15 protein-coding genes and 3 tRNA genes are annotated in these 41,915 nt (G+C 73.0%); 5 read left to right on the forward strand and 13 right to left on the reverse strand.

Annotated elements, in window-relative coordinates; all coding sequences use genetic code 11:
- From ACFY3V_RS38795 to ACFY3V_RS38805, 3 genes are all read right to left on the reverse strand, one after another.
- The coding region (locus ACFY3V_RS38795; protein ID WP_389780325.1) for an aminotransferase class IV at positions 1–708 on the reverse strand (708 nt) is incomplete at its 3' end.
- Positions 705–1,724, reverse strand: a complete 1,020-nt coding sequence (locus ACFY3V_RS38800) for a chorismate-binding protein (RefSeq protein ID WP_362907346.1) — start codon at positions 1,722–1,724, stop codon at positions 705–707. The genes ACFY3V_RS38800 and ACFY3V_RS38795, both read right to left, overlap by 4 nt.
- Before the next feature lie 4 nt (positions 1,725–1,728).
- Positions 1,729–2,640 (reverse strand): LysR family transcriptional regulator, encoded by a 912-nt coding sequence (locus tag ACFY3V_RS38805; RefSeq protein ID WP_362907348.1) that lies wholly within the window; start codon positions 2,638–2,640, stop codon positions 1,729–1,731.
- A 58-nt stretch (positions 2,641–2,698) separates the two neighbouring features.
- Between ACFY3V_RS38805 and ACFY3V_RS38810 the strand changes: the two genes are divergently transcribed.
- Entirely contained in the window at positions 2,699–4,045 is a 1,347-nt protein-coding gene (locus tag ACFY3V_RS38810; RefSeq protein WP_362907350.1) for an NAD(P)-binding domain-containing protein, read from the forward strand.
- An 81-nt stretch (positions 4,046–4,126) separates the two neighbouring features.
- Here ACFY3V_RS38810 and hutH read toward each other — a convergent pair whose 3' ends face one another.
- A complete protein-coding gene (gene hutH, locus ACFY3V_RS38815) occupies positions 4,127–5,674 on the reverse strand; it encodes a histidine ammonia-lyase (protein WP_389780328.1) in 1,548 nt (515 codons plus the stop codon).
- Positions 5,675–5,826: 152 nt separating this feature from the next.
- Here hutH and ACFY3V_RS38820 point away from each other — a divergent pair.
- From ACFY3V_RS38820 to ACFY3V_RS38830, 3 genes are all read left to right on the forward strand, one after another.
- Positions 5,827–5,898 (forward strand) — tRNA-Gly (locus tag ACFY3V_RS38820).
- Between the two features lie 27 nt (positions 5,899–5,925).
- Positions 5,926–5,996, forward strand: a tRNA-Cys gene (locus tag ACFY3V_RS38825).
- A gap of 14 nt (positions 5,997–6,010) precedes the next feature.
- Positions 6,011–6,085 (forward strand) — tRNA-Val (locus ACFY3V_RS38830).
- A 221-nt stretch (positions 6,086–6,306) separates the two neighbouring features.
- Here the strand turns inward: ACFY3V_RS38830 and ACFY3V_RS38835 are convergent.
- Positions 6,307–6,978 carry a response regulator gene (locus ACFY3V_RS38835; protein WP_389780330.1) on the reverse strand — a complete coding sequence of 224 codons (672 nt, stop codon included), beginning with the start codon at positions 6,976–6,978 and terminating at the stop codon, positions 6,307–6,309.
- Positions 6,979–7,015: 37 nt separating this feature from the next.
- Positions 7,016–8,248 carry a sensor histidine kinase gene (locus tag ACFY3V_RS38840; RefSeq protein WP_389780332.1) on the reverse strand — a complete coding sequence of 411 codons (1,233 nt, stop codon included), beginning with the start codon at positions 8,246–8,248 and terminating at the stop codon, positions 7,016–7,018.
- 348 nt (positions 8,249–8,596) lie between these two features.
- On the opposite strand from ACFY3V_RS38840, the gene ACFY3V_RS38845 reads away from it, so the two are divergent.
- On the forward strand, positions 8,597–9,634 hold the full coding sequence (locus ACFY3V_RS38845) for a carboxymuconolactone decarboxylase family protein (RefSeq protein ID WP_389780334.1): 1,038 nt from the start codon (positions 8,597–8,599) through the stop codon (positions 9,632–9,634).
- A gap of 147 nt (positions 9,635–9,781) precedes the next feature.
- Here the strand turns inward: ACFY3V_RS38845 and ACFY3V_RS38850 are convergent, their stop codons facing one another.
- The 7 genes from ACFY3V_RS38850 to ACFY3V_RS38880 all read right to left on the reverse strand — a co-directional run bounded on the left by ACFY3V_RS38850 (position 9,782) and on the right by ACFY3V_RS38880 (position 41,910).
- Entirely contained in the window at positions 9,782–15,397 is a 5,616-nt protein-coding gene (locus ACFY3V_RS38850) for a type I polyketide synthase (RefSeq protein ID WP_389780336.1), read from the reverse strand.
- 101 nt (positions 15,398–15,498) lie between these two features.
- Positions 15,499–22,167, reverse strand: coding sequence for an SDR family NAD(P)-dependent oxidoreductase (locus ACFY3V_RS38855; RefSeq protein WP_389780338.1), 6,669 nt, complete (start codon positions 22,165–22,167; stop codon positions 15,499–15,501).
- A gap of 63 nt (positions 22,168–22,230) precedes the next feature.
- Positions 22,231–28,839 carry an SDR family NAD(P)-dependent oxidoreductase gene (locus tag ACFY3V_RS38860; protein WP_389780341.1) on the reverse strand — a complete coding sequence of 2,203 codons (6,609 nt, stop codon included), beginning with the start codon at positions 28,837–28,839 and terminating at the stop codon, positions 22,231–22,233.
- Positions 28,840–28,970: 131 nt separating this feature from the next.
- Positions 28,971–30,269, reverse strand: coding sequence for an activator-dependent family glycosyltransferase (locus ACFY3V_RS38865; protein WP_389780343.1), 1,299 nt, complete (start codon positions 30,267–30,269; stop codon positions 28,971–28,973).
- 426 nt (positions 30,270–30,695) lie between these two features.
- The gene (locus ACFY3V_RS38870; RefSeq protein ID WP_389780344.1) at positions 30,696–33,254 is read right to left on the reverse strand and encodes an FtsX-like permease family protein; all 2,559 of its coding nucleotides are present in this window, start codon (positions 33,252–33,254) and stop codon (positions 30,696–30,698) included.
- On the reverse strand, positions 33,254–34,054 hold the full coding sequence (locus tag ACFY3V_RS38875) for an ABC transporter ATP-binding protein (RefSeq protein ID WP_389780346.1): 801 nt from the start codon (positions 34,052–34,054) through the stop codon (positions 33,254–33,256). The genes ACFY3V_RS38870 and ACFY3V_RS38875 overlap by 1 nt, the downstream gene beginning before the upstream one ends.
- Before the next feature lie 152 nt (positions 34,055–34,206).
- Entirely contained in the window at positions 34,207–41,910 is a 7,704-nt protein-coding gene (locus tag ACFY3V_RS38880) for an SDR family NAD(P)-dependent oxidoreductase (protein WP_389780349.1), read from the reverse strand.
- Positions 41,911–41,915 lie beyond the last annotated feature (5 nt).

Consider the following 41,915-nt stretch of genomic DNA (forward strand, 5'->3'; position numbering starts at 1 on the left):
AGACATCGACGACCTCCTCCGGCGCGTGTTCACGAAGGCGAGCGCGAGCGAAGAACGACTGCCTCCCACCGCGACGGAGGAAGAGGTCGCGCGGGTGACCCCCGCCAGGCAGCCCGAGGCGAGCGTGGGGGTGAGCAGCCTCCCGTCGCGTACGACGAAGACGTTGCTGCCGGTGCCCTCGCAGAGGTCGCCCGCGAGGTTCTCGAAGATCGCCTCGCCTCCGCCCCTGGCCTTGGCGTAGAACAGCGCCTTGGCGTTGTCTCCGTAGGAGGTGCTCTTCACCCCGGCGAGCGCGCCGCGCTCGTTGCGCGGCCAGGGCACGACGGTGACGTCGGCGGTGGCCGGGAACGGCTTCTGCTCGTCGACGATCACCACGGTCGTGCAGCCCTGGTCGCCCCGGTCGGAGCCGAGCGGTCCCGGGCCGCTGGTGTAGGTGACGCGGACGCGGCCGAGCTTCCAGGGCGGGGCCTCGGCCAGGCAGGCGCGGACCCCGTCGGCGATCGCCTCCACGTCGGGGTCGGGCAGATCCATCCGCCGCGCCGAGAGCGTGAGCCGGTCGAGGTGGCGGGTGAGCGCGAACGTGGTGCCGTTCACGCACTTGATGGTCTCGAACACCCCGTCACCGACCATCAAGCCGTGATCGAACACCGAGACGGTGGCCTGATCCGGAGCGACAAGTGCCCCGTTAAGCCATATAGGTACGTTCATCCGACTCCTTCTGAACCTGATGTTGATGCCAGCGCGATGAGCCGGGAGGCCTTCAACTCGGTCTCGTCCCATTCGCGTCGCGGGTCGCTCCCCCAGGTTATGCCCGCGCCCGTACCGAAACGGATCTCGTCGGACGACAACCAGAACGTGCGGATTCCCACGGCCAGGCAGGCCCGCCGCCGGTCGGCGTCGACCCAGCCCACGGTTCCACAGTAGGGCCCGCGCGGCTCGGGTTCGAGCTCATCGATGATCCTCAGAGCCGAGGATTTCGGGGCTCCGGTCACCGAGCCCGGCGGGAAGGTCGCGGAGAACAGGTCCGGCCACCCGTACTCCGGCGCGAGCCGCGCCCGGACCGTGGAGACCAGGTGCACGAGCCCGGGGTGCTCCTCCACCTCGCACAGGGCGGGCACGCTCACCGAACCGACCACGGCGACCTTGCCCAGGTCGTTGCGGACGAGATCGACGATCATCACGTTCTCCGCGTAATCCTTCTCCAGCAGGTCCCCCGCGGTGACCCCGGTTCCCTTGATCGGCCCGGACTCGACCACGTCGCCGTTCCTGGACAGGAAGAGCTCCGGGGAGGCCGACACGACGGCCAGTCCCGGCAGGCTCACCGTGGCGGCATAGGGGGCGGGGTTGCCCTCCGCCAGCCGTACGGCCAGGGCGAGCGGGTCGGGCTCCTCCCCCGCCGGGAGCGGCGCGGTCAGCACCCGGCAGAGGTTGGCCTGGTAGACCTCGCCCCGCTCGATGTAGGCGCGGATGCGCCGCACGCCGTCCTCGTAGGCGGCCCGGTCCAGGGAGGTGCGCCACGACGACGGGTGCGGGCCCCGCCAGGGGCCGCGCGGCGCGGGCAGCGGTGCCCTGCGGACGTCGCCGAACCGGGCGCACGTCACCTTGCCCTCGTAGTCGACCACGACGGCCCACCATCCCTCGCCGTCCAGCGCGGCGAGATCGGTGGTGAGGTCCCGGAGACCGGTCGCCAGATATCCGGTGACATGCGCAAAAGAATCATGCACTTCCCTATTGTCCCGCCGCTCCGGCCAGCAGCCGTACCAGGGTGCGGGCGGCGGGCAGGGGGTTGGGCGGCAGGGCCGCGTAGACGGTCCTGCGCGGGGCGAGGTCGCCCAGGGAGCGGAGCACCAGATCGGGCGGCACGGCGGAGGCCGCGATGGAGGGCACGAGCGTGACGCCGAGCCCTGCCGCGACGAACCCGAACTTGCCCGTCCACTCACCGATCCTGACCGTGGCACGAGGCGCGAACCCGGCGCGGGCGCAGGCCGCGACGAGCGCGGTGGCCCGGCCGGGCGAGGGCGCCTCGATCCAGGCCTCCTCCCGCAGCTCACGCAGGTCGACGATCTCCTCCGCCGCCAGCCGGTGGTCGCGGGGCAGCGCGACGAGCAGCTCGTCGCCGACCAGCTCGACCAGCTCCATCTCCTCCTCGCCCCCTTCACGGGGCGGCTCGGCCAGGTAGTCGCTGATCACCGCGACGTCCAGGTCACCCTCGCGCATGCGCCGCAGCAGACTCCCGCTCGGCCCTTCGATCGGGACGAGCTCGACCCGGGGGAAGTCCTCCCGGAACGCGCGCAGGGCGCCCGGCACGAGCGCGACGTTCGCGGTGGCGAACGCCCCCACCCGCAGCCGCCCCCGGTAGCCGCCGTAGATCCCGGCCAGCTCCTCCTCCGCCCTGGTCAGCCGGTTCAGAACCACCTGGGCGTGGTGGTGCAGAGCCTCACCGGCGGGCGTGAGCCGCACCCCGCGCGAAAGCCGCTCGAACAGCGGGCCGCCCGCCCGGTTTTCGAGCGCGGCGATGCGGCGGGACACGGCGGACTGGGTGTAGTTGAGCCTGACGGCCGCCGCGGTGAACGATCCGGTGCGGGCCACGGTGTCCAGCAGGCGCAACGCCTCGACGTCGAACACATTCCTCCCTTGCATGGCTTACATGCAATCTAGTCATTTGTGGAATGCCTCGCCGGTTCGTAGCGTGGAGCGCATGATCTCCTTTCTCGGACTGGGGCGCATGGGCGCCCCGATGGCCCGGCGACTGGTGAAGGCCGGGTACGAGGTGACGACGTGGAACCGCACCCCCCGCACGGTCGAGGGCGCCGCCTCGGCGGCGTCACCCGCCGAGGCCGTGGCCGGGGCGGAGCTGGTCGTCACGATGCTCAGCGACCCCACGGCGGTGCGGCGGGTCCTCACGGACGCGGCACCGGGACTGCGGGCCGGGACGGTGGTCGCGGAGATGTCGACGATCGGGCCTGAGGCGCTGGCCGGGCTGCGCGACCTGCTTCCCACGGGGGTGGGGCTGGTCGACGCGCCGGTCCTGGGCAGCGTGCGACCGGCCGAGCACGGAACTTTGACGGTGCTGGCCGGGGGCCTGCCCGAGGACCTTGCCCGCTGCCGGAAGGTGCTGGGAGTGTTCGGCCGGGTGCGTGAGGTCGGCGGTCCCGGCGCGGGCGCGGCGATGAAGCTCGCCGTCATGAGCGCGCTGGTGCCCGCCCAGGTGCTGCTCGCCGAGACCCTCGCGTACGCGAGGGCGACCGGGGTGGACACCGCGGACCTCCTGGAGGTGCTCGGCGGCACGCCGCTGAGTGCCCTCGTCGAACGGGTCCGCCCGGCCGTCGAGGGCGGCCCGCATGAGACGCGCTACGCCCTCGGCCTGGCGGCCAAGGACGTGGGGCTGGCCGCGCACGGGACCCAGACGCTCGCCGCCGCGGCCGGGAGGAGACTGGCGGACGCTGCCGCGGCCGGGCTCGCCGAGGCGGACCTGACAGCGATCTTCGCGCACGTCGCCACGACCGGTCCCACAGGGGCGGAGCGGACGGACGACGCGAGCCAGGCGCTACCGGTGGAACGGGAGGTGGCGGAGGGACCGGTCGGGGATACCGGGGACATCGGGGCCACCGAAAACGTCGGGGACGTCAGGGAGGGGGATCCGGGCCGTGTCGGCGTGCGGAAACTGAACCCGGCCACGGTGCCTCCCACCAACGGGCTCTACTCCCACGCCACCGAGGCCGCAGGCCTGCTGTTCGTCTCGGGGCAGGTGGCGCTGGACGAGGAGGGGAAGGTCGTCGGCGAGGGGGACATGACGCGTCAGTCCGAATACGTGATGGACCTGCTGTCACGCGTCCTCGCCGATCGGGGCTGCACGTTCGACGACGTGACTCACATCCGGAGCCATCTGACCGATATATCGCTGTTGCGGGAGTACGCGGCCGTGCGCGAGCGCCACATCACCGGCGAACCCCCGGCCAGCACCACCGTGGAGGTCTCACGGCTGTTCCGGCCGGGGCTGCTCATCGAGGTGGAGGTGATCGCCGCCATCCCCACGAGCCGCTGACGGCGGCCGCGCCCACCCGCCGCGTCGGCGGGCCGGGAGCCACCGGCCCGTGGCAGCTCCCGGCCCGGCTCCGTACCGGCTCTACGACAGAGGGCCGGTGACCGTCTCCGCCGCGGCGACGATCGCGTTGGCCGCGACGAGCCGGACCACCGTCTCGATCTCCGGAGCGAGGAAGCGGTCGGGACCCGGCCCGGGAACGGACTGGCGCACGACGTCCACGACGGCCGCGGTCGCCGCGGCCGGCCGCAGCGGGGCACGCAGATCCAGGGCCCGCGCGGCGGTGAAGACCTCCACCGCCAGCACCCGGGTGAGGCCGTCCACCGAACGGCGCAGCTTGCGCGCGGCCGACCAGCCCATGGAGACGTGGTCCTCCTGCATCGCGGAGCTCGGGATGGAGTCGACGCTCGCGGGCGCGGCCAGGCGCTTGAGCTCGGAGACCACCGCCGCCTGGGTGTACTGGGCGATCATGTGGCCGGAGTCGACGCCGGGGTCGTCCGCGAGGAAGGCGGGCAGGCCGTGGTTGCGGGCCACGTCCAGCATGCGGTCGGTGCGGCGCTCGGAGATGCTCGCCATGTCCGCGACCGCGATGGCCAGGAAGTCGAGCACGTAGCCGACGGGGGCCCCGTGGAAGTTGCCGTTGGACTCCACCCGGCCGTCGGCGAGGACCACCGGATTGTCGATCGCGGAGGCCAGCTCCCGCCCGGCGACCAGGGCGGCGTGCGCCAGGGTGTCGCGGGCGGCCCCCGCGACCTGCGGGGCACACCTGAGGGAGTACGCGTCCTGGACGCGGGTGCAGGTGCCGTCCCGATGGGAATCCATGATCTGCGAGCCGTCGAGCAGTGCCCTGAGGTTGGCGGCACTGGCCGCCTGCCCGGGATGCGGGCGCAGGGCCTGCAGGTCGGCGGCGAAGACGCGGTCGGTGCCCAGCAGCGCCTCCACGCTCATGGCCGCGCTCACGTCGGCGGTCCTGAACAGGCGGGTGAGGTCGTCCATCGCCAGGATGAGCATGCCGAGCATGCCGTCGGTGCCGTTGACGAGCGCGAGCCCTTCCTTCGCCGCGAGCTCCACGGGCTCGATCCCCGCCTGCTTGAGCGCCTCCGCGGCGTCGGCCCGCTCCCCCGCGGCGTCGCGGACGACACCTTCGCCCATGATCGTGAGGGCCACGTGGGAGAGCGGCGCGAGGTCGCCGGAGCAGCCGAGGCTTCCGTACTCGTGCACGACGGGGGTGATCCGCGCGTTGAGCAGGCCCTCCAGCACCCTGGCCGTCTTCGGGCGCACGCCGGTGCGGCCGGTGGCCAGGGTGTGCAGGCGCAGCAGCATCATCGCCCGGGTGACCTCGATCTCGACCTCGGGACCCGAGCCGGCGGCGTGCGAGCGTACGAGGGATCGCTGCAGCTGGGCGCGGAGCGAGGGGTCGATGTGCCGGGTGGCCAGCGCGCCGAACCCGGTGGAGACGCCGTAGGCGGGGGTGGGGCTCTCGGCCAGCTCGTCCACCCGGGTGCGGGCCGCCGCCATGGCGGCCAGGGCGTCGTCGCCGAGGCGTACCGGGGCACCGTGCCTGGCGACCCTGACGACCTCCTCGAAGCTCAGCGGCTCCGGCCCGATGGTCACGACATCGTTGTCGCGCATACTGCCAACTCTCTCGCGTAGGGTGAGTCGTGGTAACTGGTGAAACCATAGCTGGCTCCTTACATCTCACGATAGCGGCCGTATTCGGTTTGGGGAGTCGCCGGGTATTCGCTAGAGTTCTCACAGTGAGTCCGGGCCGGTCCCGGAAGCACGCGGAAGTGGCTCAGTGGTAGAGCATCACCTTGCCAAGGTGAGGGTCGCGGGTTCGAATCCCGTCTTCCGCTCGGAAAAGGGGCATCCGCCCCCCACTCGGTGGAGTGGCCGAGAGGCGAGGCAACGGCCTGCAAAGCCGTCTACACGGGTTCAAATCCCGTCTCCACCTCTGGTTTTCAGCGAGGACGATTAGCTCAGCGGGAGAGCGCTTCCCTGACACGGAAGAGGTCACAGGTTCAATCCCTGTATCGTCCACCATCCGCCACGGAACACGGCGAAACGGCCGTCGACACCCCCGCTCGGGGTCGTCGACGGCCTTCTTTTCGTTCCAGGTCGAGCTTCCTTTTCCGGGCCTGTTCCGGGCCGACCTCCATCGGCCCGGCCGGGTTTCCTGTTCCTGCCCCCGCCGCCATCGGCCCGGACGGGCCACCGGCCGCCCGCTTCGCCCGGCGAGCACCCGGCCCGGCTCGTCCGAGCGGTTACGGGCCGCCCACGGATCGGGGTGTGATCAGGCCCGACTCGTAGGCGAGGACGACGAGCTGGGCACGGTCGCGGGCACCGGTTTTGGTCATGGCGCGGCTGACATGGGTCTTGGCGGTGAACGGGCTGATCACCATGTGCGCGGCGATCTCGTCGTTGCTGAGGCCCCGGCCGACCAGTGCCACAACCTCCCGCTCGCGCCTGGTGAGGACCTTCATCGCGCCGTCCGTGCTCACGTCGGGGCGCCGGGAGACGTACTGGTCGATCAACTTGCGGGTGATGGCGGGCGAGAGCAGGGCGTCGCCCCGCGCGGCCACGCGGACACCGTGCAGCAGGTCCTCGGGTTCGGTGTCCTTGACCATGAATCCGGCCGCGCCCGCGCGCAGGGCGTCGAAGACGTACTCGTCGAGCCCGTAGTTGGTGAGGATGACGACGTGCACACCGGCCAGGTCCGGGTCGGCGGCGATCCGCCTGGTCGCCTCGATACCGTCGAGCACGGGCATCTGGATGTCGAGAAGCACGACGTCGGGAACGTACCGGGCGGCCAGTTCGACCCCCCGCAACCCGTCGGCCGCCTCGGCCACCACCTCGATGTCGTCCTCGGCGTCGAGCAGGGCGCGAAATCCGGCGCGGATCAGCGCCTGGTCGTCGACGAGCAGCATGCGGATCACCGGGCCCCCTCCGGCGAAAGCCCGGCGCGGGCGCGCGTCACGCGGAACCGTCCACGGGAAGTTCGGCGCGGACGCTGAAACCGCCCTCGCTGCGGGGGCCGGCGCGCAGCCTCCCGCCGAGCGCGGTGACCCTCTCGCGCATGCCGCTCAGCCCGACCCCGGGCGTCGGTACGGCACCGGGATCCGCCCTCCCGTCGTCGTCGATCTGCACGGTCAGCTCCTTCGGGCCGTAGGTGATGCGCACCGACGCCGCCGCGGGACCCGCGTGCCTGGCGGCGTTGGTGAGCGCCTCCTGAATGATCCGGTACGCGGTGCGGTCGACGTCCACCGAGAGCGGCCGCCGCTCCCCGTCCACGACCACGGTCGCGGGCAGGCCCGTCGCCCGCGACCGTTCGACCAGCTCGGTGAGGCGGTCGAGCCCGCTGACGGGCGGCTCGTCGTCGCGCAGTACCTCCAGGGTGGCGCGCAGCTCTCTCATCGCCTCCCCGCCGGCCTCCTGGATGGCGAGCAGCGGCGCGGACACCTCCTCACCTCGCTTGCGGGCGAGGTGGACCGCGACCCCGGCCTGTACCTTGATCACGGAGATGCTGTGGGTGAGCGAGTCGTGCAGTTCCCTGGCGATCCTCAGCCGTTCCTCGTCCGCGCGGCGGCGGGCCGTCTCCTCTCGGGTGCGCTCGGCCTCGGCGGCGCGTTCCTCCGCCCGCCTCAGGTCGTCCCGGCGGTGGCGGGAGACCACGCCCATGACGCCGGCGGCGACGAACCAGCCGACCAGCAGGCCGGTGGACTGCTGTGGGAGTCCCCCGGACCCGGTCCCCGACGACAGGCCGGCCACCAGATCACCGCTCAGGAAGACGACGCTCGCGGCCACCGCGGCGGCACGGTGACCGGTCAGTACCGCAGTGTGGACGGCCACCAGCACCGGGAAGGCCGTCGGAGGCCCGACACCGGTCCTTACCGAGTAGGCCGTCATGCACACCGCGGTGACCAGCGCGACCACGACGGGAAGGCGGCGGCGGACGGCGAGCGGCAGGGTGCCGGCGAGCAGCAGCGCGTACTCGACCGGCCCCGGCCCATGCGGACCGCCCTGCTCCGGCCCGACCAGCGTCGCGACCACCAGCAGCAGGGCGATCCCCCCGGCGAGTGCCGCGTCGGGCACCTGATCGCCCTCACCGCGCACCCCGCCGCCCCAGGTGCGTACGCGATCGCGCCATCCGTACGCGTGCCCCCGCGGTCCGCGCACGTGCCCGCGCCATTCGCGTATGCGACCCATGCCCGAACAGTAGACCGGGCGCCGCCTCCTCCGCCTCCTCCGCGGAGAGGGGACCGGAGCTACTCCCGCTGGAGTAGGCCCGGGATCGCTACGCCCCCGGTGGCGGGCGCGAGAGCATCCGCCGATGCGACGCCCGGGATCGGGCCGGTCGGCGACCATCGACTCACCGACCGGCCGACGACCACCGGCCTGACCATCGGCCATCGCCCCGGCGCGGGCCGGCCGGAGGCAGAACCCGGCCGCTGGAACCACCTCGCTCCGGAACACAGCCGCCGGATTTTCTGACGGCGGCATTCCGGCCGACCATCACGAAGGGAACGACGGTAGATGGCGAACACCTTCCGATACGTGACTCCCGTTACGCCCGAGGCCGCGACCGGCCGGATCGCCGCCGTCTACGGCCAGGCGACCACCGACTTCGGCCTCGCCAGGATGCCGGTCCTCATGACGCTCTCCCCCGTCCCCGGCCTGCTCGCCGCGACCTGGGCGCTGCTGCGCGAGTCGCTCGTGGCCGGACCCGCCTCCAGGACCGGCAGGGAGGTGGTCGCGCTCGGCGTGTCCATGGCCAACCGGTGCCCGTACTGCGTGGCCGCGCACACCACCCTGTTGCACGCCACCGGCGACCACCGGCTGGCCGAGGACATCTCACGCGGCGACACGCCCGCCGACCCCGGACACGCCGCGCTCCTCGGCTGGGCGACGGCCACCCGAACACCCGGCGCGGTGGGCCCGGAGCCGGCGCCGTTCCCGGCTGAGCACACCGCCGAGTACGCCGGCACCGCCCTGACCTTCCACTTCATCAACCGCATCGCCTCTGCCCTGCTGACCGACAGCATGCTGCCCGGCAGGCTGCAGGATTCCCGACTGGTCCGCAACCTGAGCGGCAGGGTGCTGGCCCGCACCGTACGCAGGCGACTGCCGGCCGGTGAGAGCCTCCCCTTTCTGGCGGAACCACCCGCGCTCCCGGAACCTGTCTGGGCGGCGGGCACACCGGTGGGTACCGCCTTCGCCGCGCTTCGGGAGGCGGCGGGCGCGGGCGGGGCGCTGCTCGGCGAGCGGGCCCGCGCGGCCGTGCTGGAGACGGTCGGCGCATGGGACGGCGAGCATCCCGCGATGGGTGGCGGGTGGCTGGACGGGCCGTCGGCGGACCTGACCGGCTCCGACCTTCCCGGGGCGAGGCTCGCCCTGCTCACCGCGCTGGCACCGTACCGCGTCACCGACGCCGATGTCGCGGCCTGGCGAGTCACCCACCCCGACGACGCGGACCTGGTACGGCTCATCGCGTACGGCGCGATCACCGCTGTCGAAGGCGTCGAGGCGTCGATCCGCCGGGATCTGCCCGAGCCGTCCGGAACAAGATCGCGGACCGCGCCGCCGTCGCCGTGACAACGGCGCACGACGACGTGATCGGCCTCGAAGGGTGGTTCGAGCCCTTCGGCCCGTTCACCTGTGCACCACTCTCTCGCCGGTACCCGAGAGGCCGCCGATGCACCCCGGGCGCCGCCGGGCCGGGTGAGCCCGGCGGCGCGGTTCTCAGCGGTCGGCGGGCGGCGACTCCAGCGACTCCAGCCAGCCCTCGATGGCACGGGCCATCGAGGGCGACCTGTCCTCCAGCATGGTGTAGTGGTCACCCTCGACCTCACGGAGGACGTGGTCGGTGTGCCAGGAGGCGCGCCAGTCGTCGGTGACGGGTATCTCGCCGTCGAAGCCGGTCAGCGGGGTGTCCGGGTGCAGGAACAGGATGGGCGCGCGTACCTCGCCCACCGTGCTCTCACGGAACAGCCGGTAGTAGCGACCCATCGCCGCCAGCCGTGCGCTGGTGAACGGGCCGAACGACGCCTCCCTGTCGAACATGCCCCGCACCAGTTGCATGCCGATGTCGTCGATGACCTTGTCGTCGGGCATGAAGGTGTCCAGCAGGACCAGTCCTCGCGGGTTGATCCCGATACTCTCCAGGTAGCCGACGGCGGCGTGCGCGAAGATACCGCCCGCGCAGTAGCCGAGGACCACGAACGGCTCGTCCCCCGCGGCCCGGCGTACGGACTCCGCCCACACCCGCACCGCGGCGTCGACCGTACCGGGAAGCCTCTCCTCCTTGGCGAAACCGGGCACCGTGAGCGCGAAGAGGTCCCGGACACCGCGGAAGTTCGCGGCGAGCCGGGCGAACTGGGTCGCCCCGCCCAGCGCCATGGGGGTGCTGAAGCAGAACAGCGCGGGTGTGCCGGGCCCGGAGGCGAGCTTGACCGGCGGCGGGATCTCGTCGAGCTCCTCGACAGAGGAGAAGGAGGGACGCAGGTCGGCCATCGCCCGCAGCAGCCCCATGGCCTCGTGCATCTTCCCCGCGCGGGCGGCCTCGTGGAACAACGCGCTGGGGGTCTCCGAGGGGTCCGCACCGCCCGGCGCGTTCTCGCCGGCACCGTCCAGGCGGGCCGCCAGCTCGCCCAGGAGGTGTTTTGCCAGGTCGGAGGGGTTGGGATAGTCGAAGACCACCGTCGCGGGCATCCGCAGCCCGGTCGCCTTGACAAGGCCGTTGCGCAGTTCCATGGAGGTCAGCGAGTCGAAGCCGGCCTCCAGGAAGTTCTGGTGCGCGTCGACCGCCTCGGGGCCGGGGTGGCCGAGCACCCTGGCGGCGTGCGCCCGTACCGCCTCGCGGAGCACGTCCAGTCGCTCCTCCTCGGGCAGCCCGGAGAGCCTCGCCGTCAACGGCGCTCCGTCCGTCTCCTCCTCGGCGTCGCCGTCGTCGAGGATCGCGGTGACCTCGGGAAGGGCACGCAGCAACGGGCGGGACCTGGAGAGGGTGTACGCGGGGGCGAACCGGCTCCAGTCGATGTCGGCCACCACCAGGTGGGACTCGTCGTGGTCCAGGGCCTGGCCGAGCGCGGCCGTGGCCGAGGAGGGCTCCATGGCACGCACGCCGAGGCGGCGCAGCCGGGAGCCGACCTCGTCGTCCACCATGCCGCCGCCGCCCCAGGCACCCCAGGCGACGCAGGTGGCCGCCGTTCCGCGGGCGCGGCGCCGGGCGGCCAGCGCGTCCAGGAACGCGTTCGCCGCGGCGTACGCCGCCTGTCCTCCCTGCCCCCACACGGCGGCCCCCGAGGAGAACAGCGCGAACAGGTCCAGCGGCCGGTCGCCCAGCAGTTCGTCCAGGTGACGCGCGCCCACCACCTTGGCCAGCCCGACCTCGGCGAACTCCTCGACCGTGGTGCCGGGCAGCGGCGCGCCGTCCCTGACGACGCCGGCCGCGTGGACCACCGCGCGCAGCGGGTACTCGGCGGGCAGCGAGTCCAGCAGGCGGCGGAGGTCCTCGCGGTCGGCGACGTCGCACGCGGCGATCGTGACTGTGACGCCCAGGGCCGCGAGCTCGGCCTCCAGCTCGGCGGCGCCCTCGGCGGCGCGTCCGCGCCGGCTCGTCAGGAGCAGGTGCTCGACGCCCCGGCCCGCCAGCCAGCGGGCCACGTGCGCGCCGACCCCGCCGGTTCCGCCGGTGACGAGCGCGGTGCCGCTCAGCCGCCGGACACCGCCGGAGCCTGAGGCGCTTTCGACCGCGCCGATCGGTGCCCGCACCATCCGGCGGGCGAGGATCCCGTTCTGCCTGACCGCCAGTTGTTCCTCTCCGCCCGGCCCTGCCAGCACGCCGCAGAGGCGGTCGACGGCCCGCTCGTCCGGGGAGGGGGGCAGATCGACGAGGCCGCCCCAGGTGTCCGGGTGGTCCAGGGCGAGGACGGTGCCGATCCCCCAGACCTGTGCCTGGAACGGGGCGGCGTCCCCGCTTCGTCCCGGCTCCGCCCGGGAGGTCTGCTCGGCGCCCGAGGTGCCGGTGTCCACCGCGCCGGAGGTCACGGCCCACAGCGGCGCCGTGACGCCCGCGTCGCTCAGGGCCTGGACGAGGGTGACGGTCGCCGCCGTGCCGCGTGAGAGTCCCGGGTGCACCGGGTGGAGGTGTTCGTCCAGCGCCAGCAGGGAGAGCACACCGGTCACGGACTCGTCGGCGAGCCGGTCGCGCAGCGCCGAGGTGAGCGCGGCGCGGTCCTGCCCGCCCACCTCGAGGGGAATCACCCGGGCGCCGTTCCTGGCGAGCCCCGCGACGACCGCGGTCGTCGCGGGGGCGTCGTCCGCGGGCAGGGCGACCAGCCACGAGCCGGTGAGCGTGCCACCCGCCGGCTCGCCGACCGGCCGCCAGGCCACCCGGTAGCGCCAGGAGTCGATCGTGGCCCGCTCCCGCGTGCGCCGACGCCAGGAGGACAGCGCGGGCAGCATCTCGTTCAGGACGTCGGGAGCGACCCGCAGGTCGTCGGCGAGGCTCAGCGCGTTCCCGTGCTCGACGGCCTCCCAGAAGGCGGTGTCCACCGGGTCGGCGGCCGGGGTCCGCACGGCCGCCGAGGACTCCAGCCAGTAGCGCCGCCGCTGGAAGGCGTAGGTCGGCAGGTCCACCGGGCGGGCCCCGGGATACAGGCCGGACCAGTCGACGGTGACGCCCCGGACGTGCAGCTCGGCGGCGGAGGCGAGCAGCCGGGGCAGCCCGCCCTCGTCGCGGCGCAGGGTGCCGGTGACGACGGCGTCGTGGCCGAGCGCGTCGAAGGTCTCCTGCAGGCCCATGGTGAGCACCGGGTGCGGGCTGGCCTCGACGAACACGCCGTACCCCTGCGCGGCGAGCGCGCGGACGGCGCCGTCGAAGCCGACCGTGCGGCGCAGGTTGGTGTACCAGTACTCGGCGTCGAGGCCGGTGGTGTCGATCCAGTCGCCGGTCACCGTGGAGATCATCGGCACCTCGCCCGAGCGGGGCTCGATCGGCCCGAGATCACGGAGCAGGCGCTCGCGCAGCTCCTCGACCTGCGCGGAGTGCGAGGCGTAGTCGACGGGAACCTTCCTGGCCCGCACGCCATCCCCGGTCAGCTCGTCGATCAGCTCGTCGAGGGCGTCCGGGACGCCGGAGACCACGACCGAGCGGGCCCCGTTCACCGCCGCGACGGAGATCCGGTCCCGCCAGGGCTCCAGCCGCGCGGTCAGCTCATCGACGGGCAGCCCGACGGAGACCATGCCTCCGCGCCCGGCGAGCACGTCGCCGATGGCCCGGCTGCGCAGGGCGGCGACGCGGGCGCCGTCGTCGAGGGAGAGTGCCCCGGCGACCGTGGCGGCGGCGATCTCCCCCTGGGAGTGGCCGATCACGGCGTCGGGGCGGATTCCGTAACCGCTCCAGAGCCGGGCGAGCGACACCATGACCGCCCACAGCACTGGCTGGACCACGTCCACCCTGTCCAGCGGGGGTGCCCCCGCCTCCCCGCGCAGCACAGCGGACAGCGACCAGTCCACGAACGGCGCCAGTGCCCGCTCGCAGTCGGCGAGGTGCGCGGCGAAGAGGGGGGAGGCGGCGAGCAGTTCCGTGGCCATCCCGGCCCACTGCGAGCCCTGGCCGGGGAAGACGAACACCGTCTTGCCCGGCGTCCCGGCCGCCACCCCGGTGACCGCGCCGGTGACGGTGTCGCCCGAGATCAGCCCGCGCACGCCGGCCAGCAACTCCTCACGGTCGCGTCCCACCACCACGACCCGGTGCGGGAAGGCGGTGCGCGCGGCCAGGGCGAGGCCGATTTCGGCGGCCGGCCGTCCCGGGTGCTCCTCGGCGTAGGCGAGAAGGCGGTCGAGCTGTGCTCGCAGGACGGGCGCGCTCTTCGCCGAGACCGCCCACGCCGCCGCACCGCCCGGCAGCGCGAGCATCGGCGCCGGCTCCCCAACCTCCCCCGGCTCCCCGGACGCGCCTTCGGCGGCCGGGGCCTGCTCGACGATCACATGGGCGTTGGTGCCGCTGACGCCGAAGGAGGAGACTCCCGCACGGCGGGGCCGGTCCACGTCGTCCGGCCACTCGACGGGTTCGGTCAGCAGCCGGACGTTCCCCGCCGTCCAGTCCACGTGGGAGGAAGGCTCGGACACGTGCAGGGTGGCGGGCAGGACACCGGCGCGCAACGCCATCAGCATCTTGATCACGCCCGCGACCCCGGCGGCGGCCTGGGTGTGGCCGATGTTCGACTTGATCGAGCCCAGCCAGAGCGGCCGGTCCTGCGGACGGTCCCCGCCGTACGCGGCGAGCAGGGCCTGCGCCTCGATCGGGTCGCCGAGGGTGGTCCCGGTGCCGTGCGCCTCGACGGCGTCCACGTCGAACGCGGCGAGACCGGCGTTGGCCAGCGCGCGGCGGATGACCCGTTGCTGGGACACCCCGTTCGGGGCGGACAGGCCGTTGCTCGCACCGTCCTGGTTGACCGCGGAGCCGCGGATGACCCCGAGGATCGGGTGACCGTTGCGGCGCGCGTCGGACAGCCGCTCCAGCAGCAGCATGCCCGCGCCCTCACCCCACCCCGTACCGTCGGCGTCGTCGGAGAACGCCTTGCAGCGGCCGTCTCGCGCGAGACCCCGCTGGCGGCTGAACTCAACGAAAGCCTCGGGCGTGGCCATCACGGTCACCCCGCCGGCCAGGGCGAGCGTGCTCTCCCCGCGCCGCAGCGACTCGCACGCCCAGTGCAGCGCCACCAGGGACGACGAGCACGCGGTGTCGACGGTGACCGCCGGACCCTTGAGCCCGAACACGTAGGCGACCCGACCGGAGATCACGGCGGTGGAGTTGCCGGTCAGCAGGTGGCCCTCCACCCCCTCCGGCAGCGCGTCCAGGCCGGTGCCGTACCCGCTGGAGAAGGCGCCGACGAAGACACCGGTCTGGCTGCCCTTCAGCGAGGTCAGGTCGACGCCGGCCCGCTCGAACGCCTCCCACGACACCTCAAGAAGCAACCGTTGCTGCGGGTCGGCGGCGAGCGCCTCACGCGGCGAGATGCCGAAGGAGCCCGCGTCGAAGTCTCCGGCGTCGTAGAGGAAACCGCCCTCGCGGGTGTAGCTGGTCCCCGGCCGGGTGAGCTCCGGATCGTACAGGGTCTCCACATCCCAGCCCCGGTCGCCGGGGAACTCCGAGACGCCGTCGCGGCCCTCCGCGACGAGCCGCCACAGCTCCTCGGGGCTGCGCACGCCCCCGGGGAACCGGCATCCCGCCGCGATGACCGCGATCGGCTCGCGGTCCTTGGCCTCCACCTCGCGCAGCCGCTGCTGGGCCTGCTGGAGGTCCGCGGTCACCCGCCGGAGATAGCCGAGGAGCTTCTGCTCGTCCGCCATGTCACGTCACCTTCCCCACACGTCGAGCCGGGCGCCCACCGCTGGGGCGTTCGGTACGGAGAGACCGTTCATCACGGCAGGAACATTCGGGAACACTGGGCTCAGAGCCCCTTGTCGATCAGTGCGAACAGTTCGTCGGCGCTCGCCGACTCCACGCCCTCGCCGACGGCCGCGCCTGCTCCGTCCGGCTCGGGCCTGTCTCCGCGCCACTGGGCCAGCAGACCTCCCAGACGTGTGGCGATCGTGAACCGCGTCTCCTCGTCGGGGGTGATCTCGGTGAGCACCCGGCCCAGCCGGTCGAGTTCCCGCAGGACCTGTGCCTCGGTCGGCGCCTCGTCCGGCACCAGTTCCGCGCGCAGGTAGTCGGCGAGGGCGGTCGGGTTCGCGTAGTCGAACACCAGCGTGGCGGGCAACCGCCTGCCGGTCGCGGTGTTCAGCCGGTTGCGCAACTCGACCGAGGTGAGCGAGTCGAAGCCCATCTCGTCGAAGGCCCGGTCGGCCTCCACCTGGTCGGTGGAGGTGTGGCCGAGCACGGCGGCGACCTCGGCCCGCACCAGGTCGAGCAGCATCCGGTGACGGTCGGCCGCGGGGAGCGCGGCCAGGCCGGCGAGCAGGTCCGCGCCGGTCTGCCCGCCCCCGGCGGCCGTCGCGGTACGGCGGGCCGGCGCGCGCACCACACCCCGCAGCAGTGGCGGCAGCCGGTCGCCCTTGGCCGCCAGTGCCTTGGCGTCGAGGCGGATCGGCACCAGCGCCGACTCCGGCCTGCCCGCCGCGGCGTCGAGCAGGGCCAGGCCCTCCTCCGGTGTCAGCGGCACGACACCGTCGCGGGCCATCCGGCCGATGTCGGCGTCGGTGAGAGTACCGAGCATGCCGCCGACCTCGGCCCACGGGCCCCAGGCGAGCGAGAGCGCGGGCAGTCCCCGCGCGCGCCGCAGCCCGGCCAGCGCGTCCAGGAACGCGTTGGCCGCGGCGTAGTTACCCTGCCCGGTGCTGCCGAACGTGCCGGCCACCGACGAGAACAGTACGAACGACGACAGGTCGAGGTCGCGGGTCAGCTCGTGCAGGTTCAGCGCGGCGTCCGCCTTGGGGCGCAGCACCCTGTCCACCCGGTCGGGGGTGAGTGAGGCGATCGTCCCGTCGTCCAGTACGCCCGCGGCGTGCACCACCGCGGTGAGCGGGTGCCCGGCGGGCACCCCGGCCAGCAGCTTCGCCAGGGCGGTCCGGTCGGCCGCGTCGCAGGCGACGATCTCGACGTTCGCCCCCAGGTCCGTCAGTTCGGCACGCAGCCGCTCCGCCCCCTGGGCGGCGGGACCGCCACGGCTGGTCAGCAGGAGGTTGCGGACGCCGTGGGCGGTCACGAGGTGGCGGGCGACGAGGCCGCCGAGGCCGCCGGTGCCGCCGGTCACCAGCACGGTGCCGTCCTGGGCGAGCGGGACGGGCATGGTGAGCGCGACCTTGCCGACGTGTCTGGCCTGCGACAGGAAGCGGAACGCCTCGGGGGCGCGGCGGATGTCCCAGGCGACCACCGGCAGCGGCCGGATCGCCCCCCGCTCGAACAGGTCGAGGAGGGCACGCAGCATCTCCCCGATCCGATCGTACCCGGCCTCGACGAGGTCGAAGTCGCGGTAGCGGACGCCGGGATGCTCGGCGGCCACGGCCTCGGGCGGGCGAACGTCGGTCTTGCCCATCTCCACGAACCGGCCGCCGCGTGGCAGCATCCGCAGCGAGGCGTCGACGAAGTCGCCCGCCAGCGAGTTGAGCACCACGTCGACCCCTCCCCCGCCGGTCGAGGCGAGGAAGGAGGATTCGAAGTCCAGGGTGCGTGAGGAGGAGATGTGGGCCTCGTCCAGCCCCATGGAGCGTAGGACGTCCCATTTGCCGGTTCCGGCGGTTCCGTAGACCTCGGCTCCGAAATGCCGGGCGAGTTGCACGGCCGCCATGCCCACTCCGCCCGCGGCGGCGTGGATCAGCACCTTCTCCCCCGCTTTCAGGGCCGCCAGGTCCACCAGCGCGTAGTACGCGGTGAGGAAGGCGACCGGCGTCGACGCGGCCTGGGCGAAGGTCCAGCCGCCGGGCACGGCGACCAGCTGGCGGTGGTCGGTGACGGCCAGCGGGCCGAACGCGCCGCCGTCGAACATGCCCATCACCCGGTCGCCCTCGGCGAACGCGGTGACGCCGGGACCGACCTCCACGACGCGGCCCGCTCCTTCGAGGCCCATCGCGCCCGCCTCGCCCGGATACATGCCGAGCGCGTTGAGCACGTCCCGGAAGTTCACCCCGGCGGCGCGGAGCTCGACCCTGACCTGTCCCGGTGCCAACGGGGCGACGGCCGCGGGCGCGTCCAGGAAGGCCAAATTCTCCAGGGTGCCCTTGTCCAGGCTGTCCATCCGCCAGGAGGCGGCGCCCTCGGGCGGCACGAGCCCGGCGCCGGTCGCCCGGACGAGCCTGGCGGCCAGCACGGCTCCTCCTTCCCTCAGCGCCACCTGCGGCTCGCCGGTCGCGAGCGCGGCGGGGAGCCGTCCCGCCGACGCGGCATGACCGTCCAGGTCGGCCAGGACGAACCTGTCCGGGTTCTCCGCCTGGGCGGAACGGACCAGGCCCCACACCGCGGCGCCCGCGACGTCACGGGCGCTCTCCCCGGACCCGGCGGAGACCGCTCCCCGGGTCACGAAGACCAGCCGGGAGTCGTCGAGGCGGTCGTCGGCCGACCAGGCCCGAGCCAGGTCCAGCGCCCGCTGAACGGCCGAGCGGACGGCCCCCGCCACAGCCTCCGTGCCGGTTTCCGTGTCGATCTCGGTGTCGGTGTGGGGTCCGGCGGCGTGAGCGTGGTCATGAGCGAGGGTCCCGCCGGCGCTCTCCGCGCTCACGAGGACGACGTCGGGAACGGTCGCACCGGAGTCGAGGGCCGCGACCAGCTCCTCGATCCCGGCGTAGGAGGCCGGGGAGATCCCGGCCGCGCGCAGCGCCTCCCCCGCGGCGGGGACGTCGCCGCCGAGCAGCGCCCACTCCCGCACCGGTACGGTCCCGGCCTCGGCCGGGACCCACTCCACCCGGTGCAGCGAACGCCCGGGGTCCGTGCGTGCGCCGGCGAGGTCGGCGGAACCGATGGGCCGCAGTACGAGCGAGCCGATCGACACGACAGGACGCCCGGCCTGGTCGGCCGCCTCCAGGCGCAGCGAGTCGCCTCCGGTCGGCACCACCCGCACCCGCAGCCCTGACGCCCCGGCGGCGTGCAGTTCCACCTCCGACCACGTGAACGGCAGCGCGGCGTGCTCCGTCGAGGCGTCACTGAGGGCGAGGGCGTGCAGGGCGGCGTCCAGCAGGGCCGGGTGGACGCCGAAGAGGGCGGCGTCGGCGGCGACGCCCTCGGGCAGCGCGATCTCGGCGAACACCTCGTCGCCACGCGTCCAGGCCGCCCTGAGGCCGCGGAAGGCCGGACCGTAGCGGAGGCCGAGGTCGACGAGCCGGTCATAGAGGCCGTCCGTCTCCACCGGCTCGGCACCGGGCGGCGGCCACTCGCCGAGGTCGAAGTCTCCGGCGGTGCCCGAGGCGGTGAGGAGGCCGGTGGCGTGCCGGGTCCACGCCTCGTCGGCCGCGGTCTCCTCGGCACGTCCGTAGACGCTGATCGCACGGGCCCCGGAGTCGTCGGGCGCGCCGAGCACGACCTGCACCTGGACACCGCTCTGGCCGGTCAGGACCAGCGGGGCCTCCAGGGTGAGCTCCTCGATCCTGTCGCAACCGACCTGGTCTCCGGCGCGGACGGCGAGTTCCACCAGCCCGGTGCCGGGGAACAGCACCGTCTCGCCCACCGCGTGGTCCGCGAGCCACGGGTGGGTACGGGCCGAGAGACGGGTGGTGAACAGGTGTCCACCGGAGTCGGGCAGCTCGACGGCGGCACCCAGAAGGGGGTGACCCGGCGTGTCGAGGCCGACGGACTCCGGGTCGCCGGAGGTGGGGACGTGCAGCCAGTAGTCGCGGTGCTGGAAGGCGTAGGTGGGCAGTTCGACCCGGCGTGGTCTCCCCACTCCGGCCGCGGTGGTGGCGTCGGTGAAGAACGCCTCCCAGTCAACGGCCACCCCCCGCGTATGCAAGGCGCCCAACGCCGTGACCAACTCCGCGGCCTCACCACGATCCCGGCGCATCACCGGCACGAACACCGCCCCGGACCCCACCCCCGAACCAGCACCGTCACCGGAACCGTCGCCGGCCAGGCACTCCTGCCCCATCGCCGACAACACCCCGTCCGGCCCCACCTCCACGAACGTCTCCACCCCCGCAGAAGCCAACACCCCCACCCCATCGGCGAACCGCACCGCACCACGCACCTGCTCCACCCAGTACTCCGGCGAACACAGCTGCTCAGCCGTGGCCTGCTCCCCGGTCAGGGTCGACACGATCGGAATCCGCGGCGGGTCGTAGGTGAGCGTCCTGGCCAGGGTGCGGAAGTCCTCCAGCATCGGGTCCATCAACGGCGAATGGAACGCGTGCGACACCCGCAACCGCTTCGCCCGAACTCCCCGCTCCTCCAGGGCGGCGGCCACCTCAAGCACCGCCTCCTCGACGCCGGAGATCACCACCGAGGACGGACCGTTCACCGCCGCGACCGACACCTCACCCTCACGCCCGGCCAGCAGCTCGACGACTGCCTCCTCGGAGGCCCGCACCGACACCATCGCCCCACCGGCAGGCAACGCCTGCATCAACCGCGCCCGACCCGCCACCAACACGCACGCGTCCTGCAGCGACAACACCCCCGCCACATGCGCCGCCGCGATCTCCCCGACCGAGTGCCCGGCCAGCACATCCGGCGCCACTCCCCAGGACTCCACCAGCCGGAACAACGCCGTCTCCACCGCGAACAGAGCCGGCTGCGCCCACCCGGTCCGATCCAGCAACTCCGCCTCCACCGACCCCGGCTCGGCGAACACCACCTCACGCAACGACCCCTCAAGCAGCGGATCCAGCTCCGCGATCACCGCGTCCAACGCCGCCGCGAACACCGGGAACCGCCCATACAGCTCCCGGCCCATCCCGGCCCGCTGACTGCCCTGACCGGTGAACAACACCGCCACCCGGCCGTCACCCACCCGACCCCGCACCACACCCGAACCACCGGCTACCGCCGACAACCCGGCCACCACACTTCCACGGTCCCCGCCCACCACCACCGCACGATGATCGAAGGCGGACCTGCCGGTGGCCAGCGAGTACGCGATGTCCAGCGGCCTCAGGTCCTCGCGCTCCTCCACGAATGCCGCCAGGCGGGCGGCCTGCGCGCCCAACGCCTCCTCGCCGCGCGCCGACACCACGAACGGCAACGGCAATCCCCCGGCGAGCTCCGCCGTCGGAAACGGCAGAGCCCCCTCGATCTCGGTGTCGACGGGCGCGGGGGCCTGCTCGATGATGACGTGGGCGTTGGTGCCGCTGATACCGAAACCGGAGACTCCCGCGCGGCGCGGGTGACCGTTCTCGGGCCACTCGACGGGCTCGGTCAGCAGCGACACCGCACCCGCCGACCAGTCGACGTGCGGGGTGGGCTCGTCGACGTGCAGGGTCCTGGGCAGCAGGCCGTGCCGGAGAGCCATCACCACCTTGATGACGCTCGCCACCCCGGCGGCGGCCTGGGTGTGGCCGATGTTGGACTTCACCGAACCCAGCCGCAGGGGACGATCGACCGGGCGCTCCTGACCGTAGGTGGCGAGCAGCGCCTGGGCCTCGATCGGGTCGCCGAGCATGGTGCCGGTGCCGTGCGCCTCCACCGCGTCGACGTCGGCGGCCACCAGTTCGGAGTTGGCGAGCGCCTGGCGGATGACGCGCTGCTGGGAGGGGCCGTTCGGAGCCGACAGGCCGTTGCTGGCACCGTCCTGGTTGACCGCGCTGCCCCGCACCACCGCCAGCACCGGATGACCGTTACGACGCGCGTCCGACAGCCGCTCCAGCAGCAGCAGGCCGATCCCCTCGGAGAAGGCGGTGCCGTCGGCGGCCGCGGCGAAGGCCTTCACCCGGCTGTCGGGGGCGAGGCCGCGCTGGCGGCTGAACTCCACGAAGATCTCGGGAGTGAAGATGATCGTGACGCCGCCGGTGATGGCCATGGAGCACTCGTCCCTTCTGAGGGACTCGCACGCCATGTGCAGGGTCACCAGCGAGGACGAGCAGGCGGTGTCGGCGGTGACCGCGGGTCCCTCAAGACCGAGGGTGTAGGAGATCCGCCCGGACATGACGGCGGTGGAGGTGCCCGTCAGCAGGTGACCCTCGACCCCCGCGGGGAAGACACCCTGGCCGATGCCGTACCCGCTGGAGGCCGCGCCGACGAAGACGCCCGTCCGGCTGCCCTTCACCGTGGCGGGATCGATGCCCGCCCGTTCCAGCAGTTCCCACGAGGTCTCCAGCAGCAGCCGCTGCTGCGGGTCGGACGCCAGCGCCTCGCGCGGGCTCATCCCGAAGAAGCCCGCGTCGAAACCGCCGGCGTCGGCGACGAACCCGCCCTCGCGGGCGTAGGTGGTGCCGGGGATGTCCGGGTCGGGGTGGTAGAGCCGGTCCAGGTCCCAGCCCCGGTCGCCGGGGAACCCGGACATGGCGTCCTTCCCGTCCGCGACCAGCCGCCAGAGCTCCTCCGGGCTGTTCACTCCACCGGGCAGGCGGCAACTCATGGCCACGACCGCGATCGGCTCACGTTCCCTGGCCTCCACCTCGCGCAGGCGGCGTCGGGTGTGCTGCAGGTCGGCGGTGGCACGCTTGAGGTAGTCACGCAGCTTGTCGTCATTCGGCATCGGACGTCAACCAGCCTCGGGGCAGTAGGGATTCGTCATGGGGTGCGCCGTCGGGAGGCGCCGTCAGGAGGCGCCGAGTTCCCCGTCGAGGACCGCGAAGAGCTCATCGTCGGTGACCGACTCGAAGTCCTGCCGGGGCTCGGCCTCCACCGGGTCGCCGTGCGTGTCGTCCCACTTGCGGAGCAGCGCCCGCAGCCGGGCTGTGATCTTGTCGGTGTCCCCGCCGTTCCTCGCGTACAGGAGGGTCTCCAGCCGGTCGACCTCCGCGAGGACGGACGCGGCGGGGTCGGCGGCGGGCGGGGCGATCTCGTCCCTGATGTGCTCGGCGAGCACGCTGGGGTTGGGATAGTCGAAGACCAGGGTGGTCGGCAGGCGCAGCCCGGTGGCACCACCGAGCCGGTTGCGCAGCTCGACGGCGGTGAGCGAGTCGAACCCGAGCTCCTTGAACGCCCTCTCGGGTTCCACCGAGTCCACGCTCGTGTGCCCGAGCACCCCGGCGGCCGCGGCGCAGACGAGCTTGACGAGCGCGGCCAGCTGCTCGTCCTCCGACAGACCCGCCAGGCGCTGTTCGAGACCGGAGGCGCTGGAGGTGACGCCTCCCACGGCCCGGACGACCCGGCGGGCGGGGGCGCGGACGAGGCCCCGCAACAGCGCGGAGCGCAGGCCGTTCTCGCCGCGCAGCGCGGCGAGGTCGAGGTGGATCGGCACGAGCAGCGCCTCGTCGAAGGCGCGGGCCGCGTCGAACAGGGCCATCCCCTCCTCAGACGACAGGGCGACCAGTCCTGAGCGGGCCATCCGCTCCACGTCGGCGTCGGCGAGATGGCCGGTCATGCCGCTGCGCTGGTTCCAGAAACCCCACGCCAGCGAGAGCCCGGCCAACCCCTGAGCCCTGCGGTGCGCCGCCAGCGCGTCGAGGAAGGCGTTGGCGGCGGCGTAGCTGCCCTGCCCCGCCCCGTCCAGCACCGCCGCGGCCGAGGAGAACATCACGAACGCCGACAGGTCCAGGTCACGGGTGAGCTCGTGCAGGTTCCACGCCGCGTCCACCTTGGGCCGCAGCACCGCGTCCACCCGTTCCGGGGTGAGGGATTGGACCAGCCCGTCGTCGAGGACGCCGGCGGTGTGCACCACCCCGGTCAACGGCCGATCCTCGGGAATCCCCGCCAGCACAGCAGCCAACGCCTCACGATCGGCCACATCACACGCCACCACACTCACCTGAGCCCCCAACCCCACCACCTCCGCCTCCAACTCCTCGACCCCCGCCGCCCCCCGCCCACTCCGACTCACCAACACCACATGACCCACCCCACACACCCCCGCCAAATACCGCGCCACCAACCCCCCCAACAACCCCGTACCACCCGTCACCAGCACCGTCCCCCCCGGACCGAACACCTGCGGCATCCGCAACACCACCTTGCCCACATGCCGCGCCCCCGCCAGGAACCGAAACGCCTCCGGCGCCCGCCGCACATCCCACGACCGCACCGGCAACGGCCGCAACACCCCCCGCCCGAACAGCCCGAGCACCTCCGCCAACATGTCGCGGATATGGTCGGGGCCGGAGTCGATCAGGTCGAAGGCCGCGTACTCGACCCCCGGATACGCGGCGCCGGTCGCGGCGGCGTCACGGATGTCGGTCTTGCCCATCTCGACGAACCGGCCGCCTCTGGGCAGCAGGCGCAAGGAGGCGTCCACGAACTCACGCGCCAGCGAGTTCAGCACCACATCCACCCCGCGACCACCCGTCACCCCCAGGAAACGCTCCTCGAAGTCCAGATCCCGCGACGAGGAGATGTGCTCCTCATCCAGCCCCAACGACCGCAACACCCCCCACTTGGCAGGACTCGCCGTCGCGAACACCTCAGCCCCCAGATACCGCGCCAGCTGCACCGCCGCCATACCCACCCCACCGGCACCCGCGTGCACCAGCACCGACTCCCCCCGCTGGAGGCGGGCCACGTGCCTCAGGCCGTGGTAGGCGGTGAGGAACACGCCGGGGACGGACGCCGCCTGCTCGAAGGTCCAGCCCTGGGGAATCGGCGCGAGCAGCCGACGGTCGGTCACCCCCACCGGGCCGAACGCGCCGTCCAGCAGGCCGAAGACCCGGTCACCGGGCGCCAGGTCGTCCACCCCGGCACCGACCTCCAGCACCACGCCGGAGGCCTCGCCTCCCATCGGCACATCGCGCTCGGGCACCATGCCGAGCGCCACGACGACGTCGCGGAAGTTCATCCCGGCGGCGCGGACGGAGATCCGCACCTCTCCCGGCTCAAGCGTCCTGCCGGACGCGGGGTGCGGGACCAGCGCCAGGTCCGACAGGCTCCCCTTGACCGGCGCGTCCAGCCGCCACTCGGCCACCCCCGCCGGCACCGCGAGCCCGTCCCCGCCCGCCGCCCGCGCCAGGCGCGGCGCCCACGCCTTTCCATCACGTACGGCCACCTGCGGCTCGTCCGGGGTCGTCGCGGTGAGCAACGCCGTACCGGAAACGGGGCTCTCGTCGAGGTCCACCAGCAGGAGGCGGCCCGGGTTCTCCGCCTGGGCGGCGCGCAGCAGGCCAAGGGCCGCGGCGCCCGCCAGGTCGGTGACGTCGTCGCCGTGCACGGCTGCCGCGCCACGGGTCACCACCACCAGCCGCGCCGACCCGAACCGCTCCTCGGCCAGCCACTCCCGCACCAGCCGCAGAGCCCGGTGCGTCGCCGCCCGTACCCGAGCCGCGACATCTCCGTCCTCCTCCCCCTCGGAAGGCTGGAAGGGGACGAACACCAGATCCGGAACGACCTCGGAGGCCGCCAACGACCCCAGATCCTCGAACTCCTCGATCTCCGCACCGGTCGCGCGCAGCGCCTCGGCCAGCCCGATCCCGTCGGCGCCCAGCACCGCGTACCGTTGCCCGGCGGGGATCTCGGCGAGTGGCGGCACCGTCCAGTCCACCCGGAAGAGGGAGTCGCGGCGGGCGTCGGCCGCCGCGGAAAGCCGGTCCGCCGAGAGGGGGCGCGACAGCAGGGACTCCACGGAGGCCACCGGGCTCCCCGAGACGTCGGCGAGCCGGAGCGAGACCGTGTCGGTGCCGGCGGGCGACAGACGCACCCTCAGCTCGGCGGCCCCCTCGGCGTGCAGGGAGACGCCGGACCAGGCGAACGGCAGGCTCACCTCGCCGGACCCGCCATCCAGCAGCGCCTCGGCGTGCAGGGCGGCGTCCAGCAGCGCCGGGTGCAGGGCGAACCTCCCCGCCTCTCCTCGCGCGTCCTGGGGGAGGGCGACCTCGGCGAAGATCTCCTCGCCGCGCCGCCAAGCCGCCCGCAGCCCCTGGAACAGCGGGCCGTACTCGTACCCCTGGCCCGCCAGCCGCTCGTACAGGCCGTCCACCTCCAGTGCCGTCGCACCCGCCGGAGGCCACTCGGCCAGGTCGAAGGGCTCTGAGGGGATGTCGGCGACGAGGAAACCCGTGGCGTGCCGGGTCCAGGGCGCGTCCGCCTCGTCGTCGGTGCCCTCGGGGCGGGAGTGGACGGTGACCGGGCGGCGGCCCGTCTCGTCCGACGCCCCCACCGACACCTGCACCTGCACGCCGCCCTCCCTCAGCGGCAGCGGTGCCTCAAGCGTCAGCTCGTCCACCGTCCCGCACCCCACCCGGTCACCGGCACGCATCGCCAGCTCCACGAACGCCGTACCCGGCAGCAGCACCGTGCCCGCCACGGCGTGGTCGGCGAGCCACGGGTGCGTGCGCGTCGACAGCCGTCCGGTCAGCAGGACCTCGCCGGTTCCCGCCGATGTCACCGCCGCGCCGAGCAGCGGGTGACCGGCCGCGGTCAGGCCGGTGGACGCCAGGTCGATCGCGTCGGTGGCGTCCAGCCAGTACCGCTCGCGCTGGAAGGCGTACGTGGGGAGCTTCACCGGGCGAGGGTCGTGGGGGGCGAACAACGGTTCCCAGTTCACCGGCGCCCCGTGCGCGTACGCCTCGGCCAGCGAGGTGACGAACCGGTTCATGCCGCCCTCGTCGCGCCGCAGGGAGCCGACGGCGACCGCGGTACCGGCCGCGGCGTCCACGGTCTCCTGGACGCCCACGGTGAGCACCGGATGGGGGCCGATCTCGATGAACAGCCCGTGCCCCTCCCGCACCAGCGCGTGGGTGGCCTCCTCGAAGCGCACCTGCCGCCTGAGGTTGGCGTACCAGTAACCGGCGTCGAGCTCCGCGGTGTCGATCGGCTCGCCGGTCACCGTGGAGTAGAAGGGCACCTCCGCCGACCTGGGGGTGATCCCTTCCAGGTCGGCCAGGATCCGCTCCCTGAGCGGCTCCATGTAGGCCGAGTGCGACGGATAGTCGATGGGGACCTTCCTGGCGCGGACGCCCTCGGCCACCAGCCGCTCCAGCAACTCGTCCAGGGCCTGCGTCTCGCCGGAGAGCACCACGGATCCGGGACCGTTAACCGCGCCCACCGCCACGCGGTCGCCCCAGGGTGCCAGCAGTTCCCGCATCCGCTCGGCCGGGAGCGAGACCGCCATCATCCCCCCGTGGCCGGACAACTCCTCGCCGATGGCGAGGCCGCGGAGCGCGACCACCCGGGCGCCGTCCTCCAGCGACAGCGCGCCCGCCACGCAGGCGGCGGCGACCTCTCCCTGCGAGTGACCGACGACGGCGTCGGGTTCGACACCGTACGAGCGCCACAGCTCGGCCAGTGAGACCATGACGGCCCACAGCGCGGGCTGCACCACGTCCATCCGTCCCAGCGGTGGCGCGCCCGGCTCGCCGCGCAGCACCTCCACGAGCTTCCAGTCGACGAAGGTCGCGAGCGCGTCGGCGCACTCGGCCATCCGGGCGGCGAACACCGGTGAGGAGTCCATCAGCTCGACGGCCATCCCCGCCCACGCCGCTCCCTGCCCGGGGAAGACGAACACCACCCTCGGGTCGGGGACGGCGACGCCGCGCACGACGTTCGGCGCGGCGTCGTGTCCGGCGACGGCGCGCACGCCCGCCAGCAGGTCGGCACGGCCGGTGCCGACCACCACGGCGCGATGCGGGAAGGCCGCGCGGGAGGTGACGGCGGCGTGCCCGACGTCGACCGGCGACAGCCCGGCGTCCGCGTCCACGTGCGCCGCGAGGCGTTCCGCCTGGGCACGCAGCGCCTCCTCGCCCTTTCCCGAGATCACCCAGGGCAGCACAGGGGATGAGCCGTACCCGCCGGCGACGTCGCCCTCCTTGTCCGTACCGCCCGCGTTCTCCGTACCGCCCGCGTTCTCCGTACCGCCCGCGTTCTCCGTACCGTCCGCGGCCTCCGGCGTGAGCGGTGGAGCCTCCTCCAGGATGACGTGCGCATTGGTGCCGCTCACTCCGAAGGAGGAGACACCGGCTCTGCGCGGGGCGCCGCCGTTCTCCCAGGTCTCGGCCTCGGTCAGCAGCGTGACGTCACCGGCCGACCAGTCGACGTGCGGTGAGGGCTCGTCCACGTGCAGGGTACGGGGCAGGACGCCGTGCCGCATCGCCAGCACCATCTTGATCACACCGGCGACGCCGGCGGCCCCCTGCGTGTGGCCGATGTTCGACTTGATCGAGCCCAGGCGGAGCGACCTGCCCTCGGGGCGTTCCCGCCCGTACGTGGCGAGCAGCGCCTGCGCCTCGATCGGATCGCCGAGGCCGGTGCCGGTGCCGTGTCCTTCGACGGCGTCGATCTGGGCGGCCGACAGACGCGCGTTGGCCAGCGCCTGGCGGATGACCCGTTGCTGTGCGGGTCCGTTCGGCGCGGTCAGCCCGCTGCTGGCGCCGTCCTGGTTGATCGCCGAGCCGCGGATGACCGCCAGGACCGGGTGTCCGGCGCGCCGGGCGTCCGAGAGGCGTTCCATCAGGAGCATGCCCACGCCCTCGCCCCAGCCGGTGCCGTCCGCCGCGGCGGCGTAGGCCTTGCAGCGGCCGTCGGGGGCGAGGCCCCGCTGGCGGCTGAACTCCACGAAGGTGCTCGGCGTGGACATGACCGTCACGCCGCCCGTCAGCACCATCGAGCACTCGCCCTGACGCAGTGCCTGAACCCCCAGATGCAGCGCCACCAGGGACGAGGAGCACGCGGTGTCCACCGAGACCGCGGGCCCCTCCAGGCCCAGTACGTAGGCGACCCGCCCGGAGGCGATACTGCCGTCGCTGCCGTTGCCGATGTAGCCGCCGAGTTCGTCGGGGACGACGCGGGCCCTGGAGCCGTAGTCGTGGTAGATCACCCCCGCGTAGACGCCGACGGCACTGCCCCGCGCGGACAGCGGATCGATCCCCGCGTCCTCGAACGCCTCCCAGGCGGTCTCCAGCAGCAGCCGCTGCTGGGGGTCCATCGCCACCGCCTCCCGGGGGTTGATCCCGAAGAAGTCCGGGTCGAACCCCGCCGCGTCGTAGAGGAAGCCGCCCGAGCACGTGTAGCTCTTGCCCGGACGGTCCGCGTCGGGGTCGTAGAGGTCGTCGACGTCCCAGCCACGGTCCTCGGGGAACGAGGAGATGGCGTCGCCGCCCTCGGCCAGCAGTCGCCACAGCGCCTCCGGGCTGTCCACACCCCCGGGGAACCGGCAGCTCATCCCGATGATCGCGATGGGCTCGGTCTCCCTGCGCTCGGCCTCTCGCAGCCTTTGCCTGACCTCTCGCAGATCGGTCGTCGCCCGCCGCAGATAATCGAGAAGTTTGCCGTCGTTCTCCACCACGTCACCCCTGTCAGACCGTTCGGAGGCCTCACCCGGTCGAACCGTGCGTCTCGGGTCGAGGCGTAAAGGAAAAGGGCGCTCGCGTCGCGGGGCGGCCCGTGTTCGGCGTTCCGGTGAATCGCCGGCGAACCTCAGCCGGCCGGCGTCGGCTCGCCGCTCTCCGCCCGGTGGCGGGCGACCAGCCCTTCCAGGTCGCGTACGAGATCGTGCGGGGCCGGGGTGGCCTCGGCGATGCCCCCGAGCCGGGTCGCGTTCTCCCTGAACGACGGCTCGTCGATCAGGCGCAGCAGGTTCTCCCTGAGCGTCCGCGCCGAGAGGTCCTCCGGCTCAAGGACGAGGCCCGCGCCCTCGGCGGCCAGCCGCCGGGCCATACCCGCCTCGTCGTAGAGTTTCGCGGGGACGACGAGCTGCGGAATCCCGTGCGCGATCGCGGTCCCGAACGTCCCGGTGCCGCCGTGATGGACGATCGCCGCGCAACCCGGCAGCAGGGAGTTGAGCGGGACGTAGTCGACGATCCGCACGTTGTCCGGAACCTTCTCCCCCGGATCGAGTTGGGCGGTGTTGAGGGTCGCGACCAGTTCGAGGTCGAGGTCGGCCACGGCCTCGAACAGGTCGGCGGCTCCGATGCTGCCGTTCCCGCCCCACACCTCGCGCCCTGACACGCCGAGGGTGAAGCAGACCCGGGGCCGCCCGGATCCGGCCTCGCGCAGCCAGTCCGGGAAGACCGCGGGGCCGTTGTAGGGGACGAAACGGACGGGCAGGTAGTCGTGCTCGACGGGAAAGCGCGTCCAGACCGGCATCGAGTCGATGGTGGCCTGGCCCAGGATGGTGTCCTCGCGGAACTCGCAGCCGTACCTCGCCAGCTTCGCGGTGACCCAGTCGGCCACCGGGTCCTCGACGGGGTGCCCCGGCCGCGTCTCCCTCAACCGCAGGAACAGCGAGCGCATCCGTCCCCAGTGGTCCCTGCCGAAGGTCGATCGGACGTGCGCGGCGCCGCAGGCTCGGGCCGCCACCGGGCCGGGGAAGGTGATCGAGTCCCAGACCACCAGGTCGGGACGCCAGTGGCGGCAGAAGGCGACGAGGTCGTCGTACATCGACTCGTCCGTGATGAAATCCAAGGCGAGGGGTGAGGCGAAGGAGGCCATGCAGTCGCGCACGTACTCGTAGGTGAGGACGTCGGGCCGCTCCTCGGCGATGTCGTAGCCGGAACCGAAGATCTGCTGGTCGACGGGGACGGCCGCGAGCCGCTCGGCCACGTTGGACATCTCACCCACCGATACCGCGGTCAGACCGGTCCGGGTGACCTCGTCGAGGATGTCCGGCTGGGTGGCGACGATCACCTCGTGGCCGGCGGCCTTCAGCGCCCACGCGATCGGTACCACCAGAAAGAGATGGGCGTTCGCGGCATGCAGGGTGAAAAGGACACGCATGAAGATTTCCTCCGGATTTCATTCAAACGAGATCAGACTGCCTACCGCGAGATCAGCGAATTCGTCTTCGTGCTTCGCGGTCGCGGATAACCCGCACCGATTCCAGAAGGTGGGAAAACTGCTGTCCGCCGCTTTCCATGCCGAACCAAGTAGCACGCTACCTATGTCGGTGCGATGAAACCGACCCCTAGCGCACCCCTCAGCCTCCCCTGAGGAGAACCCGGGCTTCCGGGTCGGCCGCCGGCGGCACGGCCAGGTCAGGGCATGTGGAGACGTACCGGGACGGCGAGAGGAGGGGGTGTCGTACTCCCCTCCCCCTAGACGGTGAACCCCGGCTGGAACACCGCGCGACAACCCCTCGCGACCGGGGCCACGCGGGCCGGCGGAGGGGAAGGCAGGCGCCGGAAGCCGGCGCCCCCTGACCCGCTAGGAGCCCCCGGAGTCGGCGGAGCGGACGCGGCGGGGACGGGTGACGATCCACGCGGGCGACAGAGCTCCCATCAGCGCGGACAGGCCGACGGAGCAGACCACGATGACGTAGAGCCACACCGGTCCAGAGGGGAGCGGGGAGCCGTTGACCGCGACGGTGAAGGGCAGCAGCAAGGGCACGAAGCACGCGGTGCCGAGCACGACGCCGATGACGGCGACCAGGACCCCCTCGACGCCCATCATCCGCAGGATCTGCCCCCGGCTGGAACCGATCAGCCGTTGCAGCCTGAACTCCCTGCGCCGTCGTACCGCGCCCGCCGCCTGGGTGCTGATCACCGAGATCACGACGAAGGCGAGTGTCGTCCCGATGAGCAGGTGATTCACCCATGCCCGCGTCCGCTGCCGCTCGGTGTGCGGGCCGGACAACACGTCGTCGCCGCTCACCCGCAGCCCCGGCACGGCTCGCGCCACCCCGGCCAGGGCCGCGGCCACCCGGGGGACGTCTCCGTCCGAGACCGCGCGCACGAGGATCTGGGGCGGCCGGCCGGCCGTGGTGTGATGGGCCAGCAGGTCGGCGGGCATCAGGACCGTCTCGGCACCCGCCCTCGCCGACAGCAGCGCGACCACCCTCAACTCGGCCGCGTGTCCGTCGCCCAGGCGGATCCTGACCGTGTCGCCGAGGCCGCGGCCGAGTTGCCGGGCGTGCCCCTCGGCCAGCGCGACGCTGTGCCCGCGCAGCCCGGTGAGCGTACCGGCGGTGAGCCTGAGCTTCATGACGTGCTCGGCGCCCTCCGCGGTGATCCCCCGGACCGGCCATCCGTCCTCGCCCTGCCAGTCGTCGTACGGGCTCTCCAGGAACACGGTGCCGGTCACGAACTCCGAGGCCCCCGCGACACCCGGGATCGACCGGACCCGGCCGAGCATGTCGGCGGCCAGGCCGCCGGTCTGCGCGGTGAGCACGACGTCGGCGCGCAGGTCCCTGACGTACGCGCGCTCGGCCACGCCCGCCGGGGACATCTGGAGGTAGACGTTGGCCAGGGCGATTGCCGTGACGAGCATGATGGGTGTGGCCGCGGCGGCCACCCGGACGGTCCGCGCCCGGGTGTTGAGGATGGCGAGGTGCCCCGGCTGGCCGAAGACCGCGCGGACCGGCCGGCGCAGGGCCTCGGTCATCGCCACCGTCATGCGAGGGGCGACCAGGGTCAGCCCCACGGAGAGCGCGACCACGGTGAGACAGACGGCGATCCCCCCGGGTGGGCGGGGCGCCACCGCCGCCGAGACGGCGAGCGCCACGCCGCCGGCGAGGCAGACCAGCGCGATCGCCGATCGCACCAGGCCGAGCGGCCGCCGCTGGGGCACGGTGCCGGCGGGCCGCTCGACGGCCGGGATCATCGACGCCCGCCTCGCCGGAAGGAACACCGCCGCCGCGGCGGCGAGCAGGCACGTCGCGATGGCGGCCACGACCGGGATCCAGCCCTGCTGGAACGGCATGACCTCGGGAACCAGCCCGTCGGCCACCAACCGCCCGAACAACCAGTGCCCGAGATAGGGGCCGAGCAGGCAGCCCGGCACGATGGCGAGCCCGGAGACCGTCATCCCCTCCCCGGACACCATGCGCCGGATCCGCGCCGGGGACGTGCCCATCACCTTCAGCAGCGCCATCTCCCGACTGCGGTGCTCGACCGACATGCCGAGGGTGCCCGCCACGACGAGTGCGGCGACCAGGAGCGTCGTCCCCGCGGTCACCCCGGAGATGACGACGAGGTTCTCGCCGCCGTCCCTGCCCTCGGGGAACTCGGCCAGTCCGCGGTCGTCACCGACCAGAGCCGTCGCCATGTGACCGTGCAGCGCGGCCTGGATCCGCGAGTGGAGCACCCCGGTGTCGATCCCCCGGGCGGGCAGGACCGCGACGGCGTCGACGGTGCCGGGGTGCCCGGCCAGGCGCCGGGCGTCGGACGCGGAGAAGAACATCGCGGCCTCGGTGATCGCGCGACCGTCCGCGGGCGCGGCGACACCGGTGACCCGGTAGGTCTCGGCGACGCCGCCGACCGCGACCTCGACCCGGTCTCCCACCCCGGCGCCGGAACGCCGGGCCAGCGTGGCGTCGAGCACCACCTCTCCCGAACTCCCCGGCGGCGTGCCGGCGCCCAGCTCGTACGGCGCGAGCCGGGCGGAGCTCCAGTCGTGCCCGACGCCCGCGGGCCGATCCCCCGTCAGGACCGTGGCGGGGAACGACAGGTCGCCGATCACCCGGTCCACCCCGGGGACGGCCCTCAGGGTGTCGAGCAGGCTGACACCGAGCCGCACGCGTTCGGTCAAACGCGTCCACTCGGTGTCCTCGTCTCGAATGTCGGCTTTGGGCAGCGGATAGGACGGGTCACCGACTATCACGATCGGCGCCCCCGCCAGGCGCTGGGGCGGCACCTTCCCCCGAATGCCGGTCTCCATCAGCGCACCGGCAGCCGAGACGATCACGGCACCGAGGAGCATCGCGGTGAAGACGGCGGCGAAGACATCCTTGCGGAAGGACAGCGTGCGCAGGGCGAGACGCCACATCAGCCGACGTTCCCCCCTTCTGGCCTCGGTGGCCTGTCCCAGATGCCGAGGTGGGACATCCTCTGGACCACCGCCCTGTCCATCGGCAGGCTCCGCTCGTCGACGACGCGGCCGTCGGCGAGGAAGACGACGCGATCGGCGTAGGAGGCGACCAGCGGGTCGTGGCTGGCCATGACGACGGTCAGGCCGCCCTCGTGCACGGCCTCCTGCAGCAGCCCGAGGACACTCTCGGTGGCGCGGGCGTCCAACGCGCCGGTCGGCTCGTCGGCGAAGATCACCGGGTGGCGGGTGACCAGGGCACGGGCGATGGCGGCCCGCTGGCGCTGTCCGGGGGAGAGTTCGTACGGCCGGTGGCGCGTCCTGTCGGTCAGCCCGACCCTGCGCATCACCTCGGCGAGCAGCGAAGGGTCGGCGGCCCTGCCCGCCAGGGAGAGGGGCAGGACGACGTTCTCCTCCACGTCCAGTGCGGGCAGCAGGTTGAACTTCTGGCAGATGAAGCCGATCCGTTCACGGCGCAACTCCGTCAACGCCGCCTCGTCGAGCCCGTTCAGCTCCCTCCCCGCGAGGGTCACCGTTCCCGAGGTCGGCCTGTCGAGCCCGGCCGCGCACTGCAGCAGCGTGCTCTTGCCCGACCCGGACGGCCCTATGATCGCGGTGAGGCTGCCGCGCGGGCATCCGATCGTCACACCTCCCAGAGCGACGACGACGTCCGCTCCGCTCCGGTAGGTCTTCTGCACCGAGTCGAGCCGGACGATCTCCTCGACTTCCTGACTCTCCGCGCGGAACCCTTCGCTGTCCATAGGCCGAAGCGTAATCAGCGGTTGATAGTCGGCACATCGGCCGGAGGGGCCATACGGCTCATCCCTGCGACGGGTGGCGGTGAGGGCCCGGATGTCCCGGGGCAGGACCTCCTCGCGCGGGGCGCGAGGAGTCCATCCCAGGTCGAAGCCCGTCACAGCTCACTGTCGAGGATGTCGAACAGTTCGTCCGCGGTCGCCGACTCCAACTCGGTCCCACCGGTCGTCGTCGCCTCCCTCCGGTGTGTCTCGATCCATCTGGAGGTGAGCGCGCGCAGCCGGCCGGTGATCCTCTCGTGCTCCACCGGATCGGGCGCCGCGGTCTCCATCGCGTGTTCGAGCCTGGCGAGCTCCGCCTCCAACGTCGCCGAGGGCGGCTCGTCGGCGACGAGTTCGGTCCTGATGTGGTCGGCGACCGAGGCCAGGGTCGGGTAGTCGAAGATGAGGGTCGCGGGCAGCCGCACGCCGGTGGCGGCGGCGAGCCGGTTACGGAGTTCCACAGCGGTCAGCGAGTCGAAACCCAGCTCCTTGAACGGCCTGAGCGGATCGACCGCGTCACCGTCCAGGTGTCCGAGGACCGCGGCGACGTGGGTGCGCACCAGGTCCAGCAGCAGGCGGTCGCGGCCGGTGGCCGACAGCGACTCCAGTCGCTGCCGCAACGACTGCTCGACCGGGGCCGAAGCCGCCTCGCGGACCGCCCGGCGAGTCCTGGTGGTGATCAGGCCGCGGAGCATCGCAGGAAGCGCCTCGGCCCGTGAGCGCTGGGCCGCCAGATCCAGCCGGATGGGGACCAGGGTGGCCTCCCCGAAGTCGAGCGACCGGTCGAGCAACGCCATCCCGGCCTCGGCCGTGAGCGGCAGCAGGCCGGAGGCACGCAGCCGGCGCAGGTCGGTCTCGCCGAGCTGTGCCGTCATGCCGCCGATCTCGGGTGCCCACATGCCCCAGGCGAGGGAGACCGCGGGCAGGCCCGCGGACCTTCTGTGCTCGGCCAGTGCGTCCAGGAAGGCGTTCGCCGCCGCGTAGTTGCCCTGCCCGGCACCGTCCAGCGTGCCCGCCGAGGAGGAGAAGAGCACGAACGCGGACAGGTCGAGGCCGCGGGTGAGCTCATGCAGGTGCCAGGCCGCGTCGGATTTCGGCCGCCAGACCGTGTCGACCTGGCCGGGCGAGAGCGACCCGATGACGCCGTCGGCCACGACTCCGGCCGTGTGGACGACCGCGGTGAGCGGGTGGCCGCCGGGCAGGTCGCCCAGAAGCGCGGCCAGGGCCTCCCTGTCGGAGACGTCGCACGAGGCGACGGTGACCTCGGCTCCGAGCCCGGTCAGTTCGTCGCGGAGCCGCTCGGCACCAGGGGCGTCGATGCCCCGCCGACCGGCCAGTACGAGGTGGCGGGCTCCGTGACCGGTGACGAGGTGCCGCGCGACGAGGGCGCCGAGACCGCCGGTGCCACCGGTGACGAGCACCGTGCCGTTCCCGTCGAGCGGCGCGGGCACGGTGAGCACGAGCTTGCCGACGTGCCTGGCCTGCGCCATGAACCGGAACGCCTCGGGCGCGCGGCGTACGTCCCAGGTGCGGATCGGCGGCGGGGTGAGCACACCCCGTTCGAACAGCCGGACCAACTCGGCCAGGATCTCCGCGGTCCGGTCGGGGCCGACGTCGGAGAGGTCGAACGCCCGGTAGTCGACTCCGGGATGCTGCGCAGCGACCTCCGCCGGGTATCGCACGTCGGTCTTGCCCATCTCGGCGAACCGGCCGCCGCGCGGCAGCAGGTCCAAGGAGGCGTCCACGAACTCCCGGGCCAGCGAGTTGAGCACGACGTCGACGCCTCGGCCACCGGTGGCCTCCAGGAAGCGGCTCCTGAAGTCCAGGTCGCGGGAGGAGGCGATGCGGTCGTCGGGGACGCCCAGGGCCCGCAGCGCGTCCCGCTTGCCGTCGCTCACCGTGCCGAACACCTCGGCGCCCAGGTGAGCGGCGAGCTGGACGGCCGCCATGCCGACGCCACCGGCCGCCGCGTGGACCAGCACCGACTCCCCTTCCTTGAGGTCCGCCAGGTCCACGAGGCCGTAGTAGGCGGTGGCGAACACGGCGGGTACCGACGCCGCCTCGGCGAAGGACCAGCCCGCCGGGATCGGCACGACCATCCGGTGGTCGACCACCGCGTACGGGCCGAAGCAGGCGTCGATGAGGCCCATCACGCGGTCGCCGGGCGCGAGGCCGACCACCCCGGGTCCGACCTCGGTGATCACCCCGGCGGCGTCCGCGCCCAGATCGGCCCGGCCGGGATACATGCCGAGGGTGATCATGACATCACGGAAGTTCAGGCCGCCGGCGCGGATCGCCACGCGCACCTCGCCGGGCTCCAGCGGCCGATCACGGGCGTCGCACGCGGACAGCGCGAGGTTGTCCAGCGTGCCCTGCCTGGTCACCTCCAGCCGCCAGGCTCCCTCGCCGGCCGGTGGTGTCAGCAGGCCCGCCGAGCCGGTCCTGGCCAGACGCGGCACCATGGCCAGGCCGTCGCGCAGTGCCAGTTCGAACTCGCCCACGTCCAGCACGCCGGGCAGCGCGCGGTGGGAGTCGTCGGAGCCGTCCACGTCCAGGAGGAGGAACCTGCCCGGATTCTCCGCCTGCGCCGCGCGGACCAGACCCCACAGCGGAGCCTGCGCGAGGTCGGGCGGGCCGTCGCCGGAGCCGGTCCTGACCGCGCCGCGGGTCACCACGGCCAGCCTGGTCCCGGCGAGGCGGTCGTCGGCGAGCCAGGTGCCGAGCAGGTCCAGGGTGCGCAGTGTCGCGGTCCTCGCCGTCTCCGCCGCACCGCCGTCCCCGCCGGAGAGGGCCGGGACCAGTACGGTCTTCGGCCTGACGGGCATGGCGCGCAACGCGTCGAGGTTCGCGACGAAGGAGACGTCGAGTCCCGCCGAGCGCAGCGCCCGGCCCAGCCGGTCGTCCTCGGCCCCGAGGACGACCCACTCTCCGTCGCCCTCGACGACGGGCACCGCCGTCCAGTCCACCCGGTACAGCGAGTCGCGGGCGGCACCGAGCCCTTCGCCGGAGACCGGGCGCATGGCCAGCGACCCGATGGTGACCACCGGGGCACCGGTGCCGTCGGCCACCTGGAGCGAGGCGGTGTCGGAACCGTTCCTGGAGACCTTCACCCGCACCGACGAGGCGCCGGTCGCGTGCAGGGCGACGCCGTTCCAGGCGAACGGCAGCTCGACGGGCCTGCCGGGCTCGGCCGGTTCGCCGAGTTCGATGGCGTGCAGCGCGGCGTCCAGCAGGGCCGGGTGGACGCCGAAGAGCGCGGCGTCGGCGGCGACGCCCTCGGGCAGCGCGACCTCGGCGAACACCTCGCCGTCCCGTCGCCAGGCGGCGCGCAGCCCTTGGAAGGCCGGGCCGTAGCCGGCCCCCTCGGTGGCCAGTCGCTCGTAGAGCCCCGTGAGCTCGACAGGCTCGGCGCCGGGTGGCGGCCACTCGCCGAGGTCGAAGTCGCCGGACGGGCCGGACGGCGCGAGGAGGCCGGTGGCGTGCCGGGTCCACGGCTCGTCGCCCGTACCGGTCCGCGAGTACAGCGACAGCGGGCGGCGGCCGGAGTCGTCGGCGCCTCCCACGACCGCCTGGAGCGCGACGCCCTCCCTGCCTGGAAGGACCAGCGGGGTCTCCAGGGTGAGTTCCTCGACGGTGTCACAGCCGACCTGGGTTCCCGCGCGGACGGCGAGCTCGACGAAGGCCGTACCCGGCACGATGACGGTGTTCAGGATGGTGTGGTCGGCCAGCCAGGGGTGGCTGATCAGCGAGACACGTCCGGTCAGCACGGCGCCGCCGGAGTCGGGCAACGCCACCACCGCGCCGAGGAGGGGATGCTCGGCGGGCACCTGTCCGAAACCGGACGCGTCAGCGGTGAGGTCGCCGGTCTCCAGCCAGTAGTGGCGGTGCTGGAAGGCGTACGTCGGCAACTCCACCCTGCGCGCCCTCCTCGCACGCGCCACGGCGCCGTCCACGGCGACCGCACCCGTGGCCGTGCCGCTCTCGGCGGTCACATCGGCAGGAGCGACGGACGCGGCGGTGGCGGCGTCGGTGAAGAACGCCTCCCAGTCAACGACCACCCCCCGCGCATGCAAAGTGCCCAACGCCGTGACCAACTCCGCGGCCTCACCACGATCCCGGCGCATCACCGGCACGAACACCGCCCCAGACCCCGAACCAGCCACCCCCGGCCCATCACCGAAAGCACCACCGGAACCGTCACCGGCCAGGCACTCCTGCCCCATCGCCGACAACACCCCCTCCGGCCCCACCTCCACGAACGTCTCCACCCCCGCAGAAGCCAACACCCCCACCCCATCGGCGAACCGCACCGCCTCACGCACATGCCGAACCCAATACTCCGGCGAACACAGCTGCTCAGCCGTGGCCTGCTCCCCGGTCAGGGTCGACACGATCGGAATCCGTGGCGAATCGTAGGTGAGCGTCCAGGCCAGGGTGCGGAAGTCCTCCAGCATCGGGTCCATCAACGGCGAATGGAACGCGTGCGACACCCGCAACCGCTTCGCCCGAACTCCCCGCTCCTCCAGGGCGGCGGCCACCTCAAGCACCGCCTCCTCGACGCCGGAGATCACCACCGAGGACGGACCGTTCACCGCCGCGACCGACACCTCACCCTCACGCCCGGCCAGCAGCTCGACGACTGCCTCCTCGGAGGCCCGCACCGACACCATCGCCCCACCGGCAGGCAACGCCTGCATCAACCGCGCCCGACCCGCCACCAACGCACACGCGTCCTGCAGGGACAGCACACCGGCCACATGAGCCGCCGCGATCTCTCCGATCGAGTGCCCGGCCAGCACGTTCGGACGGACCCCCCACGAGGACACCAACCGGAACAGCGCGGTCTCCACCGCGAACAGGGCCGGCTGCGCCCAGCCGGTCCGATCCAGCGCCTCCGCCTGCGCCGACCCCGGCTCGGCGAACAACACCTCCCGCAACGACCCCTCAAGCAGCGGATCCAGCTCCGCGATCACCTCGTCCAACGCGGTCGCGAACACCGGGAAACGGTCGTACAGCTCACGGCCCATCCCGGCCCGCTGGCTGCCCTGACCGGTGAACAACACCGCCACCCGGCCACCACTCGCCCGACCCCGCACCACACCCGACCCCGAACCGTCGGCCAACCCCGACAACCCAGCTGCCACACTCCCACGATCCCCGCCCACCACCACCGCACGATGATCGAGGGCAGCACGCGTCGTCGCCAGCGAGTACGCCATATCCAGCAGATCGATCTCCGGCCGCTCCTCGATGTGCCCGGCCAGACGCGCGGCCTGCGCACCCAACGCCTCCTCGCTGCGCGCCGACACCACGAACGGCAACGGCAACCCGCCAGCGAACTCCTCGACCTCGGCACCGGTGTCGCCCCCGATGCCGCTGTCGGTGTCGGTTCCGACAGCGGCGGGGGCCTGCTCGATGATGACGTGGGCGTTGGTACCGCTGATACCGAAGGCCGACACACCCGCGCGGCGCGGGTGACCGTTCTCCGGCCACTCGACGGGCTCGGTCAGCAGCGACACCGCACCCGCCGACCAGTCGACGTGGGAGGTGGGCGCGTCCACGTGGAGGGTACGCGGGAGCATGCCGTTGTGGATGGAGAGCACCATCTTGATGACGCCCGCGACCCCGGCGGCGCACTGGGTGTGGCCGATGTTGGACTTGATCGCGCCCAGCCAGAGCGGATGCTCCGGGGAGCGGCCCTCACCGTAGGTGGCGAGCAGCGCCTGGGCCTCGATCGGGTCGCCGAGCGTGGTGCCGGTGCCGTGCGCCTCCACGGCGTCGACGTCTGACGGCGCGAGACGGGAGTTGGTGAGCGCCTGGCGGATGACGCGCTGCTGGGAGGGGCCGTTCGGGGCCGACAGGCCGTTGCTGGCACCGTCCTGGTTGACCGCGCTGCCCCGCACCACCGCCAGCACCGGATGACCGTTACGACGCGCGTCCGACAGCCGCTCCAGGACGACCATGCCGACGCCCTCGGAGAAGACCGTGCCGTCCGCGGCGTCCGCGAAGGACTTGACCCGGCTGTCGGGGGCGAGGCCGCGCTGGCGGCTGAACTCCACGAAGAGCTCGGGAGTGGAGACCACCGTCACACCGCCGGCCAGCGCGAGCGTGCTCTCGCCCCGTCGCAGGGAGTCGCAGGCGAGGTGGAGTGCCACCAGCGACGACGAGCAGGCGGTGTCCACCGTGACGGCGGGGCCTTCGAGGCCGAGTACGTAGGCCACCCTGCCGGACATCACCGAACTGGAGTTGCCGGTGAGCAGGTAGCCCTCGACGCCCTCGGGCAGTTTCGCCAGCCCGGTGGCGTATCCGGTGCTCGAAGCTCCGACGAACACGCCGGTGGAGCTGCCCTTGAGCGCGTCGGGGGCGATCCCCGCGCGCTCCAGCACCTCCCAGGACGCCTCAAGCAGCAGCCTCTGCTGCGGGTCGGTGGCGAGGGCCTCGCGCGGCGAGATACCGAAGAAGCCCGCGTCGAACTCGCCCGCGTCGTGCATGAAGCCGCCGCCGCGCGCGTAGCTGGTGCCGTGCCGGGTGGGGTCGGGGTCGAAGAGCCGCTCCAGGTCCCAGCCCCGGTTGGCGGGAAACTCGGAGACGGCCTCCCCGCCCTCGGCCAGCAGTCGCCACAGCGCCTCCGGCGAGTCGATGCCGCCGGGGTAGCGGCAGCTCATGGAGACGATCACGATGGGATCGTCGTCCGCGGGCGCCGAGACCGGTACGGGCGGCTCGGCGTGCGCGGCGGAGACCCCGGCTCCGAGCAGTCTGCCCCTGAGGTGCTCGGCCAGGACCTCGGGGGTCGGGTAGTCGAAGACGAGGGTCGCGGGCAGGCGCAGGCCGGTGGCGGTGTTGAGCCGGTTGCGCAGCTCGATCGCGGTGAGCGAGTCGAAGCCCAGTTCCCTGAAGGCGCGACCCGGCGGCACCGAGTCGGCGTCGGTGTGACCGAGCACGGTGGCGGCCTGCGTACGGACCAGCGAGACGAGCACGCGGTCCCGCTCGGCCTCGGGGAGTCCTTCCAGCTGCCGTCGCAGGGGAGAGCCACCGCCGGACGCGGGGGTGGCGGACGCCGTCACCTCGCGGCGGGCCGGGGCGCGGACGAGTCCTCGCAGCAACGCCGGTGGCGCGGCGGACCCTGCCCGCAGCGCGGTGAGGTCGAGGTGGATCGGCACGAGCAGCGGCTCGTCGAAGGCGCGGGCCGCGTCGAACAGGGCGATCCCCTCCTCGGAGGAGAGGCCTCGGGCACCGGACTGCTCCATGCGCGCGATGTCGGTGTCGTCCAGATGGGCGCTCATGCCGCTGCGCTGGTTCCAGAAACCCCAGGCCAGCGAGAGCCCGGCCAGCCCCTGAGCCCTGCGGTGCGCCGCCAGCGCGTCGAGGAAGACGTTGGCGGCGGCGTAGTTGCCCTGTCCCGCGTCACCGAAGACTCCGGCGGCCGAGGAGAACATCACGAACGCCGACAGGTCCAGGTCACGGGTGAGCTCGTGCAGGTTCCACGCCGCGTCCACCTTCGGCCGCAACACCGCGTCCACCCGCTCGGGAGTCAACGTCTCGATGACACCGTCGTCGAGAACGCCGGCGGTGTGCACCACCCCCGTCAACGGCCGATCCGCGGGAATCCCCGCCAACACAGCCGCCAACCCCTCACGATCGGCCACATCACACGCCACCACACTCACCTGCGCCCCCAACCCCACCAACTCCGCCTCCAACTCCTCAACCCCCGCCGCCCCACGCCCCCGCCGACTCACCAACACCACATGACCCACCCCACACACCCCCGCCAAATACCGCGCCACCAACCCCCCCAACAACCCCGTACCACCCGTCACCAGCA

The organism is Streptosporangium sp. NPDC000095 (genome assembly GCF_042899335.1).
Lineage (GTDB): Bacteria > Actinomycetota > Actinomycetes > Streptosporangiales > Streptosporangiaceae > Streptosporangium.

Excerpts from the sequence above, each read along its gene's own strand:
- ACFY3V_RS38805 (WP_362907348.1), bottom strand. The coding sequence starts at position 2,640 with ATGCAAGGGAGGAATGTGTTCGACGTCGAGGCGTTGCGCCTGCTGGAC.
- ACFY3V_RS38810 (WP_362907350.1), top strand. The coding sequence starts at position 2,699 with ATGATCTCCTTTCTCGGACTGGGGCGCATGGGCGCCCCGATGGCCCGG.
- hutH (WP_389780328.1), bottom strand. The coding sequence starts at position 5,674 with ATGCGCGACAACGATGTCGTGACCATCGGGCCGGAGCCGCTGAGCTTC.
- ACFY3V_RS38840 (WP_389780332.1), bottom strand. The coding sequence starts at position 8,248 with ATGGGTCGCATACGCGAATGGCGCGGGCACGTGCGCGGACCGCGGGGG.
- ACFY3V_RS38850 (WP_389780336.1), bottom strand. The coding sequence starts at position 15,397 with ATGGCGGACGAGCAGAAGCTCCTCGGCTATCTCCGGCGGGTGACCGCG.
- ACFY3V_RS38855 (WP_389780338.1), bottom strand. The coding sequence starts at position 22,167 with ATGCCGAATGACGACAAGCTGCGTGACTACCTCAAGCGTGCCACCGCC.
- ACFY3V_RS38865 (WP_389780343.1), bottom strand. The coding sequence starts at position 30,269 with ATGCGTGTCCTTTTCACCCTGCATGCCGCGAACGCCCATCTCTTTCTG.
- ACFY3V_RS38870 (WP_389780344.1), bottom strand. The coding sequence starts at position 33,254 with ATGTGGCGTCTCGCCCTGCGCACGCTGTCCTTCCGCAAGGATGTCTTC.
- ACFY3V_RS38875 (WP_389780346.1), bottom strand. The coding sequence starts at position 34,054 with ATGGACAGCGAAGGGTTCCGCGCGGAGAGTCAGGAAGTCGAGGAGATC.